Raw genomic sequence first — 56,319 nt, forward strand, 5'->3', positions numbered from 1 at the left:
ACCCGCAGGTTCAGCTTGGGCAGGAACCAGCTCTCGAAGTGGCTGATCCTCGGATGCCCGGAGAGCGGGCGGAACATGTAGAGCCCGGCCGGGGTGAGGCGGTACTCGTCGACGCTCCTCAGCTGCCCCTTGGGATCGGTGTTGCTCTTGGCGTCCAGGTCGAAGTACTCGATCTTCGGCGGATGGATGTGTGCCACGTCAGCGATACTGCCATCAGATTCGTCAGCGGCCACTTAGGATCGCGCGCATGTTCGGGATCATCCGCCCCTGCCGCAACAGGTTGGGCGCTGAGCTGCGGTCCGCGTGGCTCGCGCACCTGTGCGGGATGTGCCTCTCGCTGCGCGACGAGCACGGTCATCTGTCACGTCTCGTCACCAACTACGACGGGCTGATGATCTCAGCCGCGGTCGAGGCGCAGACCGGTCTGTCGCGCCGGTCCGCCGGGCCGTGCGCGTTGCGCGGCATGAAGTCCGCCGACGTGGCCGTGGGGGCGGGCGCGCGGCTGGCGGCATCGGTGTCGCTGGTGCTGGCCTCGTTGAAGGTCCACGACCACGTCGACGACGGTGACGGGCTGGCCGGCCGGGTCGGCTGGGCCGGGCGCGCGGTCGCCCAGCGGTGGGCGGCCAAGGGCATCGGAACGGCCGCTGACCTCGGGTTCGACGCGTCGGTGATGATCGACTCGGTGCGCCGGCAGACGCTCGTCGAGGCAGCGGCGGGGCTGGGCAGCTCGGTGCTGGCCGTGACCGAGCCGACGGAGACCGCCACCGGGTTCGCGGTGGCGCAGACGGCGATCATCGCGGGGCGGCCGGCGAACGCGGAGCCGTTGCGCGAGGTCGGGCGGCTGTTCGGGCGGGTCGCGCACCTGATCGACGCGGCGGAGGACCTGGAGGAGGACCGCGCCTCGGGCTCGTGGAACCCGTTGCTGGCCACTGGGACGTCGGTGCAGGAGGCGCACCGGCTGTGCCTGGACGCGGTGGCGGGCATCCGGCTCGCGCTGGCCGAGGTCGAGTTCGTGGACGGGCGGCTGGTGCACAAGCTGCTGGTGCACGAGCTGGAGGAGTCGATCGTCCGGGTGTTCGGCAAGCGGAAGCGCCACCAGCACCCGCCGGACAAGCCGCGCTGGTCGGATCCGGGCAGCGGGCTGTGGGCGTACCCGAAGCTGAACTGGCAGCGGCAGCCGCGCGGGTGCTTCGAGGGCTGCGGGGCGTTCCTCTACATGTGCGGCACGTGCCAGTTCTGCTGCCGCGACCCGTTCCCGGGACCGTGGAGCGACAAGCGGCGCGACGGGTGCGACCCGGGGCCGGACTGCGGCCCGAACTGCGACTGCGACTGCAACTGCTGTCCGTGCGATTAGAGGGCTCTGACCAGGCACAATCTGAAATTGTCAGACCCCCGGCGTAACGTGCTTCCCGTGGCATTCGCAACCGAGCTCCCGCAAGAGGAGAGCACCGTCAAGGCGCACTCCGAGCACCGTCCCGTCGGCGAGATCACCCGCACCGGCGGGCAGTTCCGCGTGGTCAGCGAGTACCAGCCGGCGGGCGACCAGCCGGCGGCCATCGCCGACCTGGAGCGGCGCGTGCGCTCGGGCGAGCGGGACGTGGTGCTGCTCGGCGCCACCGGTACCGGCAAGTCGGCGACGACGGCGTGGCTGGTCGAGCGGTTGCAGCGGCCGACGCTGGTCATGGCGCCGAACAAGACGCTGGCGGCGCAGCTGGCGAACGAGCTGAAGGAGCTCTTCCCGCAGAACGCGGTGGAGTACTTCGTCAGCTACTACGACTACTACCAGCCAGAGGCGTACATCCCGCAGACGGACACGTACATCGAGAAGGACTCCTCGATCAACGAGGACGTCGAGCGGCTGCGGCACTCCGCCACCATGTCGCTGCTGACCCGGCGCGACGTCATCGTGGTCGCGTCCGTCTCGTGCATCTACGGCCTCGGCACGCCGCAGTCGTACCTCGACCGCTCGATCCCGCTGGCCACCGGGGCCGAGGTCGACCGCGACCAGTTCCTGCGCGCCCTGGTGGACGTGCAGTACACGCGCAACGACATGTCGTTCACCCGCGGCACCTTCCGCGTGCGCGGCGACACGGTCGAGATCATCCCGTCCTACGAGGAGCTCGCGGTGCGCGTCGAGTTCTTCGGCGACGAGATCGACAAGCTCTACTACCTGCACCCGCTGACCGGTGACGTGGTCCGCGAGGTGGAGGACCTGCGGATCTTCCCGGCCACCCACTACGTCGCGGGCCCCGAGCGCATGGAGCGCGCCATCCGGGACATCGAGGCGGAGCTGGAGACGACGCTCGCGCAGATGGAGCGCCAGGGCAAGCTGCTGGAGGCCCAGCGCCTGCGCATGCGCACCCAGTACGACATCGAGATGATGCGCCAGGTCGGCTTCTGCAACGGCATCGAGAACTACTCCCGCCACATCGACGGCCGCGCCGCCGGCACCGCCCCCGCCACGCTGCTCGACTACTTCCCCGACGACTTCCTGATGGTCATCGACGAGTCGCACGTGACCGTCCCGCAGATCGGCGGCATGTACGAGGGCGACGCCTCCCGCAAGCGCAACCTCGTGGAGCACGGCTTCCGCCTGCCGTCCGCCCTCGACAACCGCCCGCTCACGTGGGAGGAGTTCGCGGACCGCATCGGCCAGGTCGTGTACCTGTCGGCGACCCCGGGCCCGTACGAGATGGGCCAGGCGGGCGGCGAGTTCGTCGAGCAGGTCATCCGCCCGACCGGCCTGGTCGACCCCGAGGTCGTCGTGAAGCCGACCGAGGGCCAGATCGACGACCTGGTCCACTCGATCCGCGAGCGGGCCGAGCGCGACGAGCGCGTCCTGGTCACCACGCTGACCAAGAAGATGGCCGAGGACCTCACGGACTACCTGCTGGAGCTCGGCATCCGGGTCCGCTACCTGCACTCCGAGGTCGACACCCTGCGCCGCGTCGAGCTGCTGCGCCAGCTGCGCCTCGGCGAGTACGACGTGCTGATCGGCATCAACCTGCTGCGCGAGGGCCTCGACCTGCCCGAGGTGTCCCTGGTCGCGATCCTCGACGCGGACAAGGAGGGCTTCCTGCGCTCGGGCACCTCCCTGGTGCAGACGATCGGCCGTGCGGCCCGCAACGTGTCCGGCGAGGTCCACATGTACGCGGACAAGATCACCGACTCGATGCGGCACGCGATCGACGAGACGAACCGCCGCCGCGCCAAGCAGATCGCCTACAACGAGGAACGCGGCATCGACCCGCAGCCGCTGCGCAAGAAGATCACCGACATCCTCGAGACGGTGTACTCCGAAGCCGACGACGAGGTGCCGGTCGGCGGCTCGGGCCGCAACCAGTCCCGCGGCAAGCGCGCCACCGGCGAGGGCGGCCGCTCCGCCGGCGTCCTGCAGTCTCACGAACGCGCGGGCATGGCCCGCTCCGAGCTCGCTGACCTCGTGCAGCAGCTGACCGACCAGATGATGAACGCGGCCCGCGACCTGCAGTTCGAGCTGGCCGCGCGCCTGCGCGACGAGGTTCAGGACCTGAAGAAGGAGCTGCGGGGCATGGACGCAGCCGGCGTGAAGTAGTCCCACGGCGGGGGCGCCACAACGCAAGCGCCCCCGCTCCTCGCTTCGGCACGCGGCCAGCATGAAATAGCCCCGTGGCGGGTGTCGTCTGCTACGCAGGCGCCCGCTCCTCGCTTCGGTACGCGGCCCGTGTGACGTAGCCCCGCGGCGCGGGCCGCCCACAACGCAAGCGCCCCCGCTCCTCGCTTCGGCATGTGGCCGGTTGAACTTCACCGCCGACCGCGATGGCTTCTGACCGCGACTGATGCGAGCTGCCGCGTCTCCGGGCCGTCTCGGTGCGCAGGGCGGTCCAGGCGGTGGGCCGCCCTGCGCACCAAGCCGCGTTGGCATCGTGCGGGCTGCGTTGGCTCTGGATCACTTCGGCACTGGGGCGCAGCGCGCCTCGCCGTTTCGCGACGACAGCAGCCGCTATACCACCCGCCCGCAAGGCCAACCCCATCGTCTCGTTTCGCCACAACGGCGCCACCGCCGTCCCGCAACGCCCGCCCCGCCCTCACCTCCACCGCGCACAACGCAGGTCCCACCGCACCCGCCCAGTCCACAATGGACGACCGGTCGCTCACCGTGAAGCCGGCAACTGCGGCGCGTAAATCGCCCTCTGGGGTGAGATGTCGGCTGACAACACCCATTCGAGCGTGATGCGGCCATGATCTCCCGGTGGACGTCGACACCCACCTCGCCGCGGTGGAGCAGGCGCTGATCGCGATGCGGCGCAGCCAGTCACGCAGGGCGCTCGCCGAGCTGGCCGTACCGGCCTTCGACGTGCTCGACGTGATCGAAGCGGCCGAGCGGGGCGGGGTGCAGGCCACGGTTTCCGGGGTTGCGGCGGCGCTGCACGTCGATCAGCCGCGGGCCAGCAAACTCGTCACCAGCGCCGTGGACGCCGGTCTGGTCGCACGCGTTGCCGACAAGGCGGACGGGCGGCGAGTGCTGCTCGTGCGCACGCCGCGGGGGCGGGCCACCAGTGCCGAGCTGCACCGGGCGCGGCAGGCGGCCTGTGCGGCGGCGATGGCGGAGTGGAGCGAGGACGAGCGGGCGACGTTCGCGGAGCTGCTCACTCGTTTCGTCGCGGGCTTCGGCGGGCGATAATCGCGTTGTGACGATGGACGAGCTGATCGCCTACTGCGCCGCCAAACCCGGCGCGGAGGAGACGTACCCGTGGGGTGAGGCCGAGCTCGTCTGCAAGGTGGGAGGGAAGGCCTTCGCCTTCGTCGGGCTGGACGTGCACACCGTCGGGCTCAAGTGCGGAGCCGACGGGGAGGCCGCCGCGGTGTGGAGAGAGCGCTTTCCCGCGGACATCACGGTGAGCGGGTACATCGGGCGTTACGGGTGGAACACCATCGCGCTCAAGGGTTCGGTGCCCGACGACGACCTGCTGGAGCTGGTGGACGGGTCCTACGACGCCGTCGTCGCGCGGCTGCCGAAGCGGAAGCGGCCGGTCTAGCCCGGTTTCCGATCTTCCACCACTCCGGACAGTGGTTGTCCGCATTCGGTCTTACCGTTGCGCCATGGCAACCGAAATCCAGGTGACGATGGACGCGGCGGACCCGGCGAAGCTGGCCGCCTTCTGGGCGGAGGCGCTCGGGTACGTGGTGCAGCCGCCGCCCGGCGGGTTCGCGACCTGGGAGGAGTTCGCTCAGGCGAACAACATCCCGCAGGAGCGGTGGAACGACTACTCGGCGATCATCGACCCGGACGGCGCGGGGCCGCGGTTCTTCTTCCAGCGCGTGCCGGAGGGCAAGACGGCCAAGAACCGCGTCCACCTCGACGTGAACGCGGGTCTGGAGGCCGTCGACCGGCTCGTCGCCCTCGGTGCGACGAAGGTCGAGGAGTTCGACCAGGGCCGGATGGGGCACTGGGTCGTCATGCTCGACCCCGAAGGCAACGAGTTCTGCGTGCAGGGCAAGCACTAGCTAGCTGGTGATGTCCTTCGTGATGAACCGGCGTGCCGCGAGCAGCGTGAAGATGCCGCCGTAGACGAGCGCGGAGAACACCCCGCGCGTCATCTCCGACCAGTCCACGTCGGTCGAGAGCAGGTCGGCCCACGCCATCGAGTAGTGCGTCGGCAGGTAGTTGCGCAGGTCCCCGAGCGGTTCGATCTGGTCGAGGATCTGCGACAGGATCGACACGAGCACTGTGCCGCCGACCGCGCCGAGCGGCGCGTCGGTGGACACGGACAGGAACAGCGCCAGGCCCGCCACCCAGAACAGGTTGATCGCGATGTAGCAGACGGCGAGCCCCATGCCGAGCACGCCGTCCGCGAACGGTGCCGCCTCACCGGTCGGGCTCACGACCTCGCCCGCGCCGTACCACAGCACGCCGACGCCGAGTGCGACCGCGGGCAGCAGTGCGAGGGCGAAGAAGCTGAGGAGGCCGCTGCTGATCGCCTTCTGGCGCAGCAGGCGGTGGCGCGGGATCGGTGCGGCCAGCAGGTACTTGAGGCTCGACCACGACGCCTCGGACGCGATCGTGTCGCCGAAGAACAGCGCCACGATCATCGGCAACAGGAAGCTGCCGCTCACGAACAGCGTCAGCACCACGAAGTTGATGCCGCTGGCCGTGGCGAGGTCGACGAAACCGCCGGAGCGGCGGTTCTGGCTCTCGCCCAGCTCGAAGCTCAGGGCCAGGATGAACGGCAGCAGCACCAGGAAGCCCAGCACGAGCTGGGTGCGGCGGCGCTTGACCTGGCGCTGCAGCTCGACGCTGATCCGCAAGGTCCTGCGGGGCCGGTAACCCTTCGAGGAGCCGTCCTCGGCCACCTCGGTCTGCTGGTGGGCAGCGGCCTCGGTGAGGTCGCTGATCGCTCCGGGGTCGGTGTGGACGCCGTTCTCGCTCACCGGTCCACCTCCTCGTGCCGGCCGACCTCGTCGGTGGCGGTCGTGACGCGCGCGCCGGCAACGCCGGCGCTCGTCGTGATCTGCCCGCCGACGCCGTCGGCCGGGTCGTGCTCGCCGTGACCGGCCGGGCTGTGCTCACCCGGCGCGTCGGCACCCACCGGGGTGTTCGCCATGTCGGCGCCCACCGATGTGCCCGGCACATCGGTGCCCGCCACGTCAGCGGTCGCTGGGGCGCTCGCCGTGCCGGCGCTCACCAAGGTGCTCACCTCAGCGGCAACGCCAGCGCCGTGCGCGCTGCGGTCAACGGCCTCCGCCGCGTCCGGTGCGCCGAAATTGTCGGTGCTGCCTGGGATAATTGAGTCAAGGGGACCCCCTTCGCGCGCGAGCGACGTGCGCTCGCAGGAGGAGGGGACGCCTGCGGGAGCGTGCCTGCCGGCGCTCAGGCGGATGCGGTTGGCGTTCGCCAGAGGGCGCGCGGGAGGCACCGAGCGGGTGGAGGTCATGCGGTGGCCTCCCGCTGCTCTTCGTCGTCAGAGGCGGCCACGTCGAGGCCCGCCTCCGCCAGCGCCTCCAGCGACACCGGGTCCGGGGCGTCCGCCGTGGCGGACGCCGCTGCCATCAGGAAGTCATTCACCGACCAGCTCCAAGAACGCGTCTTCCAGCCTGCGTCGCGGGCCCGCCTGGTCCACGGCCACACCGGCGGCCACGAGGGCCGATAGTGCGGCAGCGCGCGGGACGCCGTTCATCGACGCGTGCACTGCGTCCTCGTCTTCGTGCACGTCGTGCACGCCTTCGAGGTTGCGCAGCACCTCCGCTGCCTTCGACGGGGAGTCGACGCGGAACGTCGCCTCGCCGCCGCCTGCCGCGATGTCGGCCACCTCGCCCGCGGCGACGAGCTGGCCCTTGTGCATCACGACCACGTGCGAACAGGTCTGCTCGACCTCGGCCAGCAGGTGCGACGACACCAGGACGGTGCGGCCGGCTGCGGCGTACCGGCGCAGGACCTCGCGCATCTGGTGGATCTGGGGCGGGTCGAGACCGTTGGTCGGTTCGTCCAGGATCAGCAGGTCCGGCAGACCCAGCATCGCCTGGGCGATGGCGAGGCGCTGCCGCATGCCCTGGCTGTAGGTGCGGGTGCGGCGGTTCACGGCGTTGCCGAGGCCCGCGATCTCCAGCGCCTCCTCGACGTGCGCCTCCTCCAGCGGGCGACCGGTCGCCGCCCAGTACAGGCGCAGGTTCTCGGCACCGGAGAGGTGCGGCAGGAAACCGGAGCCCTCCACGAACGACCCGATCCGCGACAGCACGGGCGCACCCGGCGTCACCTTGTGCCCGAAGACCCGGATGTGTCCCTCGGACGGGTGGATCAGGCCCATCACCATGCGCAGCGTCGTGGTCTTGCCGGCACCGTTGGGACCCAGCAGGCCCAGCACCTGGCCGTGCTCCACGCGGAACGACAGGTCCTTCACCGCGGTCAGGCCGCCGGGGTAGGACTTGGTGAGGTTCGAGATCACCAGCGGCACCCCGGACAGCTCCGGGTCCGAGTCGTGCGCCAGGCGGCGGCGGAACATCGCGATGACACCGGCGCCGATCAGCACCAGCAGCGTGATCACGATGCCCCACAGCGCGGCCACCGGGAAACCGGTCGTCACGTTGCGGCCCGGCACGACCGGCACCGAGATGGTGTCGTCGGCCAGCGAGATGCGGTACGCGGCGGGCTGCTCGGCGTTCGCGAACGCCTGGTCCGTCGTCGAGACCACCAGCGCCAGCCGGTGCTCGCTCTCGACCGGGCGGACGGCGGGCGGCAGCGTCACGGTCACCTCGGCGGCGGAACCGTCCGGCGGCAGCGCCACGCGGAACGGGGCCACGGCCGAGCCGGGCAGCACCCGCGTGCCGTCCTTCGACACGTCGTAGAGCTTCGCGAACAGGACCGCCTCGCCGCTGTTCTGGTCACCGCGCGCCACCCGCAGCCGGACCGTCGAGGAACCCGTCAGCAGCAGCTGCGAGGTCAGGGCGTCGGACTGGAACACCGCCGCCTGACCGGGCAGGTCGAGCGAGAGCCGCGACGAGATCGACGACGACCGCGCCAGCGCCGAGCCGAGACCGGGCAGGTTCGAGATCGCCGCCGGGTTGCCGCCGGCGGGGTTCACGGCCACCTGCTCGCGGCCGCTGAGCTTCACCGAACGGCGCTCGCTCGTGGAACCGGGCGCCAGACCGGGGTAGGAGGGGGCGACGACCGTGCGCAGCGACGGCGTTCCGGACGAGCGGAACGCGCCCTGCACCTGGTACTCGAAGCCGGTACCGGGGTCGGTGCCCTTGCCCATCAGGTGGAAGACCATCCAGTCGGCGATCTGCCCGCGCAGCGTGGCGCCGGGGTTGCCGCCGTCGTGACCACCCGCGTACCAGACCGTCTTCACCTTGCCGCCCGCCGCGGCGATCTGCCGTGCGGTGGCGTCGGACTGGTCGAGGCCGAAGAGCGTGTCCTGCTCGCCCTGCACCAGCATCGTCGGCTGGGTGATCTTGTCGGTGACCTCGACCGGTGACGAGCGGCGCAGCAGGTCGAGCGTCTGCTGCGAGGCCTTGCCCGTCGTCGCGACCTCCGTGTAGGCGGTGCACACGGCGGGCGTGAACCGGCCGCAGGCGCCCAGCGACGGCGTGGGCGGCTGTGCGGCCGCGCCCGAACCGCCACCCGGCTGCTGCTGCGGCTGCTGTGCCGGCGCCTGGTTGTTCGACTCGGTGTCACCCACCTCGGGCGCCTCGCCCGTGGGCGAGGCGAGGTCGATCGACGTCATGCCGGCCGAGAAGAAGATGCCCGCCCACGACCGCTTGAAGACGCCGTCCTCACCGAACGCGGTCGCCCCCGGCGTGGCGTCGGAACGCGGCTCGGCCGAAGCGGAGTTCGGCAGCAGCGCCTGCGCGAGGTCGTTGTAGGTGATGACCGGGACGAGCGTGTCGACCCGCTTGTCGGTGCCGGCGAGCAGCAACGACAGCGCACCGCCGTAGGAGGCACCGGTCACGCCCACGCGCGGGTCGCCACCGGAGTCCTTCTGCACCTCGTCGCGGGTCGCGAGGAAGTCGACGAGCTTCTGCGCGTCGCGGACCTCGCGGTCGAGGGAGTTGAGCGCGATCTGGCCGGTGCTGCGGCCGAAACCGCGTGCGGACCACGTCAGGACGACGAAACCGCGCCGGGCGAACTCCTCCGCCTGCGTGTGCACGCTGCGCAGGCTGCCGCCGAAGCCGTGCGCGAGCATGATCGCGGGCGCGGGCGTCTGCTGGGGGAGGTAAAGACGCGTCTCGATCGTCACCGTCTGAGCGCTGTCGGGGCTCTCGGGCGCGTCGATGTTCGCTTCTTTGTACTGCACGGGCGCGGGGTCGTCGCCTGATCTGGTGAAGTAGAAGCCACCGGCCACGAGGGCCGCGACCACTATCAGAGCGGGGATCGACCACCTGCCGCGAATGCGGGAGAGGCGGGACACAGCGATGACGATATGCGAGTTTCGCTGAGAGCGACCTGTCGGGACCCGGTGCCGGTCTCAGCAAGAGTCGATCTTCAGCCGGGCTTCAGGTTCGGTCCGGTACTGCTCACGAGAACACGCAATGTATTCCCATCGCACCTGGTTGCGTGGGTCTGCTCACCCTGTGTGGCGCTAACCGGTCGTCGTGGAGCACAATATTCACGCAGGATGGAGGGGAGTACTCCCTAAGCGGCGGTGTCGTCAGTACGGAGTCCAGCGTCGGGCTTCCGGTGCCGTCGGTCGTGCGGGTGGTCTTCACAGGACCGGCCGGACGGCGGAGGAGACCTCCGGGTTGTTTGGCGTGCGCTGAGGAATCCCGGAGGTTGGGTTGTGAACGTCCCCGCATGGATGTGGATCGCGACGATCGTTGGTCTGCTCGTCCTGCTCGCCGTGGACCTCGTGATCGTCGATCGAAAACCCCATGAGGTGACGATCGGTGAGGCCGCCCGGTGGGTTGTGTTCTACGTGGCCATGGCCGCCCTGTTCGGGGCAGGCATCTGGTACTTCTCCGGTGGGCAGTACGCGACGGAGTTCTTCGCCGGGTACATCACCGAGTACTCGCTGAGCGTCGACAACCTGTTCATCTTCTTGATCATCATGACGACGTTCAAGGTGCCCGCGATCCACCAGCACAAGGTGCTGCTGATCGGCATCCTGCTCGCGCTCGTCATGCGCGGCATCTTCATCGCGCTCGGCGCGGCGCTCATCGCCGAGTTCAGCTGGGTCTTCTTCATCTTCGGCGCGTTCCTCATCTACACCGGCTGGCAGCTGGCGAGGGAGAACCACGACGAGGAGGAGGAGTACAAGGAGAACCTGATGCTCCGCGTGGTGCGGAAGGTCTTCCCGGTCACCAACGAGTTCCACGGCGCCAAGTCGTTCATCAAGATCGACGGCAAGCGCTTCGTGACCCCGATGTTCATCGTGATGGTCGCGATCGGCTCCACCGACCTGCTCTTCGCGCTCGACTCGATCCCCGCGATCTTCGGCCTCACCAAGGAGCCGTTCCTGGTGTTCACGGCCAACGCGTTCGCGCTGATGGGTCTGCGCCAGCTGTACTTCCTGCTCGGTGGCCTGCTCGCGAAGCTCGTCTACCTGTCGATCGGCCTCTCGGTGATCCTCGGCTTCATCGGCGTGAAGCTGATCCTGGAGGCGCTCCACACGAACAACCTGCCGTTCCTCAACGGCGGCGAGCCCTTCCACGTGCCGACCATCGGCATCGAGGTCTCGCTGTCGGTGATCGTCGGCGTGCTGGCGATCACGACGATCGCCAGCCTGCTCAAGGTGAAGCGCCACCCGGAAGCCGCCAAGCACATCGGCGCCGACCACTAGCTACCCGACGGGGACGCCGTTCTGGTAGACGGCGCGGACGGCCTGCCTCAGCGTTCCGGCCTTCACGTGCTGCTCGGCGTCCCCCTCGACCAGAACCAGATCGGCGAGCTTGCCCGGTGCGAGCTCGCCGAGCTCGTTCTCCAGGCGCAGCAACGCCGCCGCGGACCGCGTGGTGGCGTGCAGCGCCTCCGCGGGCGTCATGCCGTACTCGGTCATCAGGGTGAGCTCGGTGAGGTTGTCGCCGTGCGGTCCCACGCCCGAGTCGGTCCCCATGGCGATTTTCACGCCCGCCTGGTGCGCCTTCTGGAACGACTGGAAGTGCTGCGCCACCACCATCTTCGCCTTGTCCAGGACCACGTCGGAGATCGCGACACCCCGGGCGGCCTGGTCGAGCACCATGCGCGGCGCCATCAGCGTGGGCACGAGCCAGGTGCCGTTCCGCAGCATCTCCTCGACGCCCTCGTCGGTGAGGAACACGCCGTGCTCGATGGACCGCACGCCGTTGCGCACGGCGGTGAGGATGCCGTCACCGCTCATCGCGTGCGACATGACCGCGATGCCGGCCGCGGTGGCCTCCTGCACGATCATCGCGATCTCGTCGTCGCGGAAGTGCGCGTGCCGCGGGTTGCTGCGCGGTGACATCACGCCGCCGCTGGACGCGATCTTGATGATGTCCGCGCCGTGGCGGACCAGCGTGCGGATGACCTTGCGCAGCTCCTCGGGACCATCCGCGACGGTGTCGGGCAGGCCGGGGTGCAGCGGCGGGCTGACGTGCGCGCCGCACTGCATCCAGTCGTCGTTGTGGCCGCCGGTCTGCGACACCATGTTGATCGCGATCTGCATGCGCGGCCCCTGGACGAGCCCGCGCCGGACCGCCTCCGCGACCCCGAGGTCGGCGCCGAGCGCGTCGCGGACGGTCGTGATGCCGCAGTCGAGCGTCGCGCGCATGTTGCCGATGGCCTGGTAGAAGGGCAGCGAGAACGGCGTGTTCAGGTCGCGGACCAGGTCGGCACCGCTGAACATGAAGTGCACGTGGCAGTCGAACAGCCCCGGCAGCAGGGTGTGGCCGGTGGCGTCGACCCTGGTGTCGCCGTCGAGGTCGGTGCCCACGTCGACGATGCGGTCACCCTCGACCACCACGTCGCCTGGCTCGGTCGTTGTGCCGGTGAAGACCCGTCCACCGGAGAACACGATGCGCGTCATACGCGGAAATCTATGTGGCGAGTCAATTTTTGTGATCGGTCAACAAAACGTTGTGAGCGTTGCTAAAGAAACCTGTTACCGTCCGTGCCGTGCGCCCCGAAGACCTGGAGCTGCTCACCACGCCCGGCACCGTCGCGGTGTCCGGAGACCTGGTGCTGGTCAGCCTCGCCACGCCCGACTTCGCCACCAACACCTACCGGGGTGGCCTGCACCGGGTCCACCCCGACGGCAGCACGACACCGTGGACACACGGTGACCGTGATCATGCACAGCGTATTTCTCCCGATGGCACCCAGGTGGCATTCCTGCGCGTTTCGGGCAAAACGAAACCGCAGCTTTATGTCATGCCGACCGCGGGCGGTGAACCGCGCAAGCTGACCGATCTGCCGCTGGGCGCGGGCGCCCCGGTGTGGTCGCCGGACTCGACGCGGATCGCGTTCGTGGCGCGCATCCCGGAGGAGGGCCGCTACGGCACCGGTGACGACGGCCCCGAGGCCGAGGCGCCGCGCCGCATCACGCGGCTCGACTACCGCGTCGACGACGTCGGCTTCCTGCTCGACCGCCGGCCGCGACTGCACGTGACCGACCTGTCCGGCGAGGTCACCGAGGTCACCGACGGCTCCTTCGACGTGGCCGACCCGGCGTGGCTGTCCCCGGAGGAGCTGGTGTTCGCCGCACCACGTGACTTCGGCGCGGCCGAGACGCTGGTCAGCGACCTGTACACGGTGCCGGCCTCCGGTGGCCCGGCGTCCGTGCTGGTCCGCAGCCGGGGCGAGGTGTCGATGCCGTTCGTCGCCGAGGGGTTCGTCCACTGGCTGGGCACGGAGTTCACCGGGATCGACGCGGTGGCGCGCAACACCGGCCTGTGGCGGGCGCCGCTGGACGGCTCCGGTGGCCCGGAGCGGCTCACCGACGAGGAATCCGTCGACGTCGAACGGCTGTCCGGCCCGCCCGTGGTGGTCGGTCCGGACGTGCTGGTGGCGGTCCGCAACCGCGGTGCCGTGGAGCTGCGGCGAATCCCGCTGTCCGGCGGCGGCACCGGCGAGGTGCTCGCGGGCGAGTCCGCGGTGGTGAAGTCGTTCGCCTCCGACGGGTCCACCGTCGTCGCCGTCGTGTCCACTCCGGACAACGCCGGTGAGGTCGAGTTCGTCGGAACCGGCACGCGCACGTCGTTCTCGAAGGTGCCGGCCCGCCGCGTGGTGGAGCTGACCGGCTCCGCCTCCGACGGCTACCCCGTCCACGGCTGGCTCGTGCTGCCCGACGGCGACGGCCCGCACCCGGTCGTGCTGGCCGTGCACGGCGGCCCGTTCATGTACCACAGCTGGGGTTTCTTCGACGAGGCCCAGGTCTACGCCACCGCCGGCTACGCCGTCGTGCTGCCCAACCCGCGCGGCTCCGCGGGCTACGGTCAGGCCCACGGCCAGGCCGTGGTCGCCAAGTTCGGCACCGTCGACGTCGACGACGTGCTGTCCCTGCTCGACGTGGCGCTGGAACGCCCCGACTGCGACGCCGGCCGCGTCGGCGTCATGGGCGGCTCCTACGGCGGCTTCATGGCCTCCTGGCTGTCCGCGCACCACGGCGAACGCTTCCGCGCGGCCTGGAGCGAACGCGCCGTCAACGCCTGGGACTCCTTCTCCGGCTCCTCCGACATCGGCTACTACTTCCCCGACGCCTACTGCGGCCCCGACCCCGAGGCCCAGCGCGCGATGAGCCCGCTGACCTACGCGGAGAAGATCACCATCCCGTTCGCGGTCGTGCACTCCGAGCAGGACTGGCGCTGCCCGCTCGAACAGGCCCAGCGCATGTTCGTGGCCCTGCGCCGGCGCGGCGTCGAGGCGGAGATGCTGATCTTCCCCGGCGAGGGGCACGAGCTGACCCGGTCCGGCCAGCCGCGGCACCGCAGGCAGCGGTTCGCGGCGGTGCTGGAGTGGTGGGGGCGCTACCTGTGAGGAACTGACCCGTTCGGCCGGGGTCCTCGGCCGGACGGGCCGGGGACCTCAGCCCAGGAGCGTGTAGTTCAGCTCCTCGCACACCCGCGCCAACGGCAGGTCCAGTCCCGGGTGGTCCAACGGCAGCAACACGTCCGGAGCCGCCGGCAGCCCCGAAGCTCCCGGCGGGTCCCACAGGCACACGGCCGGGTCGCCCGAGTCCATCGACGACCGGTACCACAGCCCGTCGAGCTCCGGGTAGGCCGCGCGGATCGCGCGGGCCCACGCCTGCGTCACGGCCTTCGGGCCCGTCGAGATCTCCTGCGAGGCGCCCACCCGCGTCGGCCACAGGCCGCCCAGGTCCAGCAGGCGCAGGGTGCGGCGCGGGCGCAGGACCACCAGGAACGGGGAGCGGGTGCGGCGGTCGACCATCGAGGTGGCCTGGAAGACCTCGGCGACGGAGGTGCGGACGGACAGGCCGAAGTAGAGGACGCCGTTCTCGTGGTCCGGGGCCGGTTTGCCGTCGGGGGTCGGGGCCTGCGCGTCGAAGCGGGCGTGCGGGAGGGGGCCCGCGTAGCGGAACGAGTTCCAGCGCTGCGGGTGGGAGCCCTTGGCCGTGAAGACGCGCACCAGCCGGGTCGCGCGGTGGACGGCCACCACGTCCTCTGTGCGGCGCAGGTGTGCCTGGAGCACGGCAGGGGCAGGCGGCTGCGGAAGCCGTGACATTCGGGTCCTGTCGGGTGTTCGGGAACGGCTCAGGCGGGGGTGCCGAGCGCTGAGGCCAGGTCGGCGACGAGGCGCGGGTCTCCTCCTGCGAGGAGCCAGTCGCGGGGTGTCGCGGGCTTGCCGTCGACCAGCAGGTCCTCCTGGGCGGTGGTCATGAACGCGGCGACGACGAGCGCCGGCTGGTCGGTGGGCACGGCCGTGAGCACGGCTTCGAGGCCGGGCAGGACGCCGGTGCCGGCGAACTGCCAGGCTGGCAGGCGCCAGCTGCCGCGGTCCTTCCAGCCGACGAGCCTGCCCACGCCGAGGCGGTGGCGGACGCGGCTCGTGTCGATCTGCAGCTGACGTGCGGCGTCGGCGACGGTCAGCGCGGAGTCGCGCAGGACCGCGTGCGCCACGACGGTGCGGGTGCGCGGCTTGGCGTCGGACGGGCCGGCCGGGGACAGGTCGAGGCCCACGTCGGCGAGTGCCGTCTGCTGTTCGGGGGTGAAGTAGCTGACCGGCTCGGGATGTGGCGGCGCGAGCCTGCGCGCCGCGTCGGTCACGAGCGCGAGGAACTCGTCGGGCGTCACCTGCAGGCCGGCCTTGGCCAGCACCGTCTCCAGTGCGGGGCTCATGCGCACAGGATAGCCCGAGCGTGCGCATTTGTGCGCTCCACCAACAGAGTTCCACGTTCCGCGGTCACGCGACGACGCTACGTGAGAAATCCGGCCCGGTGTCCGTGACGTGGGCCTCAGCACCCTCATCGCTAGGATTTCCCGATGCAGCTGGACCGGGGAGCCAAGCGCGTCGTCGTGGCGTGGGCCGTCGTCATGATCGGCACGCTCGCGTACGTCATGCTCCGCCCGCCGGGGTGGTCGCTCGACCTGCGCGTCTACCGCAACGGTGGTGACGCGCTGCTGCAGGGCCTCCCGCTCTACGTCGAGGGGTTCGCGAAGCCGCTCGGCGGCCCCGACCTGCCCTTCACCTACCCGCCGGCCGCCGCCGCGCTGTTCAGCCTGCTCGCGCTCGTGCCGCTGGTGGTCGCCATCCTCGCGGTCGCGGTGGCGAACCTGGCGCTGCTCACGACGTTGTGCCTGGTCGCGGCCTCGCGCGTGCTCGGGTGGGGGCCGGAGGCGGTCAAGTGGGGGCTCGGCGCGGCCGCCGTGTCGTCGATCTTCGACCCGCTGCGCGAGACGCTCTGGTTCGGGCAGGTCAACCTGCTGCTCGGCGTGCTGGTCATGGCCGACTGCCTGCTCGAACGCACCCGCTGGTGGCCGCGCGGCGCCCTGATCGGGCTCGCGGCGGCGATCAAGCTGACGCCCGCGTTCTTCGCGTTGTTCTTCGTGGCCCGGCGCCAGTGGAAGCCGGTGCTCGTGTCGATCGCGTCGTTCTTCGCGTTCGGCCTGCTCGGGTTCCTGATCGCGTTCGGCGACGCGCGCGAGTACTGGACGCACGCGCTGCTCGACCCCGCTCGCGTCGGACGCCTGACCTACGCGTCGAACCAGTCGTTGCGCGGCCTGCTCGCCCGCCTCGGGCTGGAGAGCGGTCCGCAGGTGCTCACCTGGGTCGTGCTGTCGTTGCTGGTCGTGGCGCTGACGTGGTGGGTGGCGGCACGTGTCGGCGAGGTCGAGGCGTTCTTCGCCGTGGCCCTCGGCGGGCTGCTGATCTCGCCGGTCTCGTGGGGGCACCACTGGATCTGGATCGCGCCCGCGCTGGTGCTGCTGTCGCGGCCCGCGCTGCGGCGGCACTGGGCGTCGTGGCTGGTCGTGGCGGTGTTCGCGGTGGGGCCGCACTGGCTGTTCCCGCGTGACAACGACGTGGAGCAGCAGTGGGCGTGGTGGCAGCAGGTGATCGGCAACCTCTACGTGGTCGCCGGGGTCGCCGTGCTGGTCACGCTCGCCGTGCGGGCACGCCGCCCCGTCGTCGCGACCGCGGGCTGAGAACGTGGAGAAGGGGGCCCGGCCGCAGCCGAGCCCCCTTCAGCACTTCTCGCTCACTGACCGGTGATCAGCGAGACCGCGCGGTCCTGCGCCGCCTCGCTCACCTCACCGATGCGGAACCCGCGCGACACCGCGTGCGCCACCAGCTCGGGCTCCGGCGGCAGGCCGTACTTGCGCAGGTAGTGCGGCACCGCGCCGGCCCAGACCCAGGTGCCGTCGGTGCGGAAGTTCAGCGGCACGTCCTGCTCGCCGTTGGCGGAGAACTCGTCCACGTCGTAGCTGCGCGCGGCCAGCACGACCGGCGCCGTCTCGAGGTAGGTGAGCAGGTTGTCCACCAGCTGCGGGTCGACCGGCTGGCGGTTCACCACGATGCGGCCGTCGTCGTTCTTGCCGTCGTAGACCTTCGCGGTGCGCAGGTCGGCCGACGGCTGCTGCTCGGGCTGCTGCGGCGGGACGTGGAACTCCTGCTGCGGCTCCGGTTCCGGCTGGGGCAGCGGCGGCAGTCCGACGCGCTGCCGCCACCAGTCCGGGATCAGCTGGTCCGGCCGCGGGAACGTCTGCAGCTCGTCGCGGAACCCGATCGGCGGCGGCGTGTTGCGCCAGCGCGGCTCGTCCTCGGCGTTGAAGTCGACCGTGAACGCCGCGGGCGCCTCGATCTCGTAGGTCGCGCTCAGCCACGTGCCGCGGTCCGGCTGGTACATCCCGGCGCGCAGCTGGCCGAACATCTGCACCACGTCCATCGGCGGCCGCACCGGCCGCAGCTGCCCGTCGGGCCCGGCGAACGCGAGGTCGACCTCGATGTGCCTGCCCGCCGCGCGGTACTCGGCACGGATGCGCTGCCAGCCCTGCGGCATCGCCGGCAGCATGGCACGGCCGATCTGCCGCACGAGCTGCTGCTGTTCCTGCTCGCTCAGCGGTGTCGCTGGCTGGCCCATGTGCTCCTCGCCCCTCTCCCCGTCACAACGCGCTGATCTTATCGGGCTGCCCGTGCACGTGCGGGCGGGTCGGTGGCTTCGACCCGTTCACACTGGTTCCGAGGGTGTTGATCTCCCGGTGGTTCCCCGGCGGGGCCACTCGCGGTGGGTCTTCCGGTTCGCGGCCGGGAGACGCGGTCAGCGCCAGACGCCTGCGGACGTTCGGGTACCGGAGCGTCTGCGGGCCGTGGGCGATGCCCTGCCAGCAGGTGACCAGGGCGATGACGTTGCCGTCGGCGTCCCTGGTCACGTCCAGGTACGACTCACCGCTGTCGATGCGCACCGTCAGAGCCCCCGAGTGATGCCGGACCTCACGTCGACGAGGAGCGTGCCGTGCTCGTCCCACCGCCGCCGTTCGACCAGTTCGCCGAAGACGTTGAACAGGTCGTGCTCGGCGAGCTTCCCGTTGCGGTGCCACTCCCGCCATTCGCCGACCGGTGATCCCCGATGGCACCGGCCCTCGGCCTGCTTCTCACCGCTCGGGTACCACTCGGTCTGCGGGCCGTGCTCGATGCCGTCGACGTAGGAGGAGAGCGCGATGACGTTGCCCTCGGCGTCGGTGTCCTCGAGCTCGCCGGTGAACGGTTCACCGTCGTGCAGGAGGATCGCCGCCGGGGTGTCGACCGTCTTGCTCCTGTTGACGCGCAACGGGATCGCTCAGGCGCTGTGCTCGTAGGTGAGCGCGCCGGTCTCGTCCCACTCCCTGCGGTACAGCTGGCGGCCCCGGTCGTCGAACTCGGTCTCCAGCGCCAGTTGCCCGTTGGGGTGCCACTGCCGGTTCACGCCGCTGAGCATGCCGAACTTCATGGTGCCCTGCTTGAACGGGCGGTCGGGCCCGTACCACTCGGAGTACGGGCCGTCCTGCACGCCGGTGTAGTAGGTGTAGAGCGAGATCAGGTTGCCGTCCGCGCCGATCTCCACCACTTCGCCGGTGAACGGGACGCCTTCGTGGAGGACACCGTTGTAGTCGTCTTCGGTGTCCTCGATGTTCACACGCATGGTCATCACTCCGGCAGGACCTGGAGCCGCGGGTCACCAGGTGGATGGGTGAGCTTACCAGCGGAGCTGGGCACGCCGTCGATCATCCGCGTGCAGTTCGCGCAGCACTGTGCGGTGTCCGGGAAGCGGCCGTCCCTGACCGCGCCGACCTTCGCCGGCGTGAAGGCGTTGTCGACGCGCATCTCGCCCAGGATCTTGCGCAGCTCCTCGGGGGACACGTCCGGTGGGACCCCGCGGTCGAGCAGCATCTGGTTGACGTTCTTGACCTCGGCGTGCCTCGTCGGCGCGTCGTTGATCGGGAACGGCGTGCGGAACTCCTCACCGTTGCGGTCGAGCAGCGGCTGGCCGAGGCGGTCCGGGTTGCGGTCTGGCTGGGTGTAGCCCAGGCCGTCGCCGTCCGGCGGCGGGTTGCCCATCATCGCGTCGCGGCGCGCGGCCAGCGCCGGGTGGAGCTTGTCCTCCGGGATCAGGTCCGTGTTCGAGCCGTTGACCGACTCGTAGATCCGGCCGGTCTGCCGGTCGACCGAGACCGACGTGCACACGACGTTGTTGTTCGCGTACTTCTGGATGTTCTGCGCGGGGTGGTCCGGCGGCTTGATCGTGCCGTCGGCGATCTTGTTCTCGATCAGCTTGGCGCGGTCTTCGAGGACCCTGTTCAGGTACCGCTCGATCGGCTGGCCGTCGTAGTGCGTGATGAGGCCGTTCTCGTCGACCTGGCACCTGTCCGGGTCCAGCTGTTCGAGCACCTGCGGCTCGGCGCGGTTCGGCGGCAGGTCGTCCGGGTGGTGCGCGAACTCCGGGTCCCGCTCGTAGGGCGGCTCGCCGCGGTCGACGGCACCGTCGGTGTCCGTCGTCGCGTCCGGGTCGTGGCGCTCGGTGTCCGGGGCGTAGCCGTCGTCGCCGGTCTTGGTCTTCGTGCCGTCCGGGTGGTGGGTCTCCCACTCGCCGTTCGGCGGGATCTTCGGCTGGCGGGTGCCGTCGGGGCGGATGTCGGCGTCGCTCGTGAAGACGCGGCCGTTCACGTCGGTCCAGGCCGGCTTGGTGGGGGCGAGGACCGGGGCGTCGAGGTGGCGGGAGAGCTGCTGGGCGAAGTCGTTGCTGCCCGCGTCGCAGCCGATCAGGCGGACCGGGCGACTGCCGTCGTAACCACCGCGGCGCAGCATGTCCGCGTACTCGGCGGGGGTGTAGTCGTGGCCGCCGATGCGGGCGTGGCCGTCCGGGGTGACGTGGACGTCCGCGGTGAAGTAGCGCGGGTCGTCCGGCACGCGGTGGGGCAGGTCGCCCATGTCCAGGTCGCCGCCGTGGTGCGAGACGCCGGCCGGTGTCTGCTCGGCGTGGCGCTGGTGTGCGGCCTCCGGGGACGGGCGGTCCGCCGGTGTGGTGTCCACGTCGGTGTCGTGGGGGCGGTCCGGGGAGTCCGGGTCGTGCGGCTTGTCCGGGGTGTGCGACGGCGCGTCGGCGTCCGGGTGGTGTGGCGCGTCGGGGTGGTGTGGTGCGTCGGGGGAGTGCGGAGCCGCGGGGGAGTGCGGGGTGGCCGCCTCGGGGCGGGTCGCGTCCGGCGCGTGGTGCGGGGGTGCGTCGGTGCCGGTGCCGCGCGAGCGCGGGGAGTCCGGCGAGTGCGGACGGGAGCCGTCGGGGCGGGACGGGCTGTCGGGGCGGTGCGGGGTGTCCGGGCGCGTGGGGGCGTCGGGACGGGACGGGTGGCCCGCGGGGGCGTCCGTGCGGGGGCGGGAGGTGTCCGGGCGTGGGCCGGCGTCGGGACGGTTGAGGGCGTCGGGACGGTGCGGCGCGTCCGGGCGGGACGGGGTGTTCGGGCCGCCGTGCGGCGCGGTGGGGGAGTGCGGCGCGGTGGGGGTTTGGGGTGTGTTGGGGCTGTGCGGTGCGGCCGGTCCGCTGTGCGGGGCGTCCGGGCGCGACGACGGCGTGGTCGTGCCGGTGTGCGGGGCGTCGGGACGGGACGGCGCGGTCGGGCCGCCTGCCGGACGGGTCTGGGGTGCGTCGGGGCGGGAGGACGGCGCGGTGGGCGCGTCCGTGCGGGCCGACGGGGTGTGCGGAGCGCTCGGGGCCGACGGCGTGGACGGCTGCGGGCGCATCGGGGTGTCGGTGCGCGGGGAGCCGGCCGACGGGGAGCCGCTGGAAGAGGAGTGCGGGGTGCCGCCGCCCGCCGGGGGTGCCGACGGGGTCGACGGGGTGTGCGGAGTCGACGGGGCGTGCGGTGCCGCCGCCGAGGGAGCGGTGGCGCGGCTGGGCGGGGTCGCGTCGGTGCGCGGGGCGCCGGAAGGAGCACCGGACGACGGGGCGTGCGGGGCGCCACCGGGGGCGGAGGGCATGCCGCCGGACGGGGACGACGGCATCGACGGCGACGACGGAGCCGAAGGCGCCGAGTGCGTCGGAGGCGTGGACGGACGGGACGGGGCGTCGGCGCGGGAGGCCGTCGTCGAGTGGTCCGGGGAACGCGGGGCGGCCGGGGCGGACGGGGGCACGTCACCGCGCGAGCCGGGGGTGCCGGGGCGACCGGCGGGGGCGTTGCCGGCGGCGTTCGGTGCGCTGCCCATCGGGCCCGGCTGGGACGACGACGGGGTGGTGTCCGGGGTGCGCGAGGGCTGCGGGGCGTGCGGGACGTCCGCGCGAGCCGGCGCTTCGGGGGTGGCGACCGAGGACTGGGTGGTCTGGCCGGTGTTGCGCGGGGGCGCGGCAGAGGCGTCCGGGGTGGACGACGGGCCCGTGTGCGGCGAACCAGAGCCAGGAGCGGACGGGGAGCTGTCCGGAGTGGACGGAGCATCCGGGGTGCGCGGCGGGCTCGAAGGCGAAGAAGACGAGGAGGGAGAAGAAGGCGAAGAGTCCGGAGTGGACGAAGACGGTGAACCGGAGTGCGACCCCGACGGAGACCCGGACGGCGTCAGGTCCGGAGAGTTCGTGCTGTGGAACAGCCCACCGGGCTTGATGGACTTCGTCGAGATCACGTCCAGGCCGGTCACCTTGCCGACCAGCTTCCCGACCACCTTCATGATCTTCGTGAAGATCTCGACCAGCTTGCCCAGCAGCGGCGAGACCTTCTTGATCGTCTTGATCAGCTTCTGGATCAGCTCACCGATCCGCGTGGCCCACTTCGAGATCGCCGTCACGGCCTGAGCCACGATCACCGGCGTACCGAAACCGAGCGTGAACACGGCCTCCAGCACCCACGTGATCAGCTTCGCCACCAGGTCCGCGATCAGGTCGCGCACCATCTCCCGCACGAACCCGACGACCATGCCCATCACACCGACAACGGTCCCCACGGACCCAGCGGCCGAAGCAGCACCCGACAACGCGTCCAGCTGACCACCCGCCGCAGCACGGTAAGCGTCCGCGGCGGGACCCGTCCAGGCAGAAGTGCCGTCAACGGACGCCTTGTACTCGGCGGCGACCTTGCCCACCTCGGCCGAGACGTTCTTCCACGTCGTCGAGTACGACTCGATCACCGGCGGGTTGCCCGCCAGCCAGTCCAGGGCCTCCTTCAACGGCTGCATGTGCTCCATCAGGAACGAGGCCGCCGAGGACAGCAGGGTGCCGAACGGGTCGATCGCCATCGAGGCGGCGTCGGCGACCAGGCCGACCATGCCGAGGCCACCCTCGATCCAGTTGCCGTCCTTGATGCCGTTGAACGTGTCCATCGCGGACTCGGCGATGGAGATGCCGGTGGCCCAGCCGTTGTCACCGGTGCCCGCGTTGAAGAAACCCGACGGCTCAGCAGGTGCCTGGGCCACCAGCGGGTTGGGTGACGACATCAGGCTCCGCCCTGGAGGGTCCGCACGATGGAGTCTTCCACCGCCTGGTAGTGCTTCGCGGTCTCGTCGATGCGCTTGGCGGTCGCGTCCATCGCCTCGGCGACGCCCTTCAACGCGTCCATGCCCCACTGCTCGACGGGGTCCAGCAGCATCCGGAACGGCTGGCAGATGATGCCGTACGCGTCAGTCGGCATCGACACGGTGTTCGCCGCGTCGACGGCTCCCTGCAGCCTCCCCTGGAGGCCCTGCAGCGCCTTGACGTGCGCTTCCAGGACGTCGGACGTGACGTTGAAACCACCGGAAGTCATCGAACCCCCTCAAGTTCGAGCAGCGGACAGGATCAGGAGAGCACGGACTCCCCGCCGAAGTCGTCGTCGTCCGAAGGCGGACGGCGGCGCGGCGGCGGTGGTGGCGGGGTGGGACGGGACGGCGGTGCGTCGTCCTCCACGCGGAAGCTCAGCTCGTTGTGGTGCTGCGGCGCGGCCGGCGGGTCCTCCGCGGGCGGTGCCGGGAAGTTCTTCTTGGCCTCGTTGAACAGGACGTTGGCGGTCTCGTCCTGGGTGCCGATCGTCTCGGCCATCGCGGCCTGCAGCAGCTCCGGGATGCGGGACTGCGCGCGCTGCAGCAGCTTCATGATCTCGCCGCTGACCTCGGCCATGCGGCGGCCGGCGGCGGACTCGTTGATCACCAGGTGCTGCAGGATGCCGTTGGACCCGATGGTGAGCTCCACCGCGCCGTCGGAGGACCGCTCGGAGATCGTCATCCCCTGCACGCGCGTCGCCATCTCCTGGTAGCGGGCTGCGCGCTCCTGGACGTTCTTCTCCCAGCCCGCGAGCATCTGCTCCGACCCGGCGATGTCCTCTGGCACCGTGGTTCCCCTCCTACTGCGGTGGCGGACTGACAGGATGACGCAGCCGGGGGTGGTCCCGTTCCACGAGTGGAGCAAATCGGCTGCGCAGACCAATGGCGTTCCACTGAACGGACCAGTGGAACGCCATCAGGGGCCGACGTGCGTCAGCCGACCTTGATCAGGTCGACGACGAAGATCAGCGTCTCGTTGGGCTTGATCACGCCACCGGCGCCGCGGGCGCCGTAGCCCAGGTGCGGCGGGATGACGAGCTTGCGGCGGCCACCGACCTTCATGCCGGCGACGCCCTGGTCCCAGCCCTGGATGACGCGGCCGCCACCGAGCGGGAACATGAACGGCTCACCGCGGTCCCAGGACGCGTCGAACTGCTCGCCCGTCGAGTGCGAGACGCCGACGTAGTGGACGACGACGCGCTGACCGGGCGTGGCCTCCTCGCCGTCACCGACGGTGATGTCCTGGATGAGCAGGTCGGCCGGCGCCGGGCCGTCGTGCGGGTCGACCTCGGGCTTCGTGGGGGCCATCACAACTTCCTCTCGGAACGGGGTTGTTCGCGCCCGATCCAATCACGCGTGTGGTCGGACGGCCGAATGGCCTACGCGGACCGGCCCTTGCCCGTCTCGTAAAACCCTGTTGATCCTTGAAGAACTCCCGGCTCTGCACCGGGAGCACAACAGAAGAAGGAGATGATCATGGCGGCAACCCTGCACCGCCTCCGGTCATGGCTGGGCGCGGCACTGGTGGCGGCGACGCTGCCGATGGCGGCGATCAGCGCGGCCGAAGCAGCTCCGACCCCTCCGGTGACCGACGGCGAGCTCGGCGCGCAGATCGTCGGCGGCACGCGCGCCAGCACGTCCACCTACCCCTTCGTCGTGTACCTGGCCACCAGCAGCGGTTTCCAGTACTGCGGCGGCACCCTGGTCGCGCCCAACAAGGTCGTCACCGCGGCGCACTGCACCGAGGGCGACTCGGCCTCGGCGGTGCGGGTGGTGGCCGGCCGCGACGACAAGAACTCCACCGCGGGCACCGTCGCCCGCGTCACGCGCATCTGGATCCACCCCAGCTACACCGACGTGACCCGCGGCTACGACGTCTCGGTGCTCACGCTCGACCGCAACCTCAGCCAGACCCCGATCAAGTTCGCCACCTCCGCCGACAGCGCCCTGTACGCGGCCGGCACCAGCTCCACGATCCTCGGCTGGGGCACCACCTCCAGCGGCGGTTCGGCCTCGCGCTACCTGCTCAAGGCCACCGTGCCGCTGACCAGCAGCTCCAGCTGCAGCAGCTCGTACGGCAGCGACTTCAACGCCACGCACATGGTCTGCGCCGGGTACGCGCAGGGCGGCACGGACACCTGCCAGGGCGACTCCGGTGGCCCGCTGGTGGCGGGCGGCAAGCTGATCGGCATCACGTCGTGGGGTGAGGGCTGCGCGTCCGCGGGCTACCCCGGCGTGTACGCGCGCGTCTCCACCTACGCCACGCAGATCCAGCAGCAGATCAACTCCTAGCTCACCCCGAGAACGCCGGAAGGGGTTGCTGCGACGGCGGAGCAACCCCTTCCGGCCCTCGTTCCGTCCTGGTGGCATGAACGGCAGAAAGCTGTTGGCCGGCGCCGCCGTCGTGGCCGTGACCGGGGTCTGTGCGAGCTCCGCCGTGCGGGACGAGACCTTCCCCGCGCCGATCGTCGACCACGGCCCGGTGCGCCTGGTCGCGTACGACTCCTGCGAGGGCGCGGTGGAGGAGCTGCGCTCCGCCATGGCCCCCTACGTCACGGCGTTCGGGCTGGGCGGGAGGCGGAACTTCCCGCTGACCGCCGCCGAGGGCATGGCCGCGGACTCCTCGGCCGGTGTCGCGCAACGCGAGGCCGTGCCGAAGGCCGCCACACCGCCCGCCGAGCAGCAGGGCCACTCCACGACGAACGTCCACGAGAAGGGCGTCGACGAGCCGGACCTCGTGAAGACGGACGGAAGGCGCGTCATCTCCATCGCCGACGGCAAGCTGCGCGTCGTCGACGTCGCGAGCCGCTCCCTGTCCGGCACGCTCGACCTCGGCGACCGGCACGCCACGCAGCTGCTGGTGTCCGGCGACCGCGCTTTGCTGGTGGTGCAGAACCCGGTTCCCATCCACGACGCCGGCTTCGCACCCGACGCCCGCCCGTACCCGCCCGGGGCGCTGGAGGGCAGCGAGATCGTGCTCGTGGACCTCAAGGCGCTCAAGGAGATCGGCAGCCTCAAGACCGACGGCGGCTACCTCGACGCCCGCCAGGTCGGCGGCACCGCCCGCGTCGTCGTCCGCTCCTCGCCGCGCCTGCCGTGGGTCTACCCGGACCAGACGACGAACGACGCGGGTGCGTTGCGGCGCAACCGGGAGATCCTGCAGAACGAGCCGATCACGTCCTGGCTGCCGCGCTACGAGCTCGTCCAGGACGGCGCGAAGACCAGCGGCACCCTGGTCGACTGCGCGAACGTCAGCCACCCCGCGGTGCACGCGGCGTCGTCGATGCTGACCGTGCTGACGTTCGAGCTGTCCGGCCGGCTGGGCACCGGTCAGCCGGTGTCGATCGTGGCCGACGGCGACACCGTCTACGGCACCGACCGCACCCTCTACATCGCCGACGACCACCGGCTGCTGCCCGAGCTGCCGGACCGGCCGGGCGTCGCGCGCCCGGTCACCACGGCGATCCACCAGTTCGACATCGGCCAGGCGGGCCCGCCGAAGCACGTCGCGTCCGGTGAGGTCCCCGGCACGCTGCTGAACCAGTACTCGCTGTCCGAGCACGAGGGCGTGCTGCGCGTCGCGACGACCTCGGGCACCACGTCGCGGTGCTGCTGGCGGGCAGGCGACGCCGGGAGCCCGCAGCCCCCGCCCACCCAGAGCGCCGTCACGACGCTGCGCCGCGACGGCGACAAGCTGGCCCAGGTCGGCCGGGTCGACGGGCTCGGCAAGGGCGAACGCATCTACAGCGTCCGCTTCATCGGCCGCACCGGCTACGTCGTCACGTTCCGCCAGACCGACCCGCTCTACACGCTCGACCTCAGCGACCCGGTGCGGCCCAGGGTGACCGGCGAGCTGAAGATCACCGGTTTCTCCGCCTACCTGCACCCCGCGGGCGACGGCAGGCTGATCGGCGTCGGCCAGGAGGCGACCGAGCAGGGCCGCACGACCGGCACCCAGGTGTCGCTGTTCGACGTCCGCAACCCCGCGGCACCGCAGCGGCTCGCCCAGTTCCACCTGCCGGACTCCAGCTCCGAGGCGCAGTACGACCCGCACGCGTTCCTGTTCTGGCCGCAGGACGGCACGCTCGTGGTCCCGGTGACGACCTACAGGTCGGCCCAGAACGCCACCTCCGTCGTGCTCAGGGTCGACGGCGACCAGCTGCGCGACACCGGCCGCATCACCGAACCGCAGACGCAGCAGTACGGCGGAGCGCGGCGCACCATCGTGATCGGCGACCAGCTGTGGTCGGTGTCGGCCGCGGGCGTGCAGGTCGTCGCGCGCAACGGGCTCGCGCAGCAGGCCTGGCTGCCGTTCTGACCGTTCCGAGCGAGCGCCCTAGGCGACGTACCCCGGTCCCGCCGGTCCGACCGGTCCGGCGGGCCGCACCGCCTGCTCACCCGACAGCAGCCGGTGCGACAGCACGGTCCCACCGGCCATCGCCGCCGGGATCACGACGAGCGCGGCCAGCGGGATCAGGCACAGCAGGTAGGTGGGCACCGCGAAGCCGAGCACGAGCGAACGGCGGGTGGCGAGCAGCTTGCGGCGCTGCTTGAACGTCCGGCCGCGGCGCGTGAACGGGATGCCGGTGAGCTCGATGCCCAGCAGGTAGCCGTTGATGCACACGGCGAGCACCGGGATCAGCGTCTGCCCGACGATCGGGATGAACCCGCCGAGGAACAGCGGGACCGCGAACAGGACCGAGGTGCCGACCAGCAGCAGCGTGCCGCGCAACCCGACCACGAACCCGCGCCAGAACCCGACCTGCTCCGCCTCGGGTACACCACCGAGCTCGTCCTCGACCTCCTCGGCGATGTACTCGTAGAACGGGCCGCCGATCATCAGCGTGATGGCGGTGAACAGCAGCACGCTCAACCCGAGCGCCGCCACGACGACGGAGATGCCGACGGCGACCTCGACGACGCCGCGCGAGGTCTCGCTCCACGAGTCCGCGAACCCGGTGAGCCACCCGGCGACCGAGTCGATGTTGGTGAACAGAAGGGTCCAGCCGGTGATCATCAGCACCGCGGTGAGCACCGCGGGCAGCGCCCCGACCAGCACCCGCTTGGGCGAGCTGAACACCAGCCGGAAGCCGCGCAGGAGCAGTCCGAAACCGGCACCGAAGTCCTTGATCACGCGCACGAGGGTAGTCGGCCCGCCCCGGCGGGAGGCGCCGGATGCGGGACGAAGGGTGCGTTCGGGACCTTTTCGAGACCGCGGGGCCGCTCAGGCCGACGCGATGCAGGCGGTCCCGATCCGGCGGAACCCGACCCGCTCGTACACGCGGGCGACCTCCTCGCTGGCCGCCGACAGGAACACCAGGCCGGCACCCCGGTCCAGGGCGTCGCGTGCGAGCGCCGCCGTGACCGCACCGCCGAGACCGCGGCGCCGTGCCGCGGGCAGCGTGCCGACCCCGACGACCTCCACCACGTCACCGGCCCGTTGCGCGGTGCCGACCGCGAGCACGCCCTCACCCGGCAGGTCGGCCACGGCGTGCCGGTGCCGGGTGTCCGCCGAGGTGGTTCCCGCCTCCGCCAGCGCCGCGTCCCGTTCGGCCGCACCGGTCTCGCCTGCGGCGGTGCCCGGTGAGGAGAACGCCAGCGCCGCCACCGCGGTGACCTCGGCCGGTCGTGTGCCCAGGACGCGGACGTGCGGGTGCGGCTCCGGCAGGCGGGCCGGGTCGAGCACCAGCAGCGGCGCCTGCAGCACGTCCATCCCCGCCTCCCGCGCCACGGCCAGCAGGTCCGGTGTCGTCTCGTGCACCCACTCCAGCGCTTCCGGCACGCCCAGCGACCGCTGGCGCTCCCGCACCGCGAGCACGTCGGCCACCGACGGGCGCCCGTCGGGGAACCGCGGCCGCGCGTAGTACGGGTAGCCGTCGCCCGCCTGGAGGAACAGCGTCAGCTCGCCGTGTTCCTCAACGCGAGATCCCGGTCGGGCCACAGAGTCGTAAAATCGTTCAAGAACGTCCCACACGGCTGATCACGCTAGCTACCTTTGGCGGTATGACGCACCGCTTTTCCCGTCTCGCCACCGCGGTCCTCGCTCTGCTGCTGGTGCTGACGGCGTGCGGTGACGACCGGCAGGACCGGTTCGCGAGCCCCGGCGCGCCGAAGACCTCGCCCAGCGGCAAGTTCGTCGCGCACGCCGAGAGCGCGAGCGAGGTGCGGGTGACCGACCGCAACGGCGGTGACGTGTTCCGCAAGTCCTACGAGTACGCCACCAGCCACCGGGCCGACGGCATCGGCGTGGTGTGGCTGTCATCGGCGGACCAGCTGTGGGTGGTGGTGCCCAACGACGGCACCGAGCGCATCGAGGCCGGCCCGGACGGCGAGTGGCGTGCGACGAAGGCCGAGCTACCCCGGGAGATCTCGCGGCTCGGGTGAGGCCTTCTCCGGGTCCTCGCCCTGCTCGATGCGGCGGCCGCGTTCCAGCTCCGCGTCGAACTCGGCGCCCAGCAGCACCGCGATGTTCGAGATCCACAGCCACACCAGGAAGACGATCACGCCACCGAGCGAGCCGTAGGTCTTGTTGTAGGACGCGAAGTTCGCCACGTAGATCGCGAAACCGACGGTCGCGAGCGCCCACAGCACGATCGCGAGCAGGCTGCCCGGCGTGACCCAGCGGAAGCCCGGCTGCCGCACGTTCGGCGCCGCCCAGTAGAGCACCGCGAACGCGAGGCTCACCAGCAGCAGGATCACCGGCCACTTCACGACGTCCCACACGGTGACGACCGCGTCGCCCAGACCCAGCCAGTCGCCGACGGTGTCCGCGACCCCGCCGGTCAGCACCAGCGCGCCGAGGGTGAGCGAGATCAGTACGACCGAGCCGAGGGTGAGCCCGAGCCGCAACGGCACGAGCTTCCAGAACGGCCGGCCCTCCTGCACGTCGTACATGGCGTTGCAGGCCCGCATGAACGCACCGAGGTACCCCGACGCCGTCCACAGCGCCGTCAGCAGGGCGACGATGCCGAGCACGCTGGCGGCGTTCTGGCTGTTCTGCAGCTCCTGGATCGACGACTTGATCAGGTCGCCGGCCTCGCCGGGCGCCACCTCGTCGACGTACTTCAGCAGCTCCTGCGTCGTCGTCTCACCGAGCAGCGCGAGCACCGACGTGAGGACGATCAGACCGGGGAACAGCGACAGCACCGCGTAGTAGGTGAGCGCTGCCGCCCAGTCGGTCAGGTTGTCGTCGTTGAACTCTTTGACCGTGCGCTTGAGAACGCCCCACCAAGCGCCCTTGGGCAGCTTGGCGGGGCTCTTCGGGGCTTTACCTGCGGGCACGGCGCCGCCAGCTCAACGATCGCGTACCCGTGCCGACACCGGCGAGGTGCAGCGCGACCAGCAACAGGCCGAGCGTCACCAGCGTGTTCAGCGTGACGACGCTGCCGAGCGAGATCTTCGCGAGATCGAACAGCAGGGCGAGGCCGAACGCCACTGCGGCGGCTATTGCCAGCATGTGATCCTCCACCTCATGGGTCGATGTGAGCTGCGGATACCCACTCGACCGGTGGTGAACCACACCGTTCGGAGCAATGGTCGTGCCATGATCCGCACATGGATGTCCAGCGCTGGCACGCGGCAGCGGTTCCGTGGTGGGTGACCAAGGCAGGGCTGGTCGGCGGCTGGGTGCTCGCGTTCGTCGTCTCCGGTGCGGCGGGGGAGGCTCCGTGCACGACGGCGCGGCCCTGCCTGCCCGACCCGCTGTTCGCGCTCGCCGTGGTGCCGTTGCTGGCGGCACCGCTGCTGTTGCTGTTCGGCCGCGTGCTCACCGGGTGCGCGATGGGCGTGCTGTTCGGTGTCATGGAGCTCGCGCTCGACAACGACCCGACGGCGAACATCGCGTTCGGGCTGCACGCGGCGGCCTGCGCGGTCGTCGCGGCGTTGACGGTCCGGTCACGTGCGGACCAGCGCCAGGCGGCGGGCCCGGTGGTGGTGACCCTGCCGGACATGCCGCCACCGCGCGGGGTGCTGCGCATCGTCGCCGTTCTGCTGGTGCTGTTCGGTTTCCTCACGTTCGTGCAGTACGACCTGAGCTCCGACGAGGTCGCCGGGCACGTGGCGCAGGCCAGCCGGGTCGACGCCGAGGTGGTCGAGGTCAAGGACGCCTACCAGGTGTGGGTGGAGCTGCCGGAGGGGCAGCGGACGGCGTTCGAACCGCTCGCCGCCGACAGCTACCAGGTGGGCGACAAGGTGCCGGTGCTCGCGGACGGCCCGTGGGTGCGGATGGTCGCCGAGCCGGAGGACGTCACCTGGTGGCTCACGCTCGGCGGTGCCGCGGTGTTCTTCGCAATCATGCTCGCAGCGCGGGAACGGCGCCGCCGCTCGCTGTGGACCGGCCCGGTCACGGCGGTGCGGGTGCAGGCGCACCCGCTGACCGTGCGCCGGATTCTGTTGCGGTACAACAGGGAAGACGTCGCCACCGTCGCGGTGATGACCGACCTCGGGCTGGACGAGCCGCTGTACCACGACACCGAGGAGTTCGGCGCGGTGTGGCGGGGCGAGGAGCCGCCGCCGGCGCAGCACGAGCCGGCGGAGGTCGTGATCGCGGGCGAGTGGCACCACGGCGGGCAGGTCGCGGTCGTGGTCGAGGGCGAGGTCCTGGCGACCACCACGCTGACCCGCGTGCGGCCGCGGCACATCGTCCACAGTGCACACCTGCCCGGCGAACCGGTCACCGGGACCGCGCAGGTCGAGCTGCCGCACGCCATCTGGCCGGGTGACCGCAGACTGGTCGAGGGCGTGGTGCTGGCGCTGGCCGCCGTGGGGGCACTGGTCGCGGTGCACCACTACCCGGACTGGGTCGTGCTCGGACTGCTGGGCATGCAGTGCGCGGTGTCGGCGGTGACCCGGTTCCAGCCGCTGCTGCGCCTGGACGCCGGCGCGGTCGTGCTCTACACCGGGATCTGGAGCTACCGCGTGCCGTGGCAGCAGCTGCACGGCGTGCGCCGGTCAGGCCCGCAGCTGATGCTCGCGTTCGGCCCGACCGGCGACGTGATCACGACACCGCAGCTGCCCGACCCCGAGGCGGGCGAGAAGGTGATGGGGGCGCGGTCGCGCGCGTTGATCGCCTTCCACCGGCACGAGAACGTGACGCGCAAGCTGAACGCGTCGCTGTTCGTCGGCCTCGGCTACATCGGGTTGTTCTTCTTCGTCTGACTCAACGCAGTCGTGCGACGGCCTTGAGTAGACGGTCCACATCGGACTCGTCGTTGTACGGGCCGATGCCCGCGCGCACAGCGCCCTTGTCGCCGAGGCCGAGCCACCGCGAGCACTCCAGCGCGTAGAAATGGCCGGCCGGCGCGTTGACGCCCTCGGCGCCGAGCCTGCGGTACACCTCGGCGGGCTCCAGGCCGTCGACCGAGAACAGCACCGTCGGCGTGCGGTTCGCCGCCTTGCTGTAGACGCGGGCACCGAGCTCCAGCAGCCCGTTCTCCAACTGGTCGCGCAGCTTCAGCTCGTGCTCCTCCAAACCGTCGAGGGTGCGCATGAACTCCACGGCGGCGGTCGTGCCGGCCAGCAGTTCGTAGGGGAGCGTGCCGAGCTCGAACCGTTCCGGCACGGTGTTCGTCGAGGGCAGCAGCTTGTCCGGCCGCAGCGTCTCCAGCAGCTCCGGTGCCGCCGCGAGCACCCCCAGGTGCGGGCCGAGGAACTTGTAGGGCGAGCACACGAAGAAGTCGGCGTCGAGCTCCTCGACGTCCACCGGCACGTGCGGGGTGTAGTGCACGCCGTCGACGAAGACGAACGCGGCCATCTCGTGCGCGGCGTTCGCGATGGCCTGGATGTCGGGCCGGGTGCCGAGCAGGTTCGACGCCGCCGTGACCGCCACGACCCGCGTGCGGTCCGACAGCAGGTTCGTCACCGCCTCCACCGGCAGCTCACCGGTGGCCCGGTCGAACGGCGCCCACCGCACCGTGGCCCGTGCCGCCTCGGCCGCCTGCACCCACGGCCGGATGTTCGCGTCGTGGTCCATCCTGGTCACGACGATCTCGTCGCCCGGCCGCCAGTTCTTCGCGAGCGTGCGGGCCAGGTCGTAGGTCAGCTGGGTCATGCTGCGGCCGAACACGATGCTGCCGGCGTTGAGGAACTCGGCCATCGTGCGGCGCGCCGTCCGCACGACCTCCTCGGCCCTGCGCTCGGCCGCCGTGACCGAACCCCGGTTCGACACGGCGCTGAGCAGCGTGTCGCGGACGGCGTCGGCGACGACGTCCGGCACCTGCGACCCGCCGGGGCCGTCGAAGTGCGCGGCGCCCTCCCGCAGGGCCGGGAAGTGGGAGCGGACTCGGGCGACGTCGTAAGCCATGCCCTCATGGTGCGGCAGCACCCAGGAAACGGGAAAGGATCAACCGGAGGGTCGTCACCTGTTCGGCCGGGTCGAAGTCCGGGTCGACGAGCCGCGTGTAGAGGACGTCGACCAGGCCCTGCGCCCAGCTCGCGGCGGTCCGCGCGCTCACCGGCAGCACCACCTGGCCCTCGTCGTGGGCCCGCTGCAGCAGCGCGGCGAGCTCGTCGCGCACCACCACCTCGTTGCGGCTGATCAGCGCGGACAGCTCCGGGTCGCGGCTCGCCTGCGCCACGACCTCCAGCACCAGACCGGCCACCACGCGGTCCATGGCCGGTGCGGCGAGGTGCTCGACGACCAGCTGCACGCCCTCCCACGGCGTGAGCGCGCGCGCCTGTGCGAACACCTCGGCGTTGTCCTGGCCGTCCTGCTCGAAGATCTCCTCGAAGATCGCGCGCTTGGTGGGGAAGTAGTGGAACAGGCTGCCCGTGCTGATGCCCGCCCGCCGGCAGATGTCCGCGACGGTCGTGCGTTCGAAGCCCTTCTCGGCGAACAGGCCGGCCGCGGTGTCGGTGATGTGCCGTTTCTTCCGCGCGTGCTTCGCCGGGTCTACGGTGCGCACCGGTAGTACTGCCTCTTCTTCTTGTCCTTGACGCAGACGCCGCGTTTGCGGACCTCCCGCGCCAGCTCGGCGGCCTCGCCGTGCTCGTACCGCGTGATCGCCTTCTTGCGTGCGGCCAGCAGCGCGTTCACGTCCGGCGGCAGGCCGGGCGTGTCCTCCACCCACAGCCGGAAGTCGTCGGCGAACGGGTCGGCGTCGCGCCACCGGTAGCCCTGGCCGGTGAACGCCTGTTCCAGCCTGCTCGCGGAGATGTCCGTGCTCTCCCGGGCCAGCTCGGCGCCGTTCGTTCCCAGCAGCACCAGCTGCCTGCCCTCGCTGAACGCGGACTCGACCTCGGCGCGGGTGAACTCGAAGCTCCTGTCGTCCCTGTGGAGCGCGACCCGGTCGTGCCCGACGTCCACGGACAGCATGTCCGCGGCCCAGATCAGCGCGAACACGAACCCGAGCCCCGCGCCGACCACGGGCGCACCGATCGTCACCCACGGCTCGGGAAGCTCCGTGACCAGCCTGAACACCCCTTGGAAGGGGAACCAGCTCAGGTCGGCCACCCAGTTCGCCGCCAGCTTCAGCCCCCAGACCGCGGCGGCACCGATGGCCGGGCACAGCACCCACATGCCGTACCGGACCGCCGCGGTCTCCTGCACCGTCGTCATGCGCCCAATACTATATCGAGCGCTCGGTTTATGAATGTCGTGGTGCTTTCAGGGCGGTGGTTGTCCGCAAGCGGTCTTAGCGTCCGGGCATGGACTGGAACAAGGAGCTGACCGACCAGCTCGACTGGCACTGGCGCCACCAGCTGCGCGCACGGCTCGACGGGCTGATCGACGACGAGTACTTCTGGGAGCCCGTGCCCGGCGCGTGGACGGTGCACCGTGACGGGTCGATCGACTGGGAGCACCCCGTGCCGGAACCCGCGCCGGTCACGACGATCGCGTGGCGGATGGCCCACGTCGTCGTCGGAGTGCTCAACGCCCGTTCGGCGGCGCACTTCGGCGGACCGCCGGCCGACTACCTGACCTGGTCGTACGCGACGACCGCCGACGAGGCGCTGCGGCAGCTCGACGAGGCCTTCGCGCGGTGGCAGGCGGGGGCGGCGAAGGCGGACCTGACGGTGCCGTGCGGTCCGGCGGAGCCGTTCCCGGACCTGCCGTTCGGTGCGCTCGTGCTGCACATCAACCGCGAGTTCATCCACCACGCCGCAGAGATCGCGCTGCTGCGCGACCTGTACCTCCGCCGGTAGTCACCACAAGGTGCCTACTTACTAATAGTTTGCGCTAACTGCATGATGATCCCCGTCGAGAGCATCGAAGGGGAGAACATGCGAGTCATCACGCAGAAGACCGTCGGCGACGCGTCCGTGCTGGAGGTCGCGGAGGTGCCGCGCCCGGTGCCCGGTCCGGGTCAGGTGCTGGTCCAGGTGGGTGCGGCGGGCGTCAACCCGGTCGACACCTACGTCCGCGCCGGCGGGTTCCCCGCGCTCGGGGAGCCGCCGTTCACGCTCGGGTGGGACGTCGCGGGGACGGTCGTGGAGCTGGGGGACGGCGCCGAGGGGTTCGCGGTCGGGGACGACGTGTTCGGGCTGCTGCCGTTCCCCGGCGCCGGCGGCGGGTACGCCGAGCACGTCGTGGCCGACGCCGCCGACCTGGCGCCGCGGCCGTCGTGGCTGACCGTCGAACAGGCGGGCGCGGTGCCGATGGTGGCGCTGACGGCGTGGCAGGCCCTGATCGGACGAGGCGGTCTGTCGGCTGGCCAGACCATTCTGGTCCACGCGGCCGCGGGCGGCGTCGGGCACGTGGCGGTCCAGCTCGCCAAGGCGCGCGGCGCGCACGTGATCGGCACGGCGTCGGCGGCCAAGCACGACTTCCTGCGTTCGCTCGGCGTGGACGAGGTCATCGACTACCGGCACGAGGACTTCACCGCGATCGACCCGGTCGACGTGGTGTTCGACACGATCGGTGGCGCGTACGCCGAGCGGTCCGCCTCCGTGCTGAAGCCCGGCGGGGTGCTGGTGTCGATCATCCCGGGCAACCCGGGGTTCTCCGCCGAGCGCGCGGCCGAGCTCGGAGTGCGGTTCGAGCTGTTCGAGAGCGTGTCGGCGTCGGGTGCCGACCTCGCGGCACTGCCCCCGCTGCGGGTCCGGCTCGAGCACGTCGTACCGCTCGCGGAGGCCGCGAAGGCGCACGAACTGGTCGAGTCGAAGCGCACCACCGGCAAGGTCGTCCTGGTGCCGTGACACTGCGTTTACCGTCCGTTGACCCACAGCCCTGATCGTGTGCACAACATCCACACGATCGGGGAGTGCGAATGGCACGGTGGAGTCCGCTTGCGTTAGTCATCGGCTTGTTGGCGGCGGTCGGCCTGTACGGGGCGACTGCCGCGACCGCGGCAGCACCGCTCACCGTCGCGCAGGCGATCAGCCAGCAGAACGGGTCGTCCGCGACGGTCAGGGGATACGTCGTCGGCCAGCCCACCGCGACCACCACCGTCGTCCGCTCCGGGTTCCCCAGCGACTACGCGCTCGCACTGGCCGACACGGCGGCCGAGACCGGCACGTCGCGCATGGTCTACGTGCAGGTCCCGTCGTCGTTCCGGTCCGCGTGGGGCCTGAAGACGACCCCGTCGCTCATGGGCCGGCTCGTCGACGTGACGGGCTCGTTGAGCGCGTACTTCTCGCACGCCGGCCTGACCTCGTCCACGGCGTTCGCGTTCGCCGGCACCACGACACCGCCGCCGACCTCGACGACAACGACGACTTCGCCGCCGCCAAGCGGTGACTACTACGCCGCGGCCGCGGGCAAGACGGGCCCGGCGCTGAAGTCGGCGTTGAACGGCATCATCCGCAACCAGACCAAGCTCAGCTATGACCAGGTCTGGGACGCGTTGAAGGTCACCGACGAGGACCCGGCCAACCCCGCGAACGTCGTCCTGCTCTACAGCGGCCGCTCGCAGTCCAAGAGCTCCAACGGCGGCAACGCCGACGACTGGAACCGCGAGCACGTCTGGGCCAAGTCGCACGGCGACTTCGGCACCGCCACCGGCCCCGGCACGGACGTCCACCACCTGCGGCCGGAGGACGTGTCCGTCAACGCCGACCGCGGCAACAAGGACTTCGACAACGGCGGCACCGCCCGTTCCGAAGCACCCGGCAACTACGGCGACGCCGACTCGTGGGAGCCCCGCAACGCCGTGAAGGGCGACGTCGCGCGCATGCTGTTCTACATGGCCGTGCGCTACGAGGGCACCGACGGCTTCCCCGACCTGGAGATGAGGGACGCGGTCAACAACGGCACGCAGCCCTACCACGGCAAGCTGTCGGTCCTGCTGCAGTGGCACCGGCAGGACCCGCCGGACGCGTTCGAGCAGCGCCGCAACCAGCTGATCTACGACCGCTTCCAGCACAACCGCAACCCGTTCATCGACCACCCGGAGTGGGTCGCCGCTATCTGGAGCTGAGCCGTTCGAGGAAGGGGCGCTGCGCGGAGACGATCTTCGCGCTCGCCTCGTCCAGGCCGAACCACTCGACCCGGTCCACCTCGGGGAACGTCCTGCGCTGCCCCGACCTGGGCGGCCACTCCAGCTCGAACGTTCCCGGCGTGACCTGCGCGGGGTCGAGGTCACCCTCCAGCGCCCACACCGTGATCACCTTGCCGGACCCCTTGACCTCCCCGAGCGGGACCAGCTCCCCCTCCGGCACCGGCAGCCCGAGCTCCTCGGTGAACTCGCGCCGCGCCGCCGCCTCCGGCGTCTCGTCCTCGGTGTACTCGCCCTTCGGCACGGACCACGCGCCCGCGTCCTTGCGCGCCCAGAACGGGCCGCCCATGTGCCCGAGCAGGACTTCCAGCTGCGACGTTCTCCTGAACAGGAGGATTCCGGCGGACCGTTTCACACTGTCCAGCATGGCGGACTGGGTTTTGCACGTGGACCTCGACCAGTTCATCGCGGCGGTGGAGGTCCTGCGCGACCCGTCGCTGCGCGGCACACCCGTGGTGGTCGGCGGCAACGGCGACCCGGCCGAACGCGCCGTCGTGGCCACCGCGTCCTACGAAGCGCGCGCGTTCGGCGTGCACTCCGGCATGCCGCTGCGGACAGCGTTCAAGAAGCTCCCCGACGCCGTGTTCCTCCCCGTCGACCACGCCCTGTACGAGTCGGCGTCCGCGGACGTCATGGCGGTGCTGCGCTCATTCCCCGTGGTCATCGAGGTGGTGGGCTGGGACGAGGCGTTCGTCGGCGCCTCGGTCACCGACCCCTTCGAGCTGGCCCGGTCCCTGCAGGCGGCGGTGCTGTCCGCGACCGGCCTGCACTGCTCGGTCGGCATCGGCGACAACAAGCTGCGCGCCAAGCTCGCGACCGACTTCGGCAAACCGGCCGGCGTCTTCCAGCTCGTCCAGGCGAACTGGGCCGAGGTCATGGGCCACCGCCCCACGTCCGCGCTGTGGGGCATCGGCGCGAAAACCGCCCGCAAACTCGCCGAACTGGGCCTGACGACCGTCACCGACCTCGCGACCGCCGACCCCGGCGTACTGGCCGCCCGCTTCGGCCCGCGCATGGGCCCGTACTTCCGCACGATCGCACTCGGCGCCGGCGACACCGTGGTCAGCGCAACGCCGTGGGTGGTGAAGTCCCGCTCGCACGAGAAGACGTTCCAACAGGACCTGACGTCGTTGGACGACATCCGTCGCGAGGTCGTGGCGCTGGCCCACGAGGTGGCCACGGACGTGGTCGCCGAAGGCCGCCCAGCCGTGCGCATCGGCGTGAAGGTGCGCTTCGCACCGTTCTTCACCAACGTCCGCTCGATGAAACTGCCCGCGCCGACGTCCTCCGCTCACGCCTTGGCCGACGCCGCCCTGACCGTCCTCGCCCGCTTCGACCACAACCGCCCGGTACGCCTCCTGGGCGTTCGCGCAGAATTCTCTGCCGATGAGGTCGAACCAACGCCTTCTTCTTCGACGTATGAGTAAGTAGAAGATTTACCCGCAAGGAGAAGAAGATGATCGCCACACTGACCCACCGCGACCGCGCCGTTCTGCGCGCCGTCGCCGCTGGCCGCTGCCAGCTCTCCGGCACCGCACTCCTCGTCGACGGCCTCGGCTGCACCGACCAGTTCATCGGCACCCGCTTGACCACCGCGGGCCTGATCAGCGCCACCCCCGGCCCCGCCGCACTGACCACGGCCGGCCAGGCCGCACTCGCTGCCTGACCCATCCGGCTTCTGCGTCAGGCAGTGGTTGTCGAACCGATAGTGCCTTTCTGGGGTGCGGAACTGTTCGGCCGCTTTCCGGATCTTCTCCGCTGTTGCTTTCTCGCCCTCGGTTTCGATGACGCGCCCGTCTGGTGTTCCGCTGGAATGTGGATCGTGATTTCCTCCTGCGCGGGCGACAAGCGAGCGTTTCGCCGCGTGCGCGGCCCACGCACCGCGACCGCCGTCTCGAACGGCGTGGTGACCCCGGCCGTTCAGCCGCCAGGTCAGTCGCGTCCCCGCTGCCGTGACGACCAGATCGCGATCCGCTCCAGCCGCGCGCCGCATCTCCAGGCTGTCCACGCCACGACCTCATGGACCACCTCAAATCCATATGGGCCATCTCAAATCCATTGGCCCCGATGGGGACCATTGATCCCATGACCCCGCTCACCCGCGTCCTGCGCACCCTCGGCGGCCCCGCGGTGCTCGACGCCCTGACCCGCCTCCCCGGCAGCGAACTCACCACCGCCCTCCTCGCTCTGATGCACCGCCGCGCGGACGCGCTCTCCCCAGCCGACGTCCTGCGCCGCTACCGCACAGACCGCTTCGTGGCGCCTTACGCCGTGCCTTTCGCTGCCCTTCGCGCCTGCGAGGACCGGCTGCTCGCGGCGCTTCCGCCGTCGTTCTCGGTGGTCGGCCTCGCGCCGGTCGTACCGCTCGGAACCTGCTCGGCGGTCGCGGCGGTGGACCAGAACAACGTGCTCTCGACGGTGCGCGGCACCGAAGTGGCCGCCGACCCGACCAACGCGCTCGCCCTGGAAGCGGCGGTGCGCCGCGCCGAGCTCTCCGCACCCCACGGGGACGTCGTTCGGCTGGCGGCCGTGCAACGCGTCGTGCGCGCCCAACAGTTCGAAGGCGCCGGACGCTTCGCGCACTTCACGCTGTTCGGCGCGGTGACGGCCGGCCGCGACCGCGGCTCCCTCGCCTTCGAACGCGACGCCTTCGCCGAGCACGTCGCGTTCCTGCGGCAGGCGTGCGGCGACGTCGAGGTGCGGGTGAGCGTGCTGGACCCGCGCTTCGAGGCACTGCGCGGCGACCTGCCCGCGGACCCGTCACGCACCCCCGGCTACTACCAGGGCCTGTGCTTCAAGGTCTACCTGCACGGCGAGGAGATCGGCGACGGCGGCTTCGTCGACTGGACCCAGCGCCTGCTCGGCAACCGCAAGGAACGGCTGCTGATCAGCGGCGTGGGCGTGGACCGGCTCGCGATGCTCCACGGCTCGGCGGACTGAGCCGTCGTCGGCCCGTCCGGATCCTGCGGGGGTTCCATCGGGCGGCCCGCCACCCGCGCGTCGCTCGGCATCGACCGGTTGGCCTGGTGGGCGTCCGGCGAGTTCGAGCATCGAGCAGGCCGGTGACCGTCGCAGGCCCGTGGGTATCGCAAGTGAGGCTGTCGCTGCCGCCCCTCCCGCGTTCCTTGTCTGCGGGGCGGTGGAGGGTGTGGGTTTCGGACATCTGACAGACGACGCTCTGAGGGAATCAGGACAAGCTTCACTCGACCGGGTGGTCGGCGGCGGGCTGGTGGGCGGCGTAGCGGTGGGTCAGCTCCTGTTCGCGGTCGGTGGGCCAAGGGCAGCGGATGTCGCCCTGGGTGGCGGCGAAGAAGAGTTCCATGTGCACGTGCCAGGCGGCGAGTGCTTCGGGACCGTGGGCGTTCTCTTGGGTGAGGGTGACCGTGGTGCCTTGCAGGTGTTCATGGGTGAACTCCCAGCGGACGACGCCCTGCGGCGTGCCGTCGTGGAGCCACTCGTACTCCAGGAGGTGCGGGGGCTCGGCGCGGGTCACGCGGCCGGGAGTGAGGCCGGGGTGCGCGGCGCGGGGCGGGACCGTGGCGGTGGTGCCCTCGGTGAGGACGGACCAGACGTCGTGCAGCGGGATCCAGACGAGGTCGCGGACGAAGACGATGCCGGCCGGGGTGTCGGTGCCCTCGTCGAGGCCGAACTCGGCGATGTGGTGCTCGATGCGGGCGAGGTGCTCGGTCGGGGGCTTGAACTCCGTGCCGTCTGCGTGGGCGACCAGGGCGTCGAGGCAGGCGGTCCAGCCGGGGGCGTCGCGGCCCGCGGACAGCTTCGAGGTGATGACCGCGGTGAAGACCAGCAGGCAGCCGTCGGGGGTGGGCAGGAGCTCGAAGCGCAGCACGTCGTTGTGCCAGCGGAACGCGAAGACCTTCGGCGGGTCGGACTCGAGCAGTTCGCCCTCGCCGCCGTCGGCGTCGACCGGGGCGGCGTCCGGGAACGTGAAGCGCATCGCGCGGCCGTCGAGGGTGACCTCGGCGGGGAACCAGTGCTTCATCTCGGCCGGTTCGGTGACGACCCGCCAGACCTTCTCCGGCGAGTGCCGCAGCCGGCGCTCGAAGCGCAGGACGGGCTTGCCCTCGATCATCCGCAGTTCGGCGTCCACGGGTCAGGCCCCTTCGATCTCGTCGAGCCGGCGTTCCAGCGCGTCCAGGCTCTCCTCCCACATCGCGCGGTAGGGCGCGAGCCAGGCCTCCACCTCCGCCAGCGGGCGCGGGTTGACCCGGTACCAGCGGCGTTGGGCGTCGGTGCGCACCTCGACCAGACCGGCCTCCCGCAGCACCTTCAGGTGCTTCGAGACGGTCGGCTGGGTCAGCGTCAACCGGTCGACGAGGTCGCCGACCGGCCGCTCGCGTTCACGCAGCAGGTCGAGGATCTCCCGGCGACTCGGATCCGCCAGCACGGCGAAGGTAGATGCCATGCCAGCAATATAGCCTATGAGGCATATTTGTGGTCAGTCAGCCAAGCGGATGGCCACCTCCGTCGTCCACTTCGTCGGGTCGGGTTGCACAGCGGGGTCGGTGAAGCACGTCTCCAGGCGCGCACCCCAGCGGTCGCCGTCGCGGTCGAACGGCAGGTCCCGCGCGAGCAGCCGCCCGGTCACCTCCGCGAGGCCGTCCGGGTGGCCCTCGTACGCCTCCACGGCGTACCGGCCGGCGGGCAGCGTCGAGCAGAACACGTCGCCGTTCGCGGGCACCTCGGCGATGGTGGGGATGGCGGCCTCCACCTCGAACTCGGTGCCCGTCACGCGTGAGTACCGGAAGAACGGGGCTCCGAGGATCGGTAACTCGCGGTCGGCCAGCCACTGCATGACGTCCGCGAAGCGGTCGGCGACCTTGCCGAACGTCTCCTGCGTCACCGTGTCCTTGATCGCCGCATATGGCTGCTCTTCCCGGGTTTCGATGTCCATGGGTCCAAACTAGCCAGGACCCCTGACAAAAAATCTGCGATCCGCTGGAGGCCGCGCGGTTACCGTGGCGGTCATGCACCGCGTCCTCGACGTCGCCAGCTCCCCGGTGCGCGACCTCCTCGCGCTGACGTCCCGCCCCGAGGTGATCTCCTTCGCCGGTGGGCTTCCTGCTCCGGAACTGTTCGACCTGGACGGTCTGCGCGCCGCCTACGACGAGGCGTTGCGGGACCGCTCGGTGCTGCAATACGCCCCGACAGAAGGAAATTCCACGCTGCGCGGCCTCGTCGCCGAACGGTTGACGGCGCGCGGACTGCCCACATCGGACGTCCTCGTCACCACCGGCTCGCAGCAGGCGCTCACGCTGGTCGCGACGGCACTGCTGGAGCCCGGCGCCGTCGTCGCGGTGGAGGAACCGACGTATTTGGCTGCGTTGCAATGCTTCCAGCTGGCGGGAGCCCGCATCGTCCCGGTCGCGAGCGACGCCGAGGGCCTGGACCCGGCTTCGTTGCGTGAAGTCGTGGCCGCGCACCGTCCCTCGCTGCTCTACCTGGTCCCGACGTTCGCGAACCCGACCGGCTGCACGCTGTCCGCCGCTCGCCGCGCCGAGGTCGCCGAGATCGCCGCCGCGCACGACCTCTGGGTCGTCGAGGACGACCCGTACGGCGAGCTGCGGTACCGCGGCGACGCCGTCGCCCCGCTCGCATCCATCAGCGATCGAACGATCTACCTGGGCAGCTTATCGAAGATCGGCGCGCCCGGCATGCGGCTCGGCTGGCTGCGCGCTCCAGGCGACCTGCTGCGGACGCTGGTGGTCGTGAAGCAGGCAGCCGACCTGCACACGTCCACTGTGGACCAGGCTGCCGCGGCGATCTACCTGGCGCGCAACGACCTCGACGCGCACGTCAAGACGTTGTGCGCGGAGTACCGGCGGCGGCGCGACACGATGATCGACGCGTTGCCCGCGACCGTTCCGGACGGCACCACGTGGAGCGACCCGGACGGCGGCATGTTCGTGTGGCTGCGGCTGCCGGGCGAGGTCGACAGCGCGGTGCTGTTGATGGAGGCGCTGGAGCACGACGTGGCGTTCGTTCCGGGAGCGCCGTTCTTCGCGACGACACCGGACCACGCGACGTTCCGGATGTCCTTCACCACCAACACTCCCGAGGAGATCGCGGAGGGAATGTCACGGCTCGCCGGGGTGCTGCGGTGAGCCTGCTCGACGACGAGGCGCTGTGGCGCTCGTCGGTCGTGGCGAACTGCGCCATGAACCGCGAGCGCGGCCTCGCCGGGTACCGCCGCGAGCTCGGCCTGGACCTGCGGCTGCCGTCCGGCACGAGGTGGGTCGACCTCTGTTGCGGCTCCGGAAAAGCGCTCGCGGAGGCCGCACGCGCCGACGTGGCGATCACCGGCGTGGACCTGGTCGACCACCACGTGCCGGAACGCCCGGGGCTGCGGTTCGTGGTGGCGCCGGTCGACGAGTGGGAACCCGCAGCGGCCGTCGACCTCGTCACGTGCGTGCACGGGTTGCACTACGTGGGCGACAAGCTCGCCGTGCTGACCCGCGCCGTGTCGTGGCTGGCGCCCGGTGGCCGGTTCGTGGCGAACTTCGACGTCGCCAGCGTGCGTCGCGCCGACGGCAGCCCGTACGGCCGTGTGCTCACCAAGGCGTTGCGCGCGGCCGGATTCGGTTACGACACGCGGAAACGCCTGATCAGCTTCGCCGGTGAGGGGCGGCCGGCGTTGCCGTTCCGCTACCTGGGCGCGGACGACCGGGCCGGCCCGAACTACACGGGCCAGCCCGCCGTGCACTCCTGCTACGACCTGCTCAGCTGAACAGTTCGAGCGCGTCCTGGTGGTGCTCGCAGCGGCCACCGCCGGTCGCGATCGCGCAGGGCACGCCGCGCTTGGTGAGGGCGCCGCACTGCAACGCCGGGTCGTGGACGTGGCACAACCCGCTCGCCCCCGCGGTGATCGGGCACGACGTGCCCTTCTTGGTGGGCGCGCCGCACGGGTTCTCGCTCGGCTTCTGCGGTTGCCGGGGTTTGGCCGCCTTCTTCGGCTTCGCCGCGGGCTGCGTGATCTCGCGGCCCGTCACCTCCTCGACGCCGCGCACGGCCAGGCGGTCGGCGCGCTCGTTCTCGGGGTGGCCGGCGTGGCCCTTGACCCAGTGCCACTCGACGTCGTGCTGGTTCGCCGCTGCTTCGAGGCGGCGCCACAGGTCGGAGTTCTTGACCGGCTCGCGGGACTTCGTGAGCCAGCCGTTCGCCTTCCAGCCGTGCACCCAGGACGTGATCCCGTTGCGCACGTAGGTGCTGTCCGTGTAGAGCCGCACGGTTGAGCGCCGGGTCAGGCCCTCCAACGCCATGATCGGGGCCATGAGCTCCATGCGGTTGTTCGTCGTCGGGCCGATGTCACCGCCGTAGATGTCCTTCTCGTGCGTGCCGTAGCGCAGCACCGCACCCCAGCCGCCCGGTCCCGGGTTGGGGCTGCACGCACCGTCGGTGTAGATCTCGACCTCCATGCCCGATGAGGCTACCGACGAGGTCTGACAGCGCTGCGGTGGTGGTTGGCGGCGGTGATCAGGTCGGCCTCGCGGCCGTGTCGGGCAACGGCCTGCAGACCCACCGGCAACCCCTCGCAGAACCCGGCCGGAATGCTCAGCGCCGGATGCCCGCTCAGGTTGAACGCCCAGGTCAGGCTGGTGTTCACGCGCTCACCCGGCCCGTCGTGGCCGTGCGGCGGACCGGGCGTGCACGGCGTGAGCAGCAGGTCCGTGTGCTCGAAGAACGCGTCCAGGGCGGGGTTCGCGCCACAGCGCCCGGCGAACCAGTCGGCGGCGGGGTCCGCCAGGACGAGGTCGGCCGGAGCAGGCCGCAGGGCGAGCGCGGCCGCGTGCGCCACCGCGATCTGCTCGGCGTCGACGGTGGCGAAGCCCAGGTCGGGGGACCAGGCCGCGGTCACCGAGTCGGAACCGGCGCAGCCGAGGTAGAGCGCCAGGTCGTCGGGGTGGCGGGCGAACACGCCGACGGCCGAGCGTTCGGAGGAGGTCGTCTTCAGGCCGAAGACACCGCACCACGCGGCGGGGATGCGGATCGAGCCCGCGCCGTCCACGCCGGTGGCCAGCGGCACGACACCGGACGCCACGGCGACGGCGGAACCCGCCGAGGAACCGCCGGGAGTGCGGTCGGGGTGCCACGGGTTGCGGGTCACGCCGTGCGCGTTGCGGCCCCAGGTCTGCCACGGCGTGGTGCCGTCGGGAGTGGTGGTCAGCCCGATCGGGACGCAGCCCAGGGCCGTCAACCGTTCCCGGTGCGCGCGCCGCTCACCGCGTTTGACGGCGATCGGGACACCGGCGAGGGGCAGGGACGCGGAGCGCACGCGGCGGTCCACCTCGGCGGCGTGGTCCAGGCAGTCGAAGACCTCGGTGAACGCGCGGAGGTGCGGTTCCACGCGGGCGAGGCGGCCCAGTGCGGCGGCGACCTGGTCCACGGCGGTGGTGGCGCCGGTGTTCACGGCGCGGGCGATCTCGGTGGCGGTCAGTTCGGGCACCGCGCACATCATGGGGGAGGATCGTGCGGGTGAAGTGGACTCGTGCTGTGCACCACCTCGGAGAGCTCGCGGAGAAGTGCGCCGAGCTGCCGACCTCGTTCTTCCGGTTCCAGGTGGTCGAGCTGTGGGTCTTCGGCGACCTGCTGGACGTGCCGCGGGACGTGGACATGATCGACGTCGCGCTCGTGGTGGACCTGCCGGTCGACGAGGTGCCGTGGCGCAGCGAACCGGTCGGGGCGGAGCACTGGGCGAACTCGACGCGGCTGTCGCGCAACCCGTTCGCGGCGCACTGGCGGTCGGCGGGCGCGCCGGTGTGGAACCACCGGATCGAGCGACCCGCGCTGGTGTGGAGCGCGGCCGGCGGGATCGCCGAGGAGACGCTCGTCGCCGTGAGCGACGGCACGGGTGAGCTGGTGCGCCAGGCCGCGCCGTCACCAGACGAGCTGCGCAAGCGGGTCGAGGAGGAGCTGGAGGTCAGCCTCGCGGCGTTGCGGCGGGCCCAGCAGACCTACACCGACCACCGGTGGGCACCGGGCAAGCTGACACCGCACGCGGACGCGTTGTGGCGGGTCAGCGGCGGGTACCTGGAGCTGCTCGACGTGGTCAACTGATCCGATTCCACCCCGGCGTCCTGCGTGCTGGGTTACGTTCCGCGCTGTGCAGAACACCCGTCGTGAGCTCGGCTGGCTCTGGGGGCCGGTCGCGCTGGCGCTCCTCGCCCTGTTCACCGTGAGCGACGCCGACCTCGTCTCCACCCGCGGCGAGACGTTCGAGCTGAGCAAGTACGCCGTCGCGACACTCGGGATGCCGCTCGTGGCGGCGGTCGCCGGGGTGTGGTTCTCGCGGCGGTGGCCGTGGCTGCTGGTGGCGGGCACCCTCGGCGTCCTCGTCGCGACGACCGAGTCGCACGTGCACCTCACGAGCTCCCGGCCGGGCATCGCGAGCATCGTCGGGTCGCTGGGGACTGCGGGGGCGGTGCTGGTCGTCCTCGGCGCGCTGTCGGCGGCACGGGACGCCGCGCTGGCGGCGCTGGTCGTCGTGGTGCAGCTGCTGGGAACGGTGTTCCTCGGGCTGTCGTGGCTGTCGAGCCCGCTGCGGCCGGCGGCCCTGGAGATCACGCTGGCCGGGCTCGCGGTGGCCGGAGCGGTGCTGGCGGTGTTCGCGGCACGAACGGGCAAGGTGCCGGTCGAGTCACTCGACCGGCGCACCAAGGTGGTGGGCACCTTCGCCGCGCTGCTGCCGGTGGTGGTGGCGGTGCTCGGCCACCTCGTCGGACAGCCCTCCGCACCGGTGGTGGCAGGGGTGCTCCTGCTGGCCGGTGCCACCGCGATCGCGATCGCGCTGGGACGGGGCGCGCTGCTCAGGATCGCGACGGCGGGGCTCGTGCTGTTCGCGGTCGCCGCGCCGATCACGCTCGCCATCTACATGTCCGCCGGCAGCGTGGCCAACTACGCGCCCGCCGCACTGGTCGGTGTCGGGGTCGGGTTGCTCGCGGCGCAGCTGCGACAGCCGACGGTGGTGGCGGCGCTGGCGTGCGCGGTGCTCGCCGTGCTCATGGTGACGGTGGTCGAGCTCACCGGCGAGTACGCCGACGTGACGCAGGGCGGGCTGGGGGCGCTGGTCATCGGGCTGGCCATGGCGGCGGTGACGTCGTCGGCGGCGACCGCCGCGCCTACGTTGCTGCACCTGCGGGTGTTGCCGGTCGCGTTCGGGCTGGTGCTGGTGGGGTTCGCCGACGGGTTGCGGCAGGTTGTGCAGCCGGTGCTCGACTACGGGCGGGTGTGGGGGCAGTTGCCGGAAGCCGAGTACTTGCCGGTGTGGGGGTTGGTGCTGAGCGTGGCGGCGGCCGCGCTGGTGGTTGTGGCGATCGTGGACCGGAGGGCGAAGACCGCCACACTCGTGCGTGCCAACCCGGGTGGGCAGTCTTGACGAGAGCGGCGACGCCGGCGCCGTGTCAGGTCCTCTTGAAGTTCATCACCACGTCTTGCGCCGAAATCTCGCACAAGGCCAGCGGTTTCCGTGCGCGGATCCGGATCTCGGGTTCGACGTCGTCCAGCAGCTGGGCGACCTCGGGTGATCCCTGTGCGATCTCCTGAAGAGCCCGGAGCCGGTGGAAACTCGTTCGTGCGACCGAGTTCTTCACATCCGCGTCGGTGACGTCCACGAACGCGGCCACATCGCCCAGGCGGGCGCCCGTCACGATCGCGCAGAAGCGGTCCTGGTCCGTCACCGGAGCGACACCGTGGACGAGGCTGCGAACCCGGTCGAGCTCGCGATCAAGCCACTTCGACGACGGCAGTGCGCTGAGCGCCCAGCCCATGAGGAAGGGGTGAGCCATGTTCGGGTTCAGCTCGGTGCGGGTGATCTCGGGAACGGGCGCGTTGCTGACCCGGAGCCGGTGAACGGCCCAGCCGATCTCATACCAGTGTTCGCGCTCGTTGTAGATGATGGACTTCTCGATTCCGGCGGAGACCTGCGCAGCCAGCTGGTCGGTCACCCACGCCGCGCCGGGTACCTGCAGCCGGGTCGCGCAGTCGTGCAGCCGGTAGAGGTCCCACAACGACAGCCGGTCGGCGACGGTGTCCCTGCCGAGCCCGACCACGAGGTCGACCAGCTTCTTCGCTTCGTCGCGCTTCCTGGTGAGCACGAGTGACTCCGCGAACAGCGGCAGGGCGGCGAGGTCGGCGGGGCGACACCGTTCCAGGCGTCGCTGAACGGCCTCGAAGTTGATCTTCATCGCGATCTTCCACGGCCAGTCGCGCTGGCCGGGCACGGCTTCGCTCCACGTCAGGAACATCCGCAGCAGACCCGTCAGGCGCTTCACACACGTGATCCCCTGAAGGCTCTGGCTCTCCAGCCACTTCCGGTACAGGCCGGTGGCGGACTCCTTGTTCGAGGCGGTGGGCAACCAGCCGAGCTGGGTCAGGTAACGGGTGGCGCGGTACTGCTCGATGGGGTCTTGCAGGTGCAGGGCCTCACGGAAGAACGTTCGCCACACGTGCCGCCCGCGGGTGTCGTTCAGCAACTGCGCGCCGGTGCCTTCGGCGGCGCGTTCGGCGGCGTTCAGGAAGTCCAGCCCGGCCAGCGGGCTGTCGTACATGGCCTGTCGTGCTCTCCGCGCGAGCAAGGTGAGCTGCGCTGGTTGCGCGCTGGCGGTGTCCTCGTCGTCGGTCTCCACCGCCTCTGGCTGCGCCAGAGCCGTCACGACGGTTCGTGCGACGGTGCGGTCCAGGTGGGCCAGGTTGTGCATCGCGGTAGCGAGCTCCGCGGCGTTGTAGATGTTCCTGAGGCGCTTCTCGATGTCCTCCGCGTCGCCGAGCACCACGTTGAGCACGTCCTTGCCCGCGTCTGTGACACCACCGGCGATCAGGGTCTCGGCTGCGGCCGCGCAGGCCACCGTTGCTTCCGACGTCGAGATGCCCTGCATGTACTGCGACGGCATCTCGTTGAACGCCTCGATGAACCTGCCGATCAGGTGCGGGAAAAGCGCGCGCCCCAGCCGGTGGTAGTGCATCTGGGCCTGTGCGTTCTGCATCCCGATCATGCCGTTGAACACGCCCTCGTCCCACAGCCGGCCCTGGAGGCTGCGCAAGAAGTCCCAACCGAGGTCCGCGTGCTCTCCCAGCCTGAGGGCGAGCTGCGGACCCCAGTGGCTGACTCCTCGGTTCACCGCGTGGACGATGACGTTCAGCGCGATCTCCACGAGCTGCTTGCGGTAGGACGCCTCGGTGCCCCAGATCTCCTTCAGGAGGTGGTACCTCGTCGACGACCGCGTGTCGAGGCGGATCCGTTCGACCACCCAGTCGAAGCCGAGGTCCTCCGCGACCAGCGTGCCGAAGCCGGCGTGCTCGCGGAGGACGTTCTCGTCGATGGCCGTCAGTGCCGCGAGCAACATGCCGGTTCCCTTGCCGTCCCGCTGCTTCCTGGCGATCTCCGCCAGGTCCTCCGCGAGCTCGACGTCCGGCTCGTAGCCGCCTCTCGGGTAGAGGACCTGGATCGCCCTGTTGAGGTGCAACCGGCGAGTCGTGTTCAGCAGCATCGCTGTGTCGGCAGGGGGCGTCGAGGAGCGGATGATCTTGCTGATCTCGTCGCTGAACGAGGTGAGCTCGTTGAGGACCCTGTTGGCGAAGACGACCCTGATCTCGCCGATCTGCGAGAGCACGAGGTGCACGTCGCGCGCGGACTCCCCGGCGAGCGCCCGCAGCAAGGCGGGCTTCGCAGCGTGCAACCTCTCGGTCCAGTCCTCGTCGGGCTTGTCGAAGTGCACCCACAACGCGAGCCTGAGCAACGTCAACGTGAAGCTCGCGTCCGAAGGGGGGATGCCCAGCAGTCTGCGGACCTCGGGGTGTTCCGCGATCGCCTCGTGGCGGTCCGGGTGTTCCGACCGGTTGATGGCCCGCGTGGCCAGTTGGTCGACGCGGTACACCAGCAGGCACTCCATGAGGGAGGTGTGGTCGAGACCGGTCAGCAGGTCGCGCGCACCCTCGATCACGATCTCGTCGATCTTCGGGTCGTTGAACCTGAGGAGGAGGTTCAACAGCCCGTAGGTGTCGTGTTTGCTGGCGTAGCCGATCCGCAGCGCGTGTTCCGCGGCGTTGCGCACCCAGCTCAGGCAGTGCCCGAAGAGGTCGCCGTCGATGGACGTGCGGTAGCGGGAGACGACCCCCGCGACCATCATGAGCGTCGACTGGCGGAGGTCGATCTGGAGTCCGCTGATCCGGCTCGCGAGCAGCTCGCACAGCTCGTCGACCCTCTTGCCGAACAGGCCACCGGAGGACCGCAGGAGCGCGGCGATCTCGTCCGACCCGGCCGTGGTCAGCCACAGCTTGAACTCGTCGCTCTCGGCGAACTCCTCGATGACACGCCGCGCCAGCACCGGGCCGTGCATGCGCAGGCTGAAGATCGCGGTCGGGATGGTGTTCCTCGTCGGCTTGTCGTCCGACTTGGCGGCACGGCAGAGCTCCGCCGCGGAGTACCTGGCGATCGCCGCCTCACCCGCTTCGGCTCGCGGGCGTGCGGGGTCTGCCGCGCCGGCGAGCTGATCGCAGGCGAGCAGGATCCGCTCGCCCGCTGACACGTTGTTCAGGGTGAGGTAGCCCGGCACAGCGGTGGGGGAGAAACCGAGCTGGGGCAACTCGTCGACATCGAGGAAGTCGGTCAGCTCGGCCTGAGGGGTGGGACGCTTCAGGATCACCCTCGTAGCCGCGATGGCCAGCGTTTCGCGTTGGTCACCGGTGAGTCGTGCGAAGACGCCGGAGTTGTCCTCGACGTCCTCGTCTTCCCCCCGTGCGACGCGCAGGAGCTCGTCGCACAGATCCCGCAGGTTCGCGTCGTTGCGCTGCGTGATGTCGCGGAGCTGATCGTCGGTGAGCTCGCCGAGCAGGTCGGGCAGGCTCTTGCGCAGTGACTCGGCGAAGTCCAGGCTCTGCTCCGGCCCGCTGATCGCGTGCACCACGGGACAACCGCCAGTGGTCCACTCGGCGCCGGGCCCCGACTCGAACTGGGGCAGGGCGAAGATGGACACCTCGAGCTTCTGCGCGACGTCGCGGAGGATGTCAGCGATGTCGCCGGAGTTGCTCACCGGGCGCATCCCCATCAGCACCAGCAACCGCCGCTGGTACTTGCGTTCCGGTTCGCAGGCGAACGCCGCCCTGCCCACCCGGATGAGCTCGTCGCGCGTGGTGAGCTCCTGGTCGGAGTCGGTGTTCAGCGTCACGCACTGCCAGTTCAGGGCGGTCATCTGCGTGGTCACCTGGGTCACCGTCACCCGCTTGCCGCACTTGGTCCCGCCGCCGAAGAGGACGACCGGGACCTCGTCCCTCCACAACATCTGCTTGACGATCTGGCTCTGCTGGGTCCGGATCTCCGGCAACGGATCGTTCTTCGGGGTGACGTCCGCCTTGCGCCACTTGCAGTCCGCCAGCACTGCGGCGAAGCGCTCGCGCCTCCAGTTCGCCCAGGCGTTCTCGAAGAGGAACGCAGCGAGCCCGGCCAGTCCGCGCTGATTGTCGTCGGTCGTGCGTTCATGGTCGGCTGTTCGCAACAGCCAACCTGTCGTCGTGGGCACGAGCAGGGCGTTGAAACGGCCGTCGGCCTTGACCGCATCGTGGTGCTTCGAGATCTCGTCCTTGGACAACGGCGCGAACTCGGAACCGGACCACCTGCCGACCGCGACGATGCCGGTCGGTAGCGGGATTCCCGTCGTCGCGGTCAGCAACGAGACGCATTCGGCCAGCACCGTGGAGGAGTCGTGCAGCCACCGCGGCGCACGCGTGACGAGTTCGGGGATGCGTGCCAGCTCACGAGGTCCGAACTCGCTCATGGCCACCCGGACGACCTCCAGCGCCTGTGTCCGCGAGTTCGGCACTGCTTCCGCGGGAACGACGATGACGACCGGGACCTCATCGTCGTGGTACGTCACGGACATCGGTGTGCCGGCGGGGAGCGGGGTACCGGGCGCCGGAGTTCTCGCCTGCGCCAGCTGAGCTTGCAGTGCGCTGACCTCGTCGAGCAGGCCTTCCTCGATCAGCTCCAGCGCGCCTGCCTGCTCGTCGCTGTTCAGCAGCCGCTCCACCAGCAGTTCGACCGCAGGAGCAAAGCGGCGTGCGGTTGCGGCGGGCAGACCGTCCACGTGCTCGGCGTTCGCTGCTAGGTCCCTGAGCACCCGTGAGAGCTCGTCGATCGTCGAGTCCTCGCGAGCCAGGAGGTCGGCTTCGACCAGGACGGCCGTCAGTGCGTCGGGCGATTGCAAGATCAAGACCTCCGTTTCACTCGAACTGGCGTTCCCGCTGCGGAACACCGCTGGGCGGACGGACAGGTGGTGCCAAGAACGTCGCTGGCTGGTCTCCAGACGTAACAGTCGTCGCCCGTTCAGCCCAGCCGCAGGCTGACCAGGGCGGACCTGGTGGTGACCAGGAGCAGGTCCGCCCTCGTGAACGCGGCCGCCACACCGGCTTCGTGGAGCGGCACGTCGAAGGACTGGCCGGTCGAAAGATGCCAGACGCGCACCGAGTTGTCCTGCGTGGCTCGCACCGCGGCGACCCAGCGATCTCCCACTGCCAGGCTTTCCACACCGTTGAGGCGGCCGAGCGCGTACGCGGGTCTTCCGGGCGCATCGACCCACAGGACTTCGTCGTGCATCCATGCCGCACTGATGCCGTCGTAGGACAACGCCAAGGCGCTGGAGTAGCCACCGCGGTACGCCGTGCGGACGGTGGGTCTCGCGGTGCTGTTCCTGTTCCACAGGTGCAGAAGGCCGGTCTCCGTCGCAACCGACAGCACGGTGCGGGCGATGCACACCGCTTTCGCGTCGGGCACGTCGACCGGTTCCTGGAGCGCTCGGCCGTCACGGCCGTCGATCATGTGCAGCACGCCGTCCCCGAGCGCGGCGACGCGGAGGTCGGTGTCGACGGAGACGGCCTCGATGCGCTCGGCTGCTTCGACGGTGATCAGTTCCTTTCGCGCGCAGTCCCAGATCGCTACCAGGCCGGTGTGGGTTCCGAGCACCACCATCGGCTCACCGTCGACGGTCGTCACCGCGCATGCTGATATGTCCCTGATATCGGCGTGTCCGAGCCGATGTGCCACCTCGAACGAGGAGGGGCTCCAGACGGTGACGACCTCGTCGTCGTGGACCGTCACGCAGTGCGCCGCGTCCGACCCGCTGTCGACGGCGACGAGGGTGATTTCGTCGGTGTCCTCCGGGCAGGGCCGGTAGCGCTGCACCTCGACCGGCACACCGGTCACCCGCGCCTGCTCGGCCAGGTGGGTCAACCCGGCCGCGTGCGCGTGCAACGCCAGCAGGATCGACCGGGACGGCCGGGGCAGTGACGAGTGGCGGATTCGATGCCACACCTCGAGGAGCGGCTCTTTGCCCACCGCGCGCAAAGCTTCGCCGATGGCGCTGCTCGGAGCCGCCAGGAGGAAACTGGCGTCGTCGAGCAGGTCCACGCCCTGAGGCCTGGCGGCCACTCCCGCCAGCAGTTCCAGGTACACGTGATCGGCGGAGTCCCAGTGCCGTTCGTGCCCCCCGTTCGTGGGGATGAGACCGAGCAGAGCGGGGAGCAACGTTGCGTCCGAAGTCCGGTATGCGCCGCCCTGCAGGCTGAACCGCAGCAGCCAGGTGTCCTTCTCCTCGTCGTGCGTGAGGTACCTGCCGAGCCGGCCCACGACGACCAGGACGTCGTCCTCGGTGCACGGCTGGTTCGAGAGCGCTGTGGCGAGCCGTGCCCATTGACGGACCGTCAACGGCTTGCGCAGAGCGAGTGGCGAGAGCAACTGGGAGACCCGGGAGTGCGAGTGGTCGGTGGCGAGCTCCTGTTCGCAGTAGCCCGTCAGAACCCTTCCCACTGCTGGGACCGCTTGGTCGACGTCCCCCGTATCCACCAATGCTCCCGCCGCGTGCGCGGCGGCCTGGAAGGACTCGCAGCACTGGTCGGTCACCTCGTCGAACCTGCGTGCCAGCTCGGCTTCCCTGCTCCGCGTATCAGGTGATCTGGTTGCGCGGAATCGCAGGTAGTCCGGTAGGTCGGCCGCGTAGTCGTCGAGGTCGACCCGTCGTGCCGCCGCCACGGACGCGAGGACGCTCGGAGGACCGGCCACCACCACGCGGAGCCCCGGCCGTTGCGCCAGAGCCACGACCTGATCCAGCACGTCCTGTGTGGGCGGTTCCGTCGCGGACACGTCGACCAGCAGAACTGATCGCTGCGTCTCCGTTGCGGTGTGACCGAGCACCGTGCTCATGGGTGTCAGGCGGCTGAGCGGGAGGTAGTCGACCGCCAAGTCGGACCGCACCCGGCCCGTGCGCCGTTGAGCGACGGGCGGCACCGCTGCCCAGAGCTCCCTGGACGTGGTGATCTGGGTCCAGCGCAGCAACGCGGTCTTCCCCGAGCCGCGCGATCCGGTGATCACGAGCGGGCCCGGCCGGTCGTCACCCAGGTGCTCGTCGATCGCTGCGAGGGCCTCTCTGCGTCCGGTGAAGTACCAGCCCGGCTGCTCAGCCGCCTCCACGCCGCGCGCGGACCCCACCCAGCTGACCAGACCGTCCGGCAGCTGCCTCGGCATGTGATGCGGGTCCAGCAGCAGACCGCACGTGTTGTTGGTCAAAGCGATCAGATTGGCCTGCTGGGACGCGGTGTCCAGGTGCTCGTTGATCACGCCGACGAACTTGGTGATGTCGATCTGTTCCTGGTTCCCCTCGGCTGAGGCCAGGCTCGCGGTGAAGGCCTCCGCGAACTTGCCCACCTCCGCGTTCTCCAACCTGCGGGCCGCGGAGATGACCCACAGGTTCGGTCCACGGCCGCTCGTGCCAGACGCCTCGGCTTCCAGCTTCACGATGTTCAGCCCGGCCGTGCCGGACATGCACGTGTCGACAATCAGGAGGAAGTCGTCGAGGACGTGCGTGTTGAGAGCCCAACTGGCCAGGTTGGCCGCGGGGACGAAACGGGCGCTCGGCGTCACTGGTTTGCCAGGGGGCGGTGGCGTGGCGTCCGCCGATGGCAGGAACAGGGTGTTCGGTGTGGAGACGACGCCGTGTCCCGTGTAGTAGACGACCAGGCTCGCCCGGTCGCCGTCGCGGGAGGTCGCCTCCCGCTCGGTCACCCAGTCTTCCAGCGCCTGCTCCAGCTCGACCGGGCCACGCCGGTCTTCTTCGGGCGGCTCGATCTCGGTGTAGCCGAGGTTCGTGAACGCCGCGCGCATCAACGCGACTTCCCGGGTCACGTCGTCGGCGTCGAGCTTCCTGTGGCCGGAGTAGTCCGACAGCGCACCGATCAGGAAGAAGCGCTCAGCGGAGTGCATCTATCAACGCCGTGGCAGTGCTCAGGTTCCGAAGGTATTGGGACGCGTCATGACCGCGGATGATGGTGTTGATCGCCGGCCGATCGTCGATGCGGCGGTCGTACGGCGTCCGCAGCTTCTTCACGAGAGCGACCGGATCCTCCTTCGCCGCCACGTTCACCCACGTCCGCACCGACCCCGGCCACTCAGTTCCGCGCGACAGGGCGGGCGAGATCCGCTTCATGATGCCGGGAAGACCCAACGGGGATCCCAGGGTGATCAGGGTGCGGGCCGGCCACTCCGGATGTGCGCGCAACGCCTCGTACGCGGCGACGCTGCCCAGCGAATGCGCGACCACGACCTTCGTGTCGTCCTCCATCGCGATCTCGATCTCCCGGTGCACGGCCGCGCGGAACGCGGTGTCGGCGAAGTACCTGCGCACCTGCTTGATCAGCCACAGCACCCCGGACGTGGTCGCCGAACCGAAGAACGGGGTGTTCACCAGACCGCGCAGGGCGGTCTGGAACGAAGAGGGAAGACCCAGCTTGTCCTGTCCGGAACCCGCAGGCGCGATCCCGGCTGCTTCGACCATGCCGAACAGGATTTCCTGCTCGAACTCGTCCAGGTCCTCGGGGTCGTCCGCCGTGATCCCGGTGGTGCCCTTGCCGTCCAGGTAGAGGTGCCCGTAGTAGGCGACGCGGACCTCTACGGAGTGCGGATCGGGGTGGTGGTTCTCCTGCAGGCCGATGCGCACCCGCTCGGTCCACTCCCGCTGAGTAGCGGGACCGGTCGCCTGA

52 protein-coding genes and 3 pseudogenes (2 of these 55 running past the window's edge) are annotated in these 56,319 nt (G+C 70.6%); 23 read left to right on the top strand and 32 right to left on the bottom strand.

Features of this window, described 5'->3' with window-relative positions; genetic code table 11:
* Window positions 1–197: the 5' portion of a DUF402 domain-containing protein gene (locus AB0A63_RS31795; protein WP_360397699.1), read on the bottom strand. The gene continues 313 nt to the left of window position 1, outside the view; 197 of the gene's 510 nt are visible here — the first part of the coding sequence; its start codon is at window positions 195–197; its stop codon lies off the left edge, out of view.
* A gap of 50 nt (window positions 198–247) precedes the next feature.
* On the opposite strand from AB0A63_RS31795, the gene AB0A63_RS31800 reads away from it, so the two are divergent.
* The 5 genes from AB0A63_RS31800 to AB0A63_RS31820 all read left to right on the top strand — a co-directional run bounded on the left by AB0A63_RS31800 (window position 248) and on the right by AB0A63_RS31820 (window position 5,487).
* The gene (locus tag AB0A63_RS31800; protein WP_360397701.1) at window positions 248–1,354 is read left to right on the top strand and encodes a DUF5685 family protein; all 1,107 of its coding nucleotides are present in this window, start codon (window positions 248–250) and stop codon (window positions 1,352–1,354) included.
* A gap of 57 nt (window positions 1,355–1,411) precedes the next feature.
* Window positions 1,412–3,574, top strand: a complete 2,163-nt coding sequence (gene uvrB, locus AB0A63_RS31805) for an excinuclease ABC subunit UvrB (RefSeq protein WP_360397703.1) — start codon at window positions 1,412–1,414, stop codon at window positions 3,572–3,574.
* 657 nt (window positions 3,575–4,231) lie between these two features.
* Window positions 4,232–4,663 carry a MarR family winged helix-turn-helix transcriptional regulator gene (locus tag AB0A63_RS31810; RefSeq protein ID WP_360397705.1) on the top strand — a complete coding sequence of 144 codons (432 nt, stop codon included), beginning with the start codon at window positions 4,232–4,234 and terminating at the stop codon, window positions 4,661–4,663.
* 13 nt (window positions 4,664–4,676) lie between these two features.
* Window positions 4,677–5,018 (top strand): MmcQ/YjbR family DNA-binding protein, encoded by a 342-nt coding sequence (locus tag AB0A63_RS31815; protein ID WP_360397707.1) that lies wholly within the window; start codon window positions 4,677–4,679, stop codon window positions 5,016–5,018.
* A gap of 64 nt (window positions 5,019–5,082) precedes the next feature.
* Window positions 5,083–5,487, top strand: a complete 405-nt coding sequence (locus AB0A63_RS31820) for a VOC family protein (RefSeq protein WP_360397709.1) — start codon at window positions 5,083–5,085, stop codon at window positions 5,485–5,487.
* On the opposite strand, the gene AB0A63_RS31825 is transcribed toward AB0A63_RS31820, so the two are convergent.
* The 4 genes from AB0A63_RS31825 to AB0A63_RS31840 all read right to left on the bottom strand — a co-directional run bounded on the left by AB0A63_RS31825 (window position 5,488) and on the right by AB0A63_RS31840 (window position 9,884).
* Entirely contained in the window at window positions 5,488–6,411 is a 924-nt protein-coding gene (locus AB0A63_RS31825; protein ID WP_360397711.1) for an ABC transporter permease subunit, read from the bottom strand.
* Window positions 6,408–6,665 carry a hypothetical protein gene (locus AB0A63_RS31830; RefSeq protein WP_360397713.1) on the bottom strand — a complete coding sequence of 86 codons (258 nt, stop codon included), beginning with the start codon at window positions 6,663–6,665 and terminating at the stop codon, window positions 6,408–6,410. Before AB0A63_RS31830 ends, AB0A63_RS31825 begins: the two co-directional genes overlap by 4 nt.
* Before the next feature lie 245 nt (window positions 6,666–6,910).
* Window positions 6,911–7,045: a hypothetical protein gene (locus AB0A63_RS31835; RefSeq protein ID WP_360397715.1), complete on the bottom strand. Its 135-nt coding sequence runs from the start codon at window positions 7,043–7,045 to the stop codon at window positions 6,911–6,913.
* Window positions 7,038–9,884, bottom strand: a complete 2,847-nt coding sequence (locus tag AB0A63_RS31840; protein WP_360397717.1) for an alpha/beta fold hydrolase — start codon at window positions 9,882–9,884, stop codon at window positions 7,038–7,040. Before AB0A63_RS31840 ends, AB0A63_RS31835 begins: the two co-directional genes overlap by 8 nt.
* Before the next feature lie 369 nt (window positions 9,885–10,253).
* Between AB0A63_RS31840 and AB0A63_RS31845 the strand changes: the two genes are divergently transcribed.
* Entirely contained in the window at window positions 10,254–11,252 is a 999-nt protein-coding gene (locus AB0A63_RS31845) for a TerC family protein (protein ID WP_360397719.1), read from the top strand.
* Here the strand turns inward: AB0A63_RS31845 and AB0A63_RS31850 are convergent, their stop codons facing one another.
* Complete coding sequence (locus AB0A63_RS31850) at window positions 11,253–12,455, bottom strand: amidohydrolase family protein (protein ID WP_360397721.1); 1,203 nt, start codon at window positions 12,453–12,455, stop codon at window positions 11,253–11,255.
* A gap of 89 nt (window positions 12,456–12,544) precedes the next feature.
* Between AB0A63_RS31850 and AB0A63_RS31855 the strand changes: the two genes are divergently transcribed.
* A complete protein-coding gene (locus tag AB0A63_RS31855) occupies window positions 12,545–14,404 on the top strand; it encodes a S9 family peptidase (RefSeq protein ID WP_360397723.1) in 1,860 nt (619 codons plus the stop codon).
* Window positions 14,405–14,452: 48 nt separating this feature from the next.
* Here the strand turns inward: AB0A63_RS31855 and AB0A63_RS31860 are convergent, their stop codons facing one another.
* Both AB0A63_RS31860 and AB0A63_RS31865 read right to left on the bottom strand, forming a co-directional pair.
* Window positions 14,453–15,109 carry an RES family NAD+ phosphorylase gene (locus AB0A63_RS31860; RefSeq protein WP_360397725.1) on the bottom strand — a complete coding sequence of 219 codons (657 nt, stop codon included), beginning with the start codon at window positions 15,107–15,109 and terminating at the stop codon, window positions 14,453–14,455.
* Window positions 15,110–15,138: 29 nt separating this feature from the next.
* Window positions 15,139–15,723: a DNA-binding protein gene (locus tag AB0A63_RS31865; RefSeq protein ID WP_360397727.1), complete on the bottom strand. Its 585-nt coding sequence runs from the start codon at window positions 15,721–15,723 to the stop codon at window positions 15,139–15,141.
* Window positions 15,724–15,867: 144 nt separating this feature from the next.
* Here AB0A63_RS31865 and AB0A63_RS31870 point away from each other — a divergent pair, with 144 nt between their 5' ends.
* Window positions 15,868–17,028, top strand: a complete 1,161-nt coding sequence (locus AB0A63_RS31870; RefSeq protein WP_360397729.1) for a glycosyltransferase 87 family protein — start codon at window positions 15,868–15,870, stop codon at window positions 17,026–17,028.
* 53 nt (window positions 17,029–17,081) lie between these two features.
* Here the strand turns inward: AB0A63_RS31870 and AB0A63_RS31875 are convergent, their stop codons facing one another.
* From AB0A63_RS31875 to AB0A63_RS31910, 8 genes are all read right to left on the bottom strand, one after another.
* A complete protein-coding gene (locus AB0A63_RS31875; RefSeq protein ID WP_360397731.1) occupies window positions 17,082–17,963 on the bottom strand; it encodes a hypothetical protein in 882 nt (293 codons plus the stop codon).
* Between the two features lie 22 nt (window positions 17,964–17,985).
* Window positions 17,986–18,285: a hypothetical protein gene (locus tag AB0A63_RS31880; protein WP_360397733.1), complete on the bottom strand. Its 300-nt coding sequence runs from the start codon at window positions 18,283–18,285 to the stop codon at window positions 17,986–17,988.
* Between the two features lie 2 nt (window positions 18,286–18,287).
* On the bottom strand, window positions 18,288–18,650 hold the full coding sequence (locus AB0A63_RS31885; RefSeq protein ID WP_360397735.1) for a hypothetical protein: 363 nt from the start codon (window positions 18,648–18,650) through the stop codon (window positions 18,288–18,290).
* Between the two features lie 9 nt (window positions 18,651–18,659).
* A complete protein-coding gene (locus AB0A63_RS31890) occupies window positions 18,660–19,007 on the bottom strand; it encodes a hypothetical protein (RefSeq protein ID WP_360397737.1) in 348 nt (115 codons plus the stop codon).
* A complete protein-coding gene (locus AB0A63_RS31895; RefSeq protein ID WP_360397739.1) occupies window positions 19,007–22,771 on the bottom strand; it encodes a hypothetical protein in 3,765 nt (1,254 codons plus the stop codon). The genes AB0A63_RS31890 and AB0A63_RS31895 overlap by 1 nt, the downstream gene beginning before the upstream one ends.
* Entirely contained in the window at window positions 22,771–23,079 is a 309-nt protein-coding gene (locus AB0A63_RS31900; protein WP_360397741.1) for a type VII secretion target, read from the bottom strand. Before AB0A63_RS31900 ends, AB0A63_RS31895 begins: the two co-directional genes overlap by 1 nt.
* Before the next feature lie 32 nt (window positions 23,080–23,111).
* Window positions 23,112–23,639: a YbaB/EbfC family nucleoid-associated protein gene (locus tag AB0A63_RS31905; RefSeq protein ID WP_360397743.1), complete on the bottom strand. Its 528-nt coding sequence runs from the start codon at window positions 23,637–23,639 to the stop codon at window positions 23,112–23,114.
* 146 nt (window positions 23,640–23,785) lie between these two features.
* Entirely contained in the window at window positions 23,786–24,160 is a 375-nt protein-coding gene (locus tag AB0A63_RS31910; protein ID WP_360397745.1) for an FKBP-type peptidyl-prolyl cis-trans isomerase, read from the bottom strand.
* Window positions 24,161–24,328: 168 nt separating this feature from the next.
* On the opposite strand from AB0A63_RS31910, the gene AB0A63_RS31915 reads away from it, so the two are divergent.
* Both AB0A63_RS31915 and AB0A63_RS31920 read left to right on the top strand, forming a co-directional pair.
* Window positions 24,329–25,144: a serine protease gene (locus tag AB0A63_RS31915; RefSeq protein WP_360397747.1), complete on the top strand. Its 816-nt coding sequence runs from the start codon at window positions 24,329–24,331 to the stop codon at window positions 25,142–25,144.
* A 76-nt stretch (window positions 25,145–25,220) separates the two neighbouring features.
* Window positions 25,221–27,170 carry a beta-propeller domain-containing protein gene (locus AB0A63_RS31920; protein ID WP_360397749.1) on the top strand — a complete coding sequence of 650 codons (1,950 nt, stop codon included), beginning with the start codon at window positions 25,221–25,223 and terminating at the stop codon, window positions 27,168–27,170.
* An 18-nt stretch (window positions 27,171–27,188) separates the two neighbouring features.
* Here the strand turns inward: AB0A63_RS31920 and AB0A63_RS31925 are convergent, their stop codons facing one another.
* Entirely contained in the window at window positions 27,189–27,986 is a 798-nt protein-coding gene (locus tag AB0A63_RS31925) for an EI24 domain-containing protein (RefSeq protein WP_360397751.1), read from the bottom strand.
* Between the two features lie 90 nt (window positions 27,987–28,076).
* The gene (locus tag AB0A63_RS31930; protein ID WP_360397753.1) at window positions 28,077–28,793 is read right to left on the bottom strand and encodes a GNAT family N-acetyltransferase; all 717 of its coding nucleotides are present in this window, start codon (window positions 28,791–28,793) and stop codon (window positions 28,077–28,079) included.
* Between the two features lie 62 nt (window positions 28,794–28,855).
* Between AB0A63_RS31930 and AB0A63_RS31935 the strand changes: the two genes are divergently transcribed.
* On the top strand, window positions 28,856–29,236 hold the full coding sequence (locus AB0A63_RS31935) for a hypothetical protein (RefSeq protein WP_360397755.1): 381 nt from the start codon (window positions 28,856–28,858) through the stop codon (window positions 29,234–29,236).
* On the opposite strand, the gene AB0A63_RS31940 is transcribed toward AB0A63_RS31935, so the two are convergent.
* Complete coding sequence (locus AB0A63_RS31940; RefSeq protein WP_360397757.1) at window positions 29,207–30,133, bottom strand: YihY/virulence factor BrkB family protein; 927 nt, start codon at window positions 30,131–30,133, stop codon at window positions 29,207–29,209. The genes AB0A63_RS31935 and AB0A63_RS31940 overlap by 30 nt on opposite strands.
* On the bottom strand, window positions 30,120–30,308 hold the full coding sequence (locus tag AB0A63_RS31945; RefSeq protein WP_360397759.1) for a hypothetical protein: 189 nt from the start codon (window positions 30,306–30,308) through the stop codon (window positions 30,120–30,122). The genes AB0A63_RS31940 and AB0A63_RS31945 overlap by 14 nt, the downstream gene beginning before the upstream one ends.
* A gap of 98 nt (window positions 30,309–30,406) precedes the next feature.
* Here AB0A63_RS31945 and AB0A63_RS31950 point away from each other — a divergent pair, with 98 nt between their 5' ends.
* On the top strand, window positions 30,407–32,008 hold the full coding sequence (locus AB0A63_RS31950; protein ID WP_360397761.1) for a hypothetical protein: 1,602 nt from the start codon (window positions 30,407–30,409) through the stop codon (window positions 32,006–32,008).
* A gap of 1 nt (window position 32,009) precedes the next feature.
* Here AB0A63_RS31950 and AB0A63_RS31955 read toward each other — a convergent pair whose 3' ends face one another.
* From AB0A63_RS31955 to AB0A63_RS31965, 3 genes are read right to left on the bottom strand one after another with little or no spacing between them, the layout of a single operon-like run.
* Window positions 32,010–33,152 carry a cysteine desulfurase-like protein gene (locus tag AB0A63_RS31955; protein ID WP_360397763.1) on the bottom strand — a complete coding sequence of 381 codons (1,143 nt, stop codon included), beginning with the start codon at window positions 33,150–33,152 and terminating at the stop codon, window positions 32,010–32,012.
* Window positions 33,153–33,156: 4 nt separating this feature from the next.
* Window positions 33,157–33,753 (bottom strand): TetR/AcrR family transcriptional regulator, encoded by a 597-nt coding sequence (locus AB0A63_RS31960; protein ID WP_360397765.1) that lies wholly within the window; start codon window positions 33,751–33,753, stop codon window positions 33,157–33,159.
* Window positions 33,741–34,406 carry a hypothetical protein gene (locus AB0A63_RS31965; RefSeq protein WP_360397767.1) on the bottom strand — a complete coding sequence of 222 codons (666 nt, stop codon included), beginning with the start codon at window positions 34,404–34,406 and terminating at the stop codon, window positions 33,741–33,743. Before AB0A63_RS31965 ends, AB0A63_RS31960 begins: the two co-directional genes overlap by 13 nt.
* An 89-nt stretch (window positions 34,407–34,495) precedes the next feature.
* Between AB0A63_RS31965 and AB0A63_RS31970 the strand changes: the two genes are divergently transcribed.
* The 4 genes and pseudogenes from AB0A63_RS31970 to AB0A63_RS31985 all read left to right on the top strand — a co-directional run.
* Window positions 34,496–34,993, top strand: a complete 498-nt coding sequence (locus AB0A63_RS31970) for a DinB family protein (protein WP_360397769.1) — start codon at window positions 34,496–34,498, stop codon at window positions 34,991–34,993.
* Between the two features lie 42 nt (window positions 34,994–35,035).
* A complete protein-coding gene (locus AB0A63_RS31975; RefSeq protein WP_360397771.1) occupies window positions 35,036–35,986 on the top strand; it encodes an NADP-dependent oxidoreductase in 951 nt (316 codons plus the stop codon).
* Between the two features lie 71 nt (window positions 35,987–36,057).
* Window positions 36,058–36,450: pseudogene (locus AB0A63_RS31980) on the top strand (DUF6359 domain-containing protein); the annotation flags it as partial.
* Between the two features lie 75 nt (window positions 36,451–36,525).
* Window positions 36,526–37,206, top strand: a pseudogene (locus AB0A63_RS31985) (endonuclease); the annotation flags it as partial.
* Here the strand turns inward: AB0A63_RS31985 and AB0A63_RS31990 are convergent.
* On the bottom strand, window positions 37,193–37,651 hold the full coding sequence (locus AB0A63_RS31990; RefSeq protein ID WP_360397773.1) for an NUDIX domain-containing protein: 459 nt from the start codon (window positions 37,649–37,651) through the stop codon (window positions 37,193–37,195). The pseudogene AB0A63_RS31985 and the gene AB0A63_RS31990 sit on opposite strands and share 14 nt — an antisense overlap.
* Here AB0A63_RS31990 and AB0A63_RS31995 point away from each other — a divergent pair.
* The 3 genes from AB0A63_RS31995 to AB0A63_RS32005 all read left to right on the top strand — a co-directional run bounded on the left by AB0A63_RS31995 (window position 37,650) and on the right by AB0A63_RS32005 (window position 40,224).
* Entirely contained in the window at window positions 37,650–38,711 is a 1,062-nt protein-coding gene (locus tag AB0A63_RS31995; protein WP_360397775.1) for a DNA polymerase IV, read from the top strand. The genes AB0A63_RS31990 and AB0A63_RS31995 overlap by 2 nt on opposite strands.
* A gap of 29 nt (window positions 38,712–38,740) precedes the next feature.
* A complete protein-coding gene (locus AB0A63_RS32000; RefSeq protein WP_360397777.1) occupies window positions 38,741–38,950 on the top strand; it encodes a hypothetical protein in 210 nt (69 codons plus the stop codon).
* 419 nt (window positions 38,951–39,369) lie between these two features.
* The gene (locus AB0A63_RS32005; RefSeq protein ID WP_360397779.1) at window positions 39,370–40,224 is read left to right on the top strand and encodes a hypothetical protein; all 855 of its coding nucleotides are present in this window, start codon (window positions 39,370–39,372) and stop codon (window positions 40,222–40,224) included.
* Window positions 40,225–40,483: 259 nt separating this feature from the next.
* Here AB0A63_RS32005 and AB0A63_RS32010 read toward each other — a convergent pair whose 3' ends face one another.
* Genes AB0A63_RS32010 through AB0A63_RS32020 form a run of 3 tightly spaced genes read right to left on the bottom strand, consistent with a single transcriptional unit; the run spans window position 40,484 to window position 42,196 of the window.
* Window positions 40,484–41,392, bottom strand: coding sequence for an SRPBCC family protein (locus AB0A63_RS32010; RefSeq protein WP_360397781.1), 909 nt, complete (start codon window positions 41,390–41,392; stop codon window positions 40,484–40,486).
* Between the two features lie 3 nt (window positions 41,393–41,395).
* Complete coding sequence (locus tag AB0A63_RS32015) at window positions 41,396–41,707, bottom strand: metalloregulator ArsR/SmtB family transcription factor (protein ID WP_360397783.1); 312 nt, start codon at window positions 41,705–41,707, stop codon at window positions 41,396–41,398.
* Window positions 41,708–41,740: 33 nt separating this feature from the next.
* On the bottom strand, window positions 41,741–42,196 hold the full coding sequence (locus AB0A63_RS32020) for a GyrI-like domain-containing protein (RefSeq protein WP_360397785.1): 456 nt from the start codon (window positions 42,194–42,196) through the stop codon (window positions 41,741–41,743).
* A gap of 73 nt (window positions 42,197–42,269) precedes the next feature.
* Here AB0A63_RS32020 and AB0A63_RS32025 point away from each other — a divergent pair, with 73 nt between their 5' ends.
* Both AB0A63_RS32025 and AB0A63_RS32030 read left to right on the top strand, forming a co-directional pair.
* Window positions 42,270–43,406 (top strand): PLP-dependent aminotransferase family protein, encoded by a 1,137-nt coding sequence (locus AB0A63_RS32025; protein ID WP_360397787.1) that lies wholly within the window; start codon window positions 42,270–42,272, stop codon window positions 43,404–43,406.
* On the top strand, window positions 43,403–44,029 hold the full coding sequence (locus AB0A63_RS32030; RefSeq protein WP_360397789.1) for a class I SAM-dependent methyltransferase: 627 nt from the start codon (window positions 43,403–43,405) through the stop codon (window positions 44,027–44,029). The genes AB0A63_RS32025 and AB0A63_RS32030 overlap by 4 nt, the downstream gene beginning before the upstream one ends.
* A 262-nt stretch (window positions 44,030–44,291) precedes the next feature.
* On the opposite strand, the pseudogene rnhA reads toward AB0A63_RS32030, so the two are convergent.
* Together rnhA and AB0A63_RS32040 are read right to left on the bottom strand one after the other, a co-directional pair.
* A pseudogene (rnhA, locus tag AB0A63_RS32035) lies at window positions 44,292–44,717 on the bottom strand (ribonuclease HI); the annotation flags it as partial.
* 11 nt (window positions 44,718–44,728) lie between these two features.
* Window positions 44,729–45,745, bottom strand: coding sequence for an amidase (locus AB0A63_RS32040; protein ID WP_360397791.1), 1,017 nt, complete (start codon window positions 45,743–45,745; stop codon window positions 44,729–44,731).
* A gap of 47 nt (window positions 45,746–45,792) precedes the next feature.
* Here AB0A63_RS32040 and AB0A63_RS32045 point away from each other — a divergent pair, with 47 nt between their 5' ends.
* Window positions 45,793–46,356 (top strand): hypothetical protein, encoded by a 564-nt coding sequence (locus tag AB0A63_RS32045; protein WP_360397793.1) that lies wholly within the window; start codon window positions 45,793–45,795, stop codon window positions 46,354–46,356.
* Between the two features lie 46 nt (window positions 46,357–46,402).
* On the top strand, window positions 46,403–47,674 hold the full coding sequence (locus tag AB0A63_RS32050) for a hypothetical protein (protein WP_360397795.1): 1,272 nt from the start codon (window positions 46,403–46,405) through the stop codon (window positions 47,672–47,674).
* A gap of 25 nt (window positions 47,675–47,699) precedes the next feature.
* Here the strand turns inward: AB0A63_RS32050 and AB0A63_RS32055 are convergent, their stop codons facing one another.
* The 3 genes from AB0A63_RS32055 to AB0A63_RS32065 all read right to left on the bottom strand — a co-directional run.
* Complete coding sequence (locus AB0A63_RS32055; RefSeq protein ID WP_360397797.1) at window positions 47,700–52,496, bottom strand: hypothetical protein; 4,797 nt, start codon at window positions 52,494–52,496, stop codon at window positions 47,700–47,702.
* A 119-nt stretch (window positions 52,497–52,615) separates the two neighbouring features.
* Complete coding sequence (locus AB0A63_RS32060) at window positions 52,616–55,543, bottom strand: hypothetical protein (protein ID WP_360397799.1); 2,928 nt, start codon at window positions 55,541–55,543, stop codon at window positions 52,616–52,618.
* A protein-coding gene (locus tag AB0A63_RS32065) for a hypothetical protein (protein ID WP_360397801.1) crosses the window boundary here: on the bottom strand, window positions 55,530–56,319 show its 3' portion. Its footprint extends 152 nt past the window's final position; only the last 790 of its 942 coding nucleotides appear in the window; its start codon lies beyond the right edge, outside the window — the gene reads right to left on this strand; it ends in the stop codon at window positions 55,530–55,532. The genes AB0A63_RS32060 and AB0A63_RS32065 overlap by 14 nt, the downstream gene beginning before the upstream one ends.

Origin of the sequence: Lentzea sp. NPDC042327 (assembly GCF_040647275.1) — a bacterium.
In the GTDB taxonomy this organism is placed as follows: domain Bacteria; phylum Actinomycetota; class Actinomycetes; order Mycobacteriales; family Pseudonocardiaceae; genus Lentzea.

Excerpts from the sequence above, each read along its gene's own strand:
- AB0A63_RS31800 (WP_360397701.1), top strand. The coding sequence starts at position 248 with ATGTTCGGGATCATCCGCCCCTGCCGCAACAGGTTGGGCGCTGAGCTG.
- AB0A63_RS31815 (WP_360397707.1), top strand. The coding sequence starts at position 4,677 with ATGGACGAGCTGATCGCCTACTGCGCCGCCAAACCCGGCGCGGAGGAG.
- AB0A63_RS31820 (WP_360397709.1), top strand. The coding sequence starts at position 5,083 with ATGGCAACCGAAATCCAGGTGACGATGGACGCGGCGGACCCGGCGAAG.
- AB0A63_RS31850 (WP_360397721.1), bottom strand. The coding sequence starts at position 12,455 with ATGACGCGCATCGTGTTCTCCGGTGGACGGGTCTTCACCGGCACAACG.
- AB0A63_RS31860 (WP_360397725.1), bottom strand. The coding sequence starts at position 15,109 with ATGTCACGGCTTCCGCAGCCGCCTGCCCCTGCCGTGCTCCAGGCACAC.
- AB0A63_RS31865 (WP_360397727.1), bottom strand. The coding sequence starts at position 15,723 with ATGAGCCCCGCACTGGAGACGGTGCTGGCCAAGGCCGGCCTGCAGGTG.
- AB0A63_RS31870 (WP_360397729.1), top strand. The coding sequence starts at position 15,868 with ATGCAGCTGGACCGGGGAGCCAAGCGCGTCGTCGTGGCGTGGGCCGTC.
- AB0A63_RS31875 (WP_360397731.1), bottom strand. The coding sequence starts at position 17,963 with ATGGGCCAGCCAGCGACACCGCTGAGCGAGCAGGAACAGCAGCAGCTC.
- AB0A63_RS31890 (WP_360397737.1), bottom strand. The coding sequence starts at position 19,007 with ATGACCATGCGTGTGAACATCGAGGACACCGAAGACGACTACAACGGT.
- AB0A63_RS31895 (WP_360397739.1), bottom strand. The coding sequence starts at position 22,771 with ATGTCGTCACCCAACCCGCTGGTGGCCCAGGCACCTGCTGAGCCGTCG.
- AB0A63_RS31900 (WP_360397741.1), bottom strand. The coding sequence starts at position 23,079 with ATGACTTCCGGTGGTTTCAACGTCACGTCCGACGTCCTGGAAGCGCAC.
- AB0A63_RS31910 (WP_360397745.1), bottom strand. The coding sequence starts at position 24,160 with ATGGCCCCCACGAAGCCCGAGGTCGACCCGCACGACGGCCCGGCGCCG.
- AB0A63_RS31915 (WP_360397747.1), top strand. The coding sequence starts at position 24,329 with ATGGCGGCAACCCTGCACCGCCTCCGGTCATGGCTGGGCGCGGCACTG.
- AB0A63_RS31920 (WP_360397749.1), top strand. The coding sequence starts at position 25,221 with ATGAACGGCAGAAAGCTGTTGGCCGGCGCCGCCGTCGTGGCCGTGACC.
- AB0A63_RS31935 (WP_360397755.1), top strand. The coding sequence starts at position 28,856 with ATGACGCACCGCTTTTCCCGTCTCGCCACCGCGGTCCTCGCTCTGCTG.
- AB0A63_RS31945 (WP_360397759.1), bottom strand. The coding sequence starts at position 30,308 with ATGCTGGCAATAGCCGCCGCAGTGGCGTTCGGCCTCGCCCTGCTGTTC.
- AB0A63_RS31950 (WP_360397761.1), top strand. The coding sequence starts at position 30,407 with ATGGATGTCCAGCGCTGGCACGCGGCAGCGGTTCCGTGGTGGGTGACC.
- AB0A63_RS31955 (WP_360397763.1), bottom strand. The coding sequence starts at position 33,152 with ATGGCTTACGACGTCGCCCGAGTCCGCTCCCACTTCCCGGCCCTGCGG.
- AB0A63_RS31965 (WP_360397767.1), bottom strand. The coding sequence starts at position 34,406 with ATGACGACGGTGCAGGAGACCGCGGCGGTCCGGTACGGCATGTGGGTG.
- AB0A63_RS31970 (WP_360397769.1), top strand. The coding sequence starts at position 34,496 with ATGGACTGGAACAAGGAGCTGACCGACCAGCTCGACTGGCACTGGCGC.
- AB0A63_RS31975 (WP_360397771.1), top strand. The coding sequence starts at position 35,036 with ATGATGATCCCCGTCGAGAGCATCGAAGGGGAGAACATGCGAGTCATC.
- AB0A63_RS31995 (WP_360397775.1), top strand. The coding sequence starts at position 37,650 with ATGGCGGACTGGGTTTTGCACGTGGACCTCGACCAGTTCATCGCGGCG.
- AB0A63_RS31990 (WP_360397773.1), bottom strand. The coding sequence starts at position 37,651 with ATGCTGGACAGTGTGAAACGGTCCGCCGGAATCCTCCTGTTCAGGAGA.
- AB0A63_RS32000 (WP_360397777.1), top strand. The coding sequence starts at position 38,741 with ATGATCGCCACACTGACCCACCGCGACCGCGCCGTTCTGCGCGCCGTC.
- AB0A63_RS32005 (WP_360397779.1), top strand. The coding sequence starts at position 39,370 with ATGACCCCGCTCACCCGCGTCCTGCGCACCCTCGGCGGCCCCGCGGTG.
- AB0A63_RS32015 (WP_360397783.1), bottom strand. The coding sequence starts at position 41,707 with ATGGCATCTACCTTCGCCGTGCTGGCGGATCCGAGTCGCCGGGAGATC.
- AB0A63_RS32020 (WP_360397785.1), bottom strand. The coding sequence starts at position 42,196 with ATGGACATCGAAACCCGGGAAGAGCAGCCATATGCGGCGATCAAGGAC.
- AB0A63_RS32025 (WP_360397787.1), top strand. The coding sequence starts at position 42,270 with ATGCACCGCGTCCTCGACGTCGCCAGCTCCCCGGTGCGCGACCTCCTC.
- AB0A63_RS32060 (WP_360397799.1), bottom strand. The coding sequence starts at position 55,543 with ATGCACTCCGCTGAGCGCTTCTTCCTGATCGGTGCGCTGTCGGACTAC.